Source organism: Salmonella sp. 2020_1459, assembly GCF_043847915.1.
Classification (GTDB): Bacteria; Pseudomonadota; Gammaproteobacteria; order Enterobacterales; family Enterobacteriaceae; genus Salmonella; species Salmonella enterica.
In genome coordinates this window covers 171,361-229,031 of sequence record NZ_JBCMFA010000004.1, presented here as the reverse complement: position 1 = coordinate 229,031, position 57,671 = coordinate 171,361, and the positions used below count along the sequence as shown (strand labels likewise).

The following is a 57,671-nucleotide window of genomic DNA, read 5'->3' as shown; positions in this document are numbered from 1 at the left end:
GCTACAAGATCGCGTGGAAAGGGTATCCTGCAAGCCTGACCTGGACTATCCTTGTAAGCCGTCAGGCACGCAGGTGTCGTTGTGCGCATTTTTGGGTGAAAGGAGTATTAACAATGGCGACAGGTAAGTCCTGCTCTCGCTGGTTTGCGCCTGTTGTGGCGTTATTAATGGTGTTTAGCCTGAGCGGGTGTTTTGATAAAGAAGGCGATCAGCGCAAAGCGTTTGTCGATTTCCTGCAGAATACAGCAATGCGTAGCGGAGAGCGTTTACCAACGCTGACGGCCGATCAGAAAAAACAGTTTGGTCCGTTCGTGTCTGATTACGCGATACTGTATGGCTACTCGCAGCAGGTAAACCAGGCGATGGATTCCGGTCTGCGCCCGGTGGTCGATAGCGTTAACGCCATCCGCGTTCCGCAGGATTATATGACGCAACGCGAGCCGCTGCGGCAGGCAAATGGTTCGTTAGGCGTGCTGGCGCAACAGTTGCAGAATGCAAAACTGCAGGCTGATGCCGCGCATGGCGCGTTAAAGCAGGCCGATGACCTGAAACCTGTGTTTGATCAGGTCTACAAAAAAGTAGTCACCGTGCCGGCAGATGCTTTGCAGCCGCTGATCCCGGCGGCGCAGATCTTTACGCAGCAGTTGGTACAAGTGGGCGATTATATTGCGCAACAGGGCGAGCAGGTGAGCTTTGTCGCGAACGGCATTCAGTTCCCGACCTCACAGCAGGCCAGCCAATATAATGCGTTGATTGGGCCGTTGGCCTCGCAGCATCAGGCGTTTAATCAGGCCTGGACGGCGGCGGTAAACGCAACCCAGTAATGACAGTCTGCCCGATAAGCGCAAGCCAGCGCTTATCGGGCCTGTAGCGTTATCCCGCCGCCTGCGGGTTGACGCAGTTCTTCTCTATTTTTCCCTGCAGCGCATCAATCAAATTATCCACCGCACAGGCCATCATGTTGTAGCGCGTCTCATGCGTTGCCGAGCCAATATGCGGCACCGCGACGACATTAGACATGTTCAGCAGGGGGGAATCCACAGATAGCGGTTCATGCTCAAAGACATCCAGACCTGCCGCATATATTTCACCGTTTTGCAGCGCGGCAATCAGCGCGTTTTCATCGACCACCGGGCCGCGTCCGGCATTAATAAAAATGGCGGACGATTTCATTCTGGCAAACTGTGTTGCGCCAAACAGATGTCGCGTTTCTGCCGTTAGCGGCAGGATCACGCAGACAAAATCAGCCTCCTGCAACAGCGTATCCAGATCGCAGTAGCGGGCGTTAAACCGGTCTTCCGCCTCCTGATGCCGCCGACGAGCGTGATAGAGAACCGGCATGGTAAACCCAAAGTGCGCTCGCTGCGCCAGCGCCATCCCGATACGCCCCATCCCAATGATACCGAGTGTTTTGTGATGCACATCGACGCCAAACCACGCCGGGCCAATGCTTTCTGTCCATTCACCCGCCTTAACCCGTTCTGCGACGTCCACCACGCGGCGGGCAGTGGCCAGCATCAATGCCATCACCGTATCGGCAACGGTTTCCGTCAAAACGGTAGGCGTGTGCATCAGGACTATTTTGCGGGCAGTAAGGGCGTCCACCTCGACATTATCGTATCCCACCGAGATGGTTGACGCCGCGCGTAGCGCCGGCATTTTTTCCAGCAGCGCGCGGTTAACGGTTTCGCTGGCGCCCAGAAGGCCTTGCGCGCTGGCAAATGCCTGCGCGTGTCGCGCTACCGTTTCCGGATGCAGGTTCGGTACCTGGGTGACGGTAAAATGCGCCTCCAGGCGATGCAGCAAATCATCAGGCAGGGTTTTGTAGAGAATGATGGACGGCTTCATGCGACTCTCCGTAAATCAAAAGGTAAGCGCGGCATGCGCCAACCGGAACAGGCTTATTATTAACCCGCTTAGCAATAATCGACCAGCCGATTTTCCCGTTGTCGGCAGCCGTATCGTGGTAAATGGTGAATGAATACCGAATAATGCGAGGTGTATCCGGTCTGGCGAGGGAATAATGCAGGCCGGGTAAAGCATACCGCTTTACCCGGTACGGTAGTTTACTGCAATGGACTCAAGGTAATTTCGACGCGGCGGTTTTGCGCTTTACCTTCTGCCGTACTGTTGCTGGCGATCGGGTTCGCCGGACCCATTCCGCTGGTACGGATACGGCTGGCGTCAACGCCCTGGGTGATCAGCGAACTGGCGACGGAGTCAGCACGCTGCTGCGACAGACGCATATTCAGATCGTGGCTACCGGTGCTGTCGGTGTAGCCCACCACATTGACGGCGGTCTTGGGATACTCTTTCAGCACCATCGCCACGCCGGTCAGCGTGTTAGCGCCTGCCGGTTTCAGCGTCGCGCTGCTGCTGTCGAAGGTGACATTATTCGGCATATTCAGAATGATATTATCGCCGCTTCGCGTCACGCTAACGCCTGTGCCCCGCATTTTGTCACGCAGTTTCGCTTCCTGTACGTCCATGTAGTAACCCACGCCGCCGCCCAGCGCCGCGCCAGCCGCCGCGCCAATCAGCGCGCCTTTACCGCGATCTTTTTTTGAGGAGGAGAGCGCGCCGATGCCTGCGCCGACCAGCGATCCAATACCCGCGCCAATGCCGGATTTACCTGCTTCGCGTTCGCCGGTGTAAGGGTTTGTTGTGCAGCCAGATACTGCCAGGGCGCCGCTCACGATGGCAGCAATCACAAATACACGTTTTTTCATCTTAAATCCTTATCACTTTTTTATTTTTACCACAGCGACCGTGGCGGTTGATTATGACGTCTGCACATGAAGAAAATTCCAGGGAAAACTCTGAAATTTGTAAGTAACATTGATCGGCAAAATAAATAATCCCAATAATTCAGGAGCGAACCTTGACCCACGCACCATCGCGTCATTCGGTATTGACCGCCGCACACTGGGGGCCAGTCCGCGTTGAAACCGACGGAGAACGCATTTTTGCCTCGTATGGCGAACTCCCGACGGCACACCAGAACTCCCTGCAAACCGTTGTGCATGACCAGGTGCACAGTAAAACGCGGGTTCGCTTCCCGATGGTGCGTAAAGGGTTCCTGGCTTCTCCCGATAAGCCGCAAGGCATACGCGGGCAGGATGAGTTTGTTCGCGTAAGTTGGGATGACGCGCTGGACCTGATCCACGCTCAGCACAAACGTATTCGCGAAAGTTATGGGCCATCGTCCATCTTCGCCGGCTCCTACGGTTGGCGTTCGAACGGCGTATTGCATAAAGCGGCTACACTATTGCAGCGTTACATGGCGCTGGCGGGAGGGTATACCGGCCATCTTGGCGATTATTCCACCGGCGCGGCGCAGGCTATCATGCCTTATGTGGTGGGTGGCAACGAGGTTTACCAGCAGCAGACTAGCTGGCCGGTGGTGCTGGAACATAGCGAGGTGGTGGTGCTCTGGAGCGCGAACCCGCTGAATACTCTGAAAATTGCCTGGAATGCCTCGGATGAACAGGGGCTCGACTATTTTGCGGCGTTGCGACAAAGCGGCAAGCGCCTGATCTGCATCGATCCGATGCGATCGGAAAGCGTCGACTTTTTTGGCGATAAGATGGAGTGGATCGCCCCACATATGGGCACCGATGTAGCGTTAATGCTGGGGATCGCCCATACGCTGGTGGAAAACGGTTGGCAGGATGAAACGTTCCTTGCCCGCTGCACGACGGGTTATGACCGCTTCGCCGACTATCTTTTGGGCACGACCGACGGTACGGCCAAAACAGCGGAATGGGCGGCGGAAATTTGCGGCGTTTCTGCGGTGAAAATCCGCGAACTGGCGGAAATATTTCATCATAACACCACCATGTTGATGGCCGGTTGGGGAATGCAGCGTCAGCAGTTTGGCGAGCAAAAGCACTGGATGATCGTTACGCTGGCCGCAATGCTGGGGCAAATTGGTACGCCTGGCGGCGGGTTTGGTTTTTCTTATCATTTTGCTAACGGCGGAAACCCGACGCGCCGCGCCGCCGTGTTAGCCTCGATGCAGGGAAGCATCTCTGGCGGGGTCGATGCGGTAGATAAAATACCGGTGGCGCGTATTGTCGAGGCGCTGGAAAACCCCGGTGGGTTTTACCAACACAATGGGATGGATCGCCGCTTCCCGGATATTCGTTTTATCTGGTGGGCGGGCGGCGCGAACTTTACTCATCATCAGGATACCAACCGTCTGATTCGCGCGTGGCAAAAACCGGAACTGGTCGTTATCTCGGAATGTTTCTGGACGGCCGCCGCGAAACACGCGGATATTGTTCTGCCTGCGACCACCAGCTATGAGCGTAACGATTTAACCATGACCGGCGACTATAGCAATCAGCATTTGGCGCCGATGAAGCAGGTCGTGTCGCCCCGGTGGGAGGCGCGGAATGATTTTGACGTTTTTGCTGAACTGAGCGAACGGTGGGAAGCCGGCGGTTACGCTCGGTTCACAGAAGGAAAAAGCGAGCTGGCGTGGCTGGAGACTTTCTACAATATTGCCGCCCAGCGTGGCGCCAGCCAGGGGGTGACGCTGCCGCCGTTTGCCGCATTCTGGCAGGCTAACCGTTTACTGGAGATGCCGGAAGATCCCGCCAACGCTCAGTTTGTGCGCTTCGCGGATTTTCGCCGCGATCCTGATAACCATCCGCTAAAAACGGCCAGCGGCAAAATCGAAATCTATTCTGCGCGCATTGCCAGCTATGGTTACGCGGATTGTCCCGGTCATCCGATGTGGCTGGTGCCGGATGAGTGGCACGGGAACGCCGATGCGGGGCAGGTTCAGCTACTTTCCGCGCATCCGGCGCATCGTCTGCATAGCCAGCTCAACTACAGTTCATTACGGGAGCGGTATGCGGTAGCCGGACGCGAACCGGTGACGATTCATCCGCAGGATGCGACAACGCGTGGAATCGTCGATGGCGATACGGTACGCGTCTGGAATCATCGCGGGCAGGTTCTGGCGGGCGCGGTCGTTACCGACGGAATTCGGCCTGGCGTTATCTGTATTCACGAAGGCGCATGGCCGGACCCTGAACCTACCGCAGGCGGCATATGCAAAAACGGCGCGGTAAACGTCCTGACAAAAGATCTTCCCAGTTCCCGGCTGGGGAACGGTTGTGCGGGCAACACCGCGCTGGTCTGGTTTGAGAAATATACCGGCCCGGCGCTACCGCTTACGGCGTTTGATCCGCCTGCCAACTCATAATCCAGGTGGGGTGGGCGGTATCCTCCTGCCAGGCGCTATCTTCAATACGAAAACCAAGCGCATGGTAGAAGTTTACGGCGGATTGATTTTTCTGGTAAACCTCAAGGCTCAGCAGAGGAAAACGTTGCTGGACATATTCCAGAAGCGCTTTGCCAATGCCGTGTCTTAACGCGTCGGGGGCGACAAACAGCGCCCCGACAAAACGGGCTTCCAGTACGCTGACGAAGCCTTTCAGTTGTCCATTTTCCTCCCATACCCAGGTTTGCGCGGCGGGTAAATAGACGTCGCGTACAATTGCTTCGCTCTCGTGCCAGTAACGTTCTTCGATAAAGGGATGGGCATAAATGGTACTTTTCATCCACAGTGCCAGAATAGACGCCATGTCTTCACTCTGGGATTTGCGAATCATGTTTTTCTCCCGGATGGCAAAAACAGCCGGTAATATGGTCGTTGACCAGTCCGCACGCCTGCATAAAGGAGTAACAGATAGTCGTACCGACAAACTTGAAACCGCGTTTTTTCAATGCCTTAGCAAGCGCATCGGACGCAGGTGTTGAGGTGGGGATCTTATCCAGGCTGGCCGCCTGGGTGATCTGCGGCTGGCCATCAACGAATGACCAGACAAAATCGGCGAAAGACTCGCCGTTTTGCTCCATCGCAAGCCAGGCGCGGGCGTTACTGATAATGGCCTGAATTTTACCGCGATGTCGTATGATGCCCGTGTTCTGCAGCAGGCGTTCAACATCTTCCTCCTGCATAGCTGCGATGCGTACCGGGTCAAACTGATGAAAACAGGCGCGATAGTTCTCTCTCTTTTTAAGCACGGTGATCCAGGATAAACCGGCCTGTTGACCTTCAAGACAGATCATTTCAAACAGCTTTCTGCTGTCAGCTTCCGGTACGCCCCACTCGTTATCATGATAGGCAATATAAAGGGGGTCCTGGCTGACCCAGTCGCAACGCTGCATAGACTTCCTCGTTATTGTGGTTACCGCGAAAATTTCCTTCAACCCGCCTTGACGGGCTCGCTAAAAGGACAATAGTTAATACAGGGCTGATGCCCGACATCCTTCATTCAATGACAATAATATCGCCGAATTCGGCTCTACTCTGGAGTCGCGTTGATGATTGTAAGAAAACGCCGTGGTCGCCGGACATTGCGTTGTCTGGCGGGCCTTATGGCCTGCTCGTTTTTTATCAATACCACGTATGCCTGGCAACAAGAATATATCGCTGAAGCGGCTCCGGGGCATACGACGGAACGCTATACCTGGGACAGCGATCACCAACCGAATTACAACGACATACTGGCCGAACGTATTCAGTCTACGCAAAATACGGTGGGGCCGGTGCTTAGCCTGGCGGATGAAACCCCGCTTGATGCGACCAGCGGTATCAGTATGGGCTGGAATTTTCCGCTTTCCCGACGCGTGACCACTGGGCCGGTCGCGGCGCTGCATTACGACGGTTCGACGTCATCAATGTATAACGAATATGGCGATAGCGCGACGACATTAGCACTTACCGATCCGTTATGGCACGCCAGCGTCAGTACGTTAGGCTGGCGGGTAAACTCGCAGTTTGGCGATGTCCATCCCTGGGCGCAGATCAGCTATAACCAACAGTTTGGGGAAAATATCTGGAAAGCGCAGTCCGGGTTGAGTCGTATGACCGCAGGAAATCAGGCGGGAAACTGGCTGGATGTCACCGTAGGCGCGGACGTGTTACTTAACCCGCACATGGCGGCGTATGCGGCGTTTTCCCAGGCGGAAAACAGCGCTACGGATAGTGATTATTTGTATACCCTGGGGGTGAGCGCCAGGTTTTAACTTAAAAATTACCATCGAAACGCTGTGATAACAGATCTTGTGGCGGAAGTAGGGTGCTAACCTTCTGCGTTATCTTTGCGCTGTTAATCATCTTGCTGGCAGTTTCCACCACTATTCGCCAGCCGCAGCGGGAGGGGGTTAGCGAAGCGTCTGCGTAACACATGCAACACCAGGCATACAGCGCACCCATTTGGTGCTATTTTTTTTATTTAGCACAAATGCCTAATCAATTGTAGTTAAAAAAACGTCTAATAAATAAGGAAGGCATTTAACTTATTTATGAATCGGAAGAAATAATATATTATTTATATTAATTTATTCTTAATAAAAATTTACATTTATGTACGTTACATTTGTAACATATTGATTTCTATTTTTTTTAAGATTAACTAAAAATTATTTTTATATATACTAATTATTGTATCCAATACCCACCTCTATACACTCCATTTCCTCACAGAATGCAGATAATCCTAAGGATGCGTTCTGTTATCTACCGTCATAAATGGAGTTTTTAATGAAAAAAGTTGTTTTTGCTCTGTCTGCTCTCGCTGTAGTTTCCACTTCTGCTTTCGCTGCTGAATCTGGTGACGGCACCATTAAATTCACCGGTGAAATCGTTGACGCGCCATGCGTCGTTTCTACTGACTCTCAGAACCAGGAAGTTGTGCTGGGTCAGGTGAAGAAAAATATCTTCAAAGCCATTGGCGATAAATCTGTTTCCAAGCCTTTCCAGATCAAACTGGAAGACTGTGACATCACCTCTCAAACCAAAGTTAACGTGAGCTTCGCTGGCGTTGGAGATGCAGACGACGCGACACTGGTTTCTGTTAACACTGAAGCAGGTGCGGCAACTGGCGTGGGCATCGGTATCTACGACAACGCTAACAAGCTTGTTGAAATGAACACCGGTAAATCCACCACTACGCTGGCTGCTGGTCAGACCGTGCTGTACTACACCGCTAACTACGTTGCAACAAAAGATACTGTAACCACTGGTTACGGTAACGCAGAAGTGGACTTCAACCTGTCCTACGAATAATCGAATTTTCGTTAATACAGTCAATCATAATGGCAACGGAAATCCCGTTGCCATTTTTTCCAGCGGAGGCTCAGGAAGAGAATCATGAACCGCTCACGTTTGATATCTTGCACAGCACTGGTGCTGGCGCTGATTGCTCAAAACAGTTTTGCCGGTGGCGTGGCATTAAGCAGCACACGTGTTATTTATGACGGTAGTAGAAAGGAAGCTTCTCTTACGGTAAATAATAAAAGCACCACGGATGAATTTCTCATTCAGTCATGGATTGATGATGCTAACGGTAATAAAAAGACGCCCTTTATCATCACTCCACCGTTATTTAAATTAAGCCCGACTAAAAATAACGTTTTACGTATTGTTAATACGACGAGCACGTTACCGCAGGATCGCGAGTCCGTTTATTGGATTAACGTAAAAGCTATTCCTGCCAAAAGTGAAGACGTGGAAGCTAAAAACGTACTGCAGATCGCCGTACGTACCCGCTTAAAACTGTTCTATCGTCCGGCGGGCCTGAAAGGCAATAGCATGGACGGCTGGAACAAACTGCAGTTCACCAGCGCAGGGGCTAACCAGATCAAAGTGGAAAACCCATCTGCCTTTAACCTGACGTTTAATAAATTTTATGCCAACGGCCGTGATATTGAAAAAACGGGAATGGTTCCGGCAAAAGGCTCATTGAATATTGAACTGCCAGCCGGCACCGGCAAGGTAAGCGAAGTTAAATACAACATTATTAATGACTTTGGCACGGCTGGCGACATGTTGACACAGCGCGTTAACTAACACGTTTTAAAGGATTATTACTATGACATGGACGCATCTTCCTCTGGGCAATAAGACCTCGCGTTTCACGCAGTCTGCGCTTGCGCTGATGATAGCGAGTACGCTCCCCGCGTATGCGGGAACATTTAACCCGCGCTTTCTGGAGGATGTGCCGGGTATTGATCAGCACGTTGACCTTTCAATGTATGAATCCAATAAAGCTGAACACCTGCCAGGTAAATACCGCGTCTCGGTGGTGGTCAACGAAAAAAAAATGGAGTCTCGCACCCTGGAGTTTAAGGCAGCGACAGAGGCGCAGCGCGCAAAAATGGGTGAATCCCTGGTGCCGTGCTTAAGCCGCGTGCAGCTTGAAGATATGGGCGTGCGTATTGATAGCTTCCCGGCGCTGAAAATGGCCCCGCCTGAAGCCTGCGTTGCTTTTGACGACATTATTCCCCAGGCCGCCAGCCATTTCGATTTTGCAGACCAGACCCTGATCATGAGCTTCCCGCAGGCTGCGATGAAGCAGACAGCGCGCGGTACGGTGCCAGAATCGCAGTGGGACGAAGGGGTGAATGCCCTGCTGGTGGATTATAACTTTTCCGGCAGCAACGCCAGCTATGACGCACACGACAGTGAAACCAGCTACAACAGCGACAGCTACTATCTGAACCTGCGCAGCGGTATGAACCTGGGGGCATGGCGATTACGTAACTATAGTACCTGGACGCGAAACGACGGTAACAACACATGGGATAACATTGGCACATCCCTAAGCCGTGCCATTGTGCCGCTGAAATCACAGCTGACGTTGGGGGATACCTCCACCGCCGGTGATATTTTTGACAGCGTTCAGATGCGCGGGGTGCAGTTAACTTCTGACGAAGAGATGCTGCCTGACAGCCAGCGCGGGTTTGCGCCCGTCATCCGGGGTATTGCCAAAAGTAACGCCGAAGTCACCGTTGAGCAGAACAACTACGTTATTTACCGTACGTTTGTTCAGCCGGGTGCGTTTGAAATTAACGACCTGTATCCAACCTCAAACAGCGGCGACCTGACGGTCACCATTAAAGAATCGGACGGCAGTGAGCAGAAGTTCGTTCAGCCGTTCTCCTCGGTGGCGCTCCTCCAGCGTGAAGGCCATCTCAAGTACAGCCTTTCCGCCGGGGAATACCGTGCCGGGAACTATAACAGCGCCGAGCCGAAATTCGGGCAGCTTGATGCCATGTACGGCCTGCCATATGGCTTTACCGTTTACGGTGGTGCGATCTTCTCTGACGACTATTACTCGCTGGCGGGAGGATTAGGTAAAAACTTCGGCTATATCGGCGCGATCTCCATCGATGTAACCCAGGCAAAAAGCAAGCTGGCAAATGAGGAGAATTCGGAAGGTCAGTCTTATCGTTTCCTCTACTCCAAGAGCTTTAACAGCGGTACCGATTTCCGTCTGCTGGGTTACAAGTATTCGACCAGCGGCTATTACACCTTCCAGGAAGCGACGGATGTGCGCAGCGATGCGGACAGCTCTTATAGCCAGTACCACAAACGTAGTCAGATTCAGGGCAACGTGACGCAGCAACTGGGCGCCTGGGGCTCGGTCTATTTTAACGTCACGCAGCAGGACTACTGGAACGATGAAGGTAAACAGCGTTCGCTGAATGCCGGTTATAACGGCCGTATTGGCCGCGTGAACTACAGTGTTGCTTACACCTGGACGAAAAGCCCGGAATGGGATGAGAGCGATCGTTTACTGTCATTCTCCATGTCGATTCCACTGGGACGCGTGTGGAGTAACTACCACCTCACGACCGATCAGCATGGCCGAACCAACCAGCAGTTAGGGGTGAGCGGCACCGCGCTGGAAGACCACAACCTGAACTATAGCGTGCAGGAAGGCTACGGCAGCAACGGCGTGGGTAACAGCGGCAGCGTGAACCTGGATTACCAGGGCGGCGTGGGTAGCGCCAGTCTGGGTTACAACTACAACCGTGACGGCCAGCAGGTGAACTACGGTTTGCGCGGCGGTGTAATAGCCCATAGCGAAGGCATCACTCTTTCTCAACCTCTGGGTGAATCTATGGCCATTATCTCCGCGCCGGGCGCGCGCGGCGCGCACGTGATCAACAACGGTGGTGTGGAAGTGGACTGGATGGGTAATGCGGTCGTGCCTTATCTCACTCCGTACCGTGAAACGGAAGTCTCACTGCGAAGCGACAGCCTGAACAACCAGGTTGACCTGGATACCGCCTCCGTCAACGTAGTGCCGACGCGCGGCGCGATTGTTCGTGCCCGCTTCGATACCCGAGTGGGCTATCGTGTGCTGATGAACCTGACGCAGGCCAATGGCAAAACGGTGCCGTTTGGTGCTACCGCCACGCTGCTGGATACCACAAAAGAGTCCAGCAGTATCGTGGGTGAAGACGGTCAGCTTTATATCAGCGGGATGCCGGAGAAAGGTGCCCTTCAGGTGAACTGGGGTAAAGACCAGGCACAGCAATGCCGCGTGGCGTTTACGCTGCCGGAACAACAGGATAATACCGGCGTGGTGATGGCGAATGCCGTCTGCCGGTAACAGGGAAGGAAACGATTATGTTGAAAAAGTTGATAATGTTTACGGGCCTGTTGGGCGGGTCGGTGCTGTTTTCGGGGCAGGCGCTGGCAGCGGCAGATTTTGGACCATGTACTCCTGAAGGTGGAACACATATCTTCAGTGCCACCATAAATAAAACAGTTTCAGATACGTCAAAGAACACAACGGGTGCGACCTTCGTAGATTTCGATAGCTGGAATTTAGGTGGAGCCTATGCGATGTCCTGTGAATGCCCTGATGATACCTCTCTTATAAATGACACCTTATTTAAGGCTGTGGTTCCTCTAGCCTTTGTTACGAATATAGAGAGTCGCTCCTATTACCAGATTAATAATAATATCGCCATTGCGAGCGATGTACTGATTTCGGGGGGACGAGGAGAATACGTTAACACACCGTTTGAGAATGTAGGTAACCTGACAAACAACCGCTCTCAGTGTTCGCAAAATGCAAGTAGTAAAGATGCAGTGTGGGGATCCGGTGGCAAAGGTCACTTATCGCTCTATATTCTCCATCCGTTTGTGGGTGAAAGTATTATACCTAGCACCAAAATAATGGACCTTTTTGTGACAAAGAAACCCAGTGTATATGGCAGTATACCTGCGTCGTCTGTATATATCAGTGGTTCAATTACGGTACCTCAGGGCTGTGAACTCTCCAGCGGCAGCACGCTGGAAATTCCGTTTGGGGAATTTAAGGCCAGTGATTTTAAAGATCGCAAAGGACAAGTTGCAAAGAACGCCACGAAATTCACCAAAGAGCTGCAGTTTAAATGCACCAATATTTCCGATGGCGTAAAGATCTTCCTGCGTATTGAGGGAATGCCAAACGCTAATGATTCGAATGCCATCGACATGGGCAACCCGGATATCGGTGCCATCATTGAGGGCGCTAACGGTAAAATTTTGGTGCCAAATGACGCCAGTGTTAATCAGGAGCTGAGCGTATCGGGTCTTGTTGACGACACGCACCGTACCGCCTCAACGACCATTTCGGCTTACCCCATTAGTACCACCGGCAAATTGCCGGCCGCCGGGGATTTCGAGGGAATTGCCACCATGCGTATTGATGTGGAGTAAGCAGGATGAAAAACCTTCATGCTTTGATGCCAGCGTGTTTACTGCTTACCACTTCCGCGATGGCGGCACCGTCGAATATCGGTTCTGCTGGTGATATCCACTTTACCATTACTATTAAGGCGGCTACCTGTGAACTGGAAAACGACAGTATCGACGTCAATATGGAGACCGTGGTGCTTCAGCGCCCGGTAAAAGTGGGTAAAGAGCTGAACCAGAAAAACTTTAGCATCGGCTTAAAAGATTGCGCGTATGCCACAAAGGCCAGCGTTACGATGGACGGTTCTCCGGACCCGACTGACCCCTCGCTTTTTGCCCTGGATAGCGGCGGCGCGACGGGCGTGGCGTTAAAAATTAAAACATCTGGTGGGGAGCAACAATACCCCTCCAGTACCGACTCTACGCCCGTAGAACACACCGTCTGGTTTGATGGTACTAACAAGCTGAACTATATCGCCAGCTATGTGCCTGTTAAGCCGGATGCCACCGTTGGCCCAGCGAATGCGACGGTGAATTTTAGCGTCACATACGAATAATCACTGAGGGCCAGTTCGCTGGCCCTTTTCCATTTTTAGTGATTTTTTGTAAAAATCTTCTCCGATCACACTCTCCGTTGCCACTTTCCCCTCTGCTTGTGGTCTACTTAACCGTGCTTGTAGACTTTCTTACATCTGCGTTAGCCGCATATTTACCTGTTTGATTAAAGAATCGTTGTACAGGTCGTTTTTATCCCGATTCCCAGGGTTTGTTTGCATGAGATACATTAAATCGATGACGCAACAGAAACTTAGTTTCTTGCTTGCGCTCTATATCGGTCTGTTTATGAATTGCGCCGTGTTTTACCGCCGTTTCGGCAGTTATGCGCAAGAATTTACCATTTGGAAAGGCCTCTCCGCAGTTGTCGAACTTGGCGCCACGGTGCTGGTCACTTTCTTCTTACTTCGTCTTCTTTCACTGTTTGGCCGACGCGTCTGGCGTGTGCTGGCCACGCTGGTGGTGCTGTTTTCCGCTGGCGCCAGTTATTACATGACCTTCCTGAACGTGGTGATTGGCTACGGCATTATTGCGTCTGTTATGACCACCGATATCGATCTCTCGAAAGAGGTGGTGGGGCTGCACTTCGTATTGTGGCTGATTGCCGTGAGCGTGCTTCCGCTCATTTTTATCTGGAGTAACCACTGTCGCTACACGTTGTTGCGCCAGCTACGTACGCCGGGGCAGCGTTTTCGCAGCGCCGCTGTAGTGGTACTCGCAGGCGTAATGGTGTGGGCGCCTATCCGCCTGCTGGATGTACAGCAAAAAAAGGTTGAACGGGCGACAGGTATCGACTTACCCAGCTATGGCGGCGTGGTGGCGAACTCCTATCTGCCTTCAAACTGGTTATCTGCGTTAGGGCTGTATGCCTGGGCGCAGGTAGATGAGTCGTCGGACAATAATTCGTTAATAAACCCGGCCAGGAAATTTACCTATGTTGCGCCGAAGGATGGGGATGACACCTACGTCGTTTTCATTATCGGTGAGACGACCCGTTGGGATCACATGGGGATTTTCGGCTACGAGCGTAATACCACGCCGAAGCTGGCGCAGGAAAAAAATCTGGCGGCGTTCCGCGGCTATTCCTGCGATACCGCGACGAAGCTTTCTTTACGCTGTATGTTTGTACGGGAAGGCGGGGCGGATAATAACCCGCAGCGTACCTTAAAAGAGCAGAATGTGTTTGCCGTTCTCAAACAGCTCGGATTCAGTTCCGATCTGTACGCCATGCAGAGCGAGATGTGGTTCTATAGCAATACCATGGCGGATAATATCTCCTACCGCGAGCAGATCGGCGCCGAGCCGCGTAACCGTGGTAAAACGGTTGATGACATGCTGTTGATTGATGAGATGCAGAACTCGCTTGCCCAGAACCCGGAGGGTAAGCATCTGATTATCCTGCATACTAAGGGGTCGCATTTTAACTATACGCAACGTTATCCGCGCAGCTACGCTCAGTGGAAGCCCGAATGTATTGGGGTCGATAGCGGCTGCACGAAAGCGCAGATGATCAACTCTTACGATAACTCCGTGACCTATGTGGATCACTTTATTACCAGTGTGTTCGATCAGCTACGTGATAAAAAAGCGATTGTGTTCTACGCGGCTGACCATGGCGAGTCGATTAACGAACGTGAACATTTGCACGGTACGCCGCGCAATATGGCGCCGCCGGAGCAATTCCGTGTTCCGATGCTGGTATGGATGTCGGATAAGTATCTTGCCAGTCCGCAACATGCGCAGATGTTCGCTCACCTGAAACAGCAGGCGGAGATCAAAGTGCCGCGTCGTCATGTGGAGCTGTACGATACGATAATGGGCTGCCTGGGGTATACATCGCCGGATGGCGGCATTAACCAGAACAACAACTGGTGCCATATTCCCGATGCGTAGAAAGTCGCCGCGAAGTAGGTTGTCTGCCGACTTTCTCGCCGATTGAATTGTATTTTGCGACTAAGGGATTGACGGGCGTGCGCCTGAGCAGTAAGATGCGCCCGCATTCGGTGATTGGCGCAGCCTGGTAGCGCACTTCGTTCGGGACGAAGGGGTCGGAGGTTCGAATCCTCTATCACCGACCAAATTCAGAAACCCTGCTCAACGAGCAGGGTTTTTTTGTATCTGAGGTCTGACGAGGATGAGAACCTCCGGGGGCAAGAGGTTCGACTCGAGCGAAGCGAGAGAACGTTGCGTCAGCAACGGCCCGCAGGGTGAGCCACGCAGTGGCGAGTCATCCTCTATCACCGACCAAATTCAGAAACCCTGCTCAACGAGCAGGGTTTTTTGTATCTGAAACCTGACGAGGATGAGAACCTCCGGGGGCAAGAGGTTCGACCCGAGCGAAGCGAGAGAACGTTGCGTCAGCAACGGCCCGCAGTGGCAAGTCATCCTCTGTCACCGGCAGGTTGACGCTCGCACCACCAGTTCAGGTATGATCCCGTCGCTGTGACTGACCTTCTTGCCCGCCAGCAAATCAAATAATAGTGTGATTGCCTGTCGCGCCACCTCATCAAGATGCATATTCACTGCCGTCAGCGGCGGCAGCGATTCGCGCGCGCGGATACCGTCATAGCGGGTAACCACCCGCATTTGTTCAGGTATGGCGATGTCTTGTTCCTGGAAAGCGCGTACCGCGCCGCTGGCAAAGGTATCTATCAGCACCAGCACGCCGTCAACGTCGGGATGCGCCTGTAATAGCTGCTGCGCGGCCTGGTAGCCGGCATTTTCACCCTCGCTTTCATTGAGAGAGTAGACGACGGGGGCCTGGCGCCCCGCGCACCAGCGCTGGTAAGCCGCTTCGCTCTCCAGAACTGATGTTCGCCGTGTGTTACCGACAAATAACGCACATTTGCTGGCGCCGGAGGCCTCCAGATGCGTTAGCAGAAGCTGTGCTGTTGCCGCCGAGTGCAGCTCCACCCACGGCACAGGCGTGTCGGTCCCCGGCGTGCGGCCAATGGTGACGCAGGGAATGCCCGCTTGCGCCAGCGCCTGGAGCTGCGGGTCATTCTCCGCCGGCTCAATCAGGATCGCCGCGTCAAAGCTGACGGCATCCAGTGGATTTGCCCCCGGCGGCACCAGAATCAGCGCATGCTGCTTTTCCAGCGCCATCATCGCGGACGTTAACGCCACCTCCATCATAAATCCCAGTCGTGACGCGCCGGAGGCAATCGCCAGCGGCACCGAAGAGAGCAAGGCAATGGTATTGGTTTTGCCGGTTCGTAACTGGCGGGCGCGAATATTCGGCGTGTAGTTGAGCGCAGCAATGGCCTCTTCAATACGCCGTCGCGTCTGCGGCTCGACAAAGCGAGTGTTGTGCAATGCATTGGATACTGTCCCTGGCGACACACCTGCATAGCGGGCAACATCAATCAACTTTGCGCGTTTTTTATTTTGAACAGCCATCTGCTTCCTGACCTGCGAAAATTTGCGCACAGGGTAGCATATTTACCAGACGGTAACGTTTGCTTTTTTTCGGTGAGGATCGTAAAAAACTCTTCATTAAAACGTTTTAATGGGGTATTTTGGCGCAAATTTATTCCTCAGGAGGCGATGTGGCACACTTAACTCAGGACTCGACTTTTACCCTTGGACGCCGTCCGGCGGGCCTTATCTACGCTGATAAAGCGAAGAGCTTTGGCGGCTATACGCTTTTTGCGCCGCAAACCGCCGAAGGGCGGGTTTATCTGGTGGACGAGCAGGGCGAAGTCGCGCATCAGTGGCAGCTTCCGGTTCGCGCCGGGCGTGATGCGGTGCTGCTGCCGAACGGTAATCTGGGTTATAACGGCAGCCACCGCGCTTCAGCGAACCTCTATCCGGCGTGGGATCTCTGGCACGGCGGCGACTTCTACGAAGTGACGCCGGATAACGAAATCGTCTGGCATTACGAAGATATTTACCATCACCATGATGCGCAATGGTTGGCGAACGGTAATCTGCTGTATACCGCCGCGTCGCCGTTGCCTGCCGATATCGCCGCCCGTGTTACCGGCGGCGACCCGCGCCGCGATGCGCCGGACGGCATCATTCAGAGCGACGTCGTCAAAGAGGTCAATCGCGACGGTGAAGTGGTCTGGGAATGGCGCGCCTGGGAGCATTTGAATCCGGAAGATTTCCCGATTCATGATATTTTCGACCGCCGCCACTGGCCGATGATTAACGGCCTGTCCGTCACCCGTGATGGCCTGGTACTGATGAGCCTGCGTACCACTTCCGGCGTCATTGCCGTGGATAAAGAGAGCGGGAAGGTTATCTGGCATGCAGGGCCGGAAGTCGTAGCGCAGCAGCACACGCCGGTTGAGATGGAGAACGGGTCGATTCTGGTTTTCGATAACGGCAACCTGCGTCCCGGCGTCACCTCGCCGCATTCCACGGTGCTGGAGTTCGATCCGCAGACCAAAGCGATTACCTGGCAGTATCGCGATATCTTCCCGCCGGCGTTTTTCTCGCCGTATATGGGGAGCGCGCAGCGGCTGGCGAACGGCAACACCTTTATCTGTGAATCGGCGTTTGGCCGCCTGTTTGAAGTCACCCCGGAAGGCGAAACGGTATGGGAATATATCATTCCGTTCTTTAATGAATATCCGGAGCACCTCAGTAAAGGCATTATTCCTGGAAAACAGAACAGCGCCTTCCGTGCGCATCGCTATGCCGCTGATGCCATTAGTTGGTTGAAATAATGCAGACCGCCAGCCCGCGCTGGCGGTTATTTTTTTGATGTTTTATGGGAGTTAATCATGCCGCAGCCTGGCCTTACTACGCCGGATAACGATGCATTACCCTGGCAAACCACCTTACTTTTGGCGCTTCAGCATGTGCTGGTCGTTGCCGCCACCCCCATTACCTCCGTCTTTCTGATCGCCAAAGCGCTCCACTTTACCGATACGGTGACCGCCTCGGTACTTAGCGCAACCTTTCTGATGTGCGGTCTGGGCGCTATTTTGCAAAGCCTGGGTGTGAAAGGGGTGGGCGCGCGTTTGCCGTTTATTATGGTACCGGGGGGCGCGCCGATTGCGATTTTCGTTGCGATCGCTTTACAGACCAATATCCAGACCGCGATTGGCGCCGTAATTCTGACCTCGCTGTTCTACTTTATCGCGTTGCCGATTTTCCGCCGCTGCCTGCACCATTTTCCCCCCTTTATCATTGGCATCATGCTGCTAATGGTGTCGATTAACCTTATTCGCCTGTACGGCGGGTTGATCATTGGCCAGCCAGGGAGCGCCGACTTCGCTCATCCAACCAGTATCATTTTATCGCTGGGGACTATCCTGATAACGCTGATTTTCGCGCTGGCGTTTAGCGGTATTTTGCGCCAGTTGGCGGTGATGTTCGGCCTTTTAGCGGGAACGCTGCTGGGAATGGCGCTGGGTAGCACCGATTTTAGCGGTGTTGGTCACGGGCCGCTGTTTAGTTTCCCACAGCTTTTGCCGTTCGGCTGGCCGATTTTTGATCTCTCCGCCTCGCTGCCGTTACTGATTTACGCGGTCATCTCTATGGCTGAAGCAACCGGGCAAACGATTGCGACCGCGGAAATAGTCAATTCCACGCAAAATGTGCAGCAGGCGATTCCACGCACCATTCGTGGTGATGCGGTAATGTCGCTGCTGGGGGGGATTTTTGGCACCTCCTTAATTATCACCTCCGGCGAAAATATTGGGGTGGTACGCACCACTAATGTGAAATCGCGTTTCGTGACTGCGGCTGCCGGAGGATTGTTAATCCTGATTGCCATATTCGCGCCGTTGGTACGTCTGGCGACCTGTCTGCCAGGTTCGGTGGTGTGCGGTACGGCGGTGATTGTCTTCAGCATTATCGGGGTTATCGGTATTGATATGATTGCGCGTGAGCCACTGCATACGCCGGGTAAAACCTACGCGCTGGCGATGGGGCTGGCCATGGGAATGCTACCTATACTGGTACCCGGCCTGTATCAGAATTTCCCGGCGGGCGTACAGATGGTCTTTGGCAACGGCATGGCAGCGGGGACGTTGACGGCGATTCTGGTGAACTCGTTGTTTAACTGGAGCGAAAAGCGCACGCAGGCCAGGGTCAAAAGTTAGTTTTTGTGATCGCGGTAGGCCGCACGACGGCCTACTTATTTACAATTTTGTGACATATTCGATGGTGTTTTTCAATGTCCGGATCACTCTTTTTTGCACACGGCTTATGGATAACCTCAGCATTTTCGCCTGTGCGTTTTAGCGTTAGTGGTATTAATCGCTCAGATAATCAACATATCGAAAGAAATTTTTCAATTAATGTCTAATTGTTAATCACTAACTGTTGCAAAATATTAAGTGAATAACTCTGCCTTTCTGCCTATAGCACAAATTTCCCTGCTGAAAATACCCTTCTGAACTTTTTTTAATCTTTGTTTGTTAATTCTCACCGTTGTTGTAAAAGCTGGTTACCTGTATTGACGTTTTGACATTCTATTGACAGATTGTAGGGAATGAGGGGCATTTTATGGAGAATCCGCACTGCAACTCAGTCGATTATGCGAACGGAATCCCCACCTCTCACTACTGACCTGACCAGGTAAAAAACAAAAAAGGCCGGGCGGTAAAAGCCTTTGCAAAGGGCAAAACAACATACATCACAATTGGAGCAGAAGAATGAGTATTTCCTTGAAGAAGTCAGGGATGCTGAAGCTTGGTTTGAGCCTGGTGGCCATGACCGTTGCAGCAAGCGTGCAGGCCAAAACCCTGGTTTATTGTTCAGAAGGCTCGCCGGAAGGCTTTAACCCACAGCTCTTTACGTCTGGCACCACCTATGATGCCAGCTCCGTACCTATCTATAACCGTCTGGTTGAATTCAAAACCGGCACCACGGAAGTGATCCCGGGTCTTGCTGAGAAGTGGGATATCAGCGAAGACGGTAAAACCTATACGTTCCACCTACGTAAAGGGGTGAAATGGCAATCCAGCAAGGATTTCAAACCCACGCGCGAGCTGAACGCCGATGATGTCGTGTTCTCTTTTGACCGGCAGAAAAACGAGCAGAACCCGTACCATAAAGTGTCTGGCGGCAGCTATGAATACTTTGAAGGCATGGGGCTGCCGGATCTGATTAGCGAAGTGAAGAAGGTCGACGATCACACGGTGCAGTTTGTGCTGACGCGTCCGGAAGCGCCGTTCCTTGCCGATTTAGCCATGGACTTCGCCTCTATTCTTTCCAAAGAATATGCTGACAACATGCTGAAAGCCGGTACGCCGGAAAAAGTGGATCTGAACCCGGTCGGCACTGGCCCGTTCCAACTGGTGCAATATCAGAAAGACTCCCGCATTCTCTACAAAGCCTTTGACGGCTACTGGGGCACGAAGCCGCAGATTGACCGTCTGGTCTTCTCCATCACGCCTGACGCCTCTGTGCGTTACGCCAAACTGCAGAAGAACGAATGTCAGGTGATGCCGTATCCGAACCCGGCGGATATTGCGCGCATGAAAGAAGATAAAAACATCAACCTGATGGAGCAGGCCGGTCTGAACGTGGGTTATCTCTCCTATAACGTGCAGAAAAAACCGCTGGATGATGTCAAAGTTCGCCAGGCGTTGACCTATGCCGTGAATAAAGAGGCCATCATCAAAGCCGTTTATCAGGGCGCGGGCGTTGCGGCGAAAAACCTGATCCCGCCGACAATGTGGGGCTACAACGACGATATTAAAGACTATGGCTACGATCCGGAAAAAGCGAAGGCGCTGCTGAAAGAAGCCGGTCTGGAAAAAGGCTTCACCATCGATCTGTGGGCGATGCCGGTACAGCGTCCCTATAACCCGAATGCGCGTCGTATGGCGGAAATGATCCAGGCGGACTGGGCGAAGATTGGCGTTCAGGCCAAAATTGTCACCTATGAATGGGGCGAATACCTCAAGCGCGCTAAAGATGGCGAGCACCAGACGGTGATGATGGGCTGGACCGGCGATAATGGCGATCCGGATAACTTCTTCGCCACGCTGTTCAGCTGCGATGCCGCCCAGCAAGGCTCCAACTATTCAAAATGGTGTTATAAGCCGTTTGAAGACCTGATTCAGCCTGCGCGTGCGACCGATGACCACAACAAGCGTATTGAGCTCTATAAACAGGCCCAGGTTGTGATGCATGACCAGGCGCCAGCGCTGATCATCGCTCACTCCACGGTTTATGAGCCAGTGCGTAAAGAAGTTAAAGGCTATGTGGTTGATCCATTAGGCAAACATCACTTCGAAAACGTCTCTGTCGAATAATTAAAAGAGCGTTGCGCCCCGGTGTTGTGTAAGCCGGATAAGCGCAGCGCCATCCGGCGTAATGCTTTATCCGCGATGCAGTTTGCGTGGGATAAGATTTGTGAGCAATACAGACTCACGGTTCCAGGCCGTGGGTCATGAGAGAGAATTCGGGTTATGTTGCAGTTCATTCTCCGACGTTTGGGACTCGTTATCCCGACGTTTATCGGTATTACCCTTCTCACCTTTGCCTTTGTCCACATGATCCCCGGCGATCCGGTGATGATCATGGCGGGTGAGCGAGGTATTTCCCCTGAGCGTCATGCTCAACTGCTGGCTGAACTCGGTCTTGATAAACCGATGTGGCAGCAGTACCTCCATTATATCTGGGGGGTGATGCATGGCGATTTAGGCATCTCGCTGAAAAGCCGAATCCCTGTATGGGACGAGTTTGTGCCTCGCTTTAAAGCGACGCTGGAACTTGGCGTCTGCGCCATGATTTTTGCCGTCGCCGTGGGGATTCCGGTGGGCGTGCTGGCCGCAGTGAAGCGCGGTTCTATCTTCGATCACACTGCCGTTGGCCTGGCGCTGACTGGTTACTCTATGCCTATCTTCTGGTGGGGCATGATGCTGATCATGCTGGTCTCCGTCCACTGGAACCTGACGCCGGTTTCCGGGCGCGTGAGCGATATGGTGTTCCTTGATGATACCAATCCGTTGACGGGCTTTATGCTGATCGACACCGCTATCTGGGGCGAAGAGGGTAACTTTATTGATGCGCTGGCGCATATGATCCTGCCTGCGATGGTGCTCGGCACAATCCCGCTGGCCGTCATTGTGCGTATGACCCGTTCGTCGATGCTGGAAGTGCTGGGGGAGGATTATATCCGTACCGCACGCGCCAAAGGGTTGACCAGGATGCGCGTCATTATCGTCCATGCTCTGCGTAACGCCATGCTGCCAGTCGTCACCGTGATCGGCCTGCAGGTCGGGACGCTGCTGGCGGGCGCGATTCTGACAGAAACTATCTTCTCGTGGCCCGGTCTGGGGCGCTGGCTGATCGATGCGCTGCAACGCCGCGATTATCCGGTAGTGCAGGGCGGCGTGTTACTGGTAGCGACGATGATTATTCTCGTCAACCTGCTGGTAGACCTGCTGTACGGCGTGGTGAACCCGCGTATTCGGCATAAGAAGTAAGGGGCCATCATGTCACAGGTTACTGAAAATAATGTTAATGCCGCACCGGCGCCCATGACGCCATTGCGGGAGTTCTGGCACTATTTCAAACGCAACAAAGGCGCGGTCGTCGGGCTGGCGTATGTTCTCATCGTGATCCTGATTGCGGTGTTTGCCAACTTTATTGCGCCGTACAACCCGGCAGAGCAGTTCCGTGATGCGCTGCTGGCGCCGCCGGTCTGGCAGGAAGGCGGCAGTTGGGCGCATATTCTGGGAACGGATGATGTTGGTCGCGATGTCCTCTCGCGCCTGATGTATGGCGCGCGTTTGTCACTGCTGGTCGGCTGTCTGGTGGTCGTCCTGTCGCTGGTAATGGGGATCATTCTCGGCCTGGTCGCGGGCTACTTCGGCGGTCTGGTCGATAACATCATCATGCGCGTGGTCGATATTATGCTGGCCCTACCGAGCCTGCTGCTGGCGCTGGTGCTGGTGGCGATCTTCGGCCCCTCCATCGGCAACGCTGCGCTGGCGTTGACGTTTGTGGCGCTGCCGCACTATGTCCGCTTAACCCGCGCGGCGGTTCTGGTAGAGGTGAACCGCGATTATGTGACTGCCTCCCGCGTGGCGGGCGCAGGCGCGATGCGTCAGATGTTCGTCAATATTTTCCCGAACTGCCTTGCGCCGCTGATCGTTCAGGCGTCACTGGGCTTCTCTAACGCCATTCTCGATATGGCTGCCCTCGGCTTCCTGGGGATGGGCGCACAGCCGCCTACGCCGGAATGGGGCACCATGCTCTCTGACGTTCTGCAGTTCGCGCAAAGCGCCTGGTGGGTCGTGACCTTCCCGGGGCTGGCGATTCTGCTGACGGTACTGGCATTTAACCTGATGGGTGACGGTCTGCGTGACGCGCTCGATCCCAAACTGAAGCAGTAAGAGGTTCGAGATGGCGTTATTAAATGTAGATCAATTATCGGTGCACTTCGGCGACGAAGGGACACCGTTCAAAGCCGTCGACCGCATTAGCTACAGCGTGAAGCAGGGTGAGGTGGTCGGGATTGTCGGCGAGTCTGGTTCCGGCAAATCCGTCAGCTCGCTGGCGATTATGGGGCTTATCGATTACCCAGGCCGCGTGATGGCGGAAAACCTGCTCTTTAACGGACAGGATCTGAAGCGCATTTCCGAGAAGGAACGTCGCAACCTGGTGGGTGCTGAAGTGGCGATGATTTTCCAGGACCCGATGACCAGCCTCAATCCTTGCTATACCGTTGGCTTTCAGATTATGGAAGCCATCAAGGTACATCAGGGCGGGAACAAGAAAACCCGTCGTCAGCGAGCGATTGACCTGTTGAACCAGGTGGGTATTCCCGATCCGGCTTCTCGTCTGGATGTCTATCCGCACCAGCTTTCTGGCGGCATGAGTCAGCGTGTGATGATTGCGATGGCAATAGCCTGTCGACCAAAGCTGTTAATTGCTGATGAACCGACCACGGCGCTGGATGTGACCATTCAGGCGCAAATCATTGAACTGCTGCTGGAGTTGCAGCAAAAAGAGAACATGGCGCTGGTGCTTATTACCCATGACCTGGCGCTGGTGGCGGAAGCGGCGCACAAAATTATCGTCATGTACGCCGGGCAGGTCGTCGAAACTGGCGCTGCGCAGGATATTTTCCGCGCGCCGCGTCATCCGTATACCCAGGCACTGCTACGCGCGTTGCCGGAGTTTGCGCAAGATAAAGCGCGTCTGGCGTCGCTGCCGGGCGTGGTGCCGGGGAAATATGACCGACCGACGGGTTGTCTGCTTAACCCGCGCTGCCCCTACGCCACGGACAGATGTCGTGCGGAAGAACCTGCTCTCAACCAACTGGACGATGGACGTCAGTCAAAATGTCATTACCCACTCGATGATGCCGGGAGGCCCACACTATGAGTACGCATGAGGCCACCTTGCAACAGCCGCTGTTGCGGGCTATCGACCTGAAAAAACACTATCCGGTGAAGAAGGGGATCTTTTCTCCGGAACGGCTGGTAAAAGCGCTGGACGGCGTGTCGTTTAATCTCGAACGCGGTAAAACGCTGGCCGTAGTGGGGGAGTCCGGTTGTGGAAAATCCACACTGGGTCGCCTGCTGACGATGATTGAAACGCCAACTGGCGGCGAGCTTTATTACCAGGGGCAGGATCTGCTTAAACACGATCCGCACGCGCAGAAACTGCGGCGGCAGAAAATTCAGATTGTGTTTCAGAACCCCTACGGTTCCCTGAATCCACGCAAGAAAGTGGGGCAAATTCTGGAAGAGCCGTTGCTGATCAATACCAGCCTGAGTAAAGCGCAGCGTCGTGAAAAAGCGCTGGCGATGATGGCGAAGGTGGGGCTGAAAACCGAGCACTACGACCGCTATCCGCATATGTTCTCCGGCGGCCAGCGTCAGCGTATCGCTATCGCCCGCGGTCTGATGCTTGATCCGGACGTAGTGATTGCCGACGAACCGGTCTCCGCGCTCGACGTGTCGGTGCGCGCCCAGGTGCTGAACCTGATGATGGATTTGCAACAGGATATGGGGCTGTCTTATGTCTTTATCTCGCACGACCTGTCGGTGGTGGAACACATTGCCGATGAAGTGATGGTCATGTACTTAGGCCGCTGCGTGGAGAAAGGGACCAAAGAGCAGATTTTTAACAATCCACGTCATCCCTATACCCAGGCGTTGCTCTCCGCCACGCCACGGCTGAATCCGGACGATCGCCGTGAGCGGATTAAGCTGACCGGCGAGTTGCCGAGCCCGCTGAACCCGCCGCCGGGCTGCGCCTTCAACGCCCGCTGCAGCCGTCGCTTCGGACCCTGTACGCAGTTACAGCCGCAGCTTAAAGAGTACGACGGCCAGTTGGTGGCCTGCTTTGCCGTCGATCAGGATGAAAACCCGCAGAAACCGTTGAGTTAATTGCGTTTTATGCCGGATGGCGGCTGCGCCTTATCAAGCCTACACCGTACCTGTAGGCCTGGTAAGCGTAGCGCCACCGGGCATGGCTCTCCGGTACGACTTATTCAATCAATTTTAATAACGGCGACAGGCACAACAATATTCCATATAACAGAATAAGCCAGGTTTTCAGGCCGCGTAATTTTTCCAGTTGCGCTACTTTATAAATCAGGAAAAAAGGAATAATACACGCGACAATGCCATAAAGCGGACTGCCTAACTGGAAAAAGACCAATACTGAGACGCGAAACGAAACCCAGATAACCAGAGTAACCACGATAAAGACACAGATACCAGATGTCAGTAACAGTGGGTTGACGTTTTTGACATCCATAATACGACTCAATACATTCAGTACAATACCTTTAAGCGCTTCGTGAAAACCTAAATAAATACCAAAGAACGCGGTAAGTACGGCAAAAATATTGAGGATGGTAGAGGTAATGTGGATGATATGGCCAGGGATTACCTGAGCTGCCAGCGCAAGGGCGGAAATATTCTGCTCGAACGCTGATACCGCCTCTTCATGGCTAATCGAAAAGGTAAACGAGAACGAGAAAAAGAGAATAATGGCAATCAGCGTAATATAGCTAATGCGATGCGTGCGAATCGCCATCCGGGTGGCCAGCACACGGTCAGGCTCGCGCTTACGATAGGCGATGTTCATTGGGTTTAGCACCTGAATGAAGACCGCAGAAAAGAAGCAAAATGGGATAGTGAGCAGTACGTCGCGAAAGAAAACCGATGCGGCGGGAAAGGCGGAAATATTATCAAGATTCCAGTGTGGGATCATCGCGAAACCGAATATCACAATGATCCCGACTTTTACCACCACCATCGGGCCGGAAATTTTAAATAATAACTTTTCCCCGCCGGAGGCAATCGCCACCAGCACGGCGAAAATCGCGACTTTATAGATAATAGACTGCGAAAGATCGACCTCAGTAAGGCCGAAGGTTTTGATATAGGAGGCGCTATCAAACACCACCGACAGGGAATAAATAAACACCCCGTGGATAATCATAAGAAAATAGATTACACCGAGAAAAATGCCCCAGTTTTTGCCAAGATAGTGACTGATAATATCCGTATAATCGTCACAGGTTTCGCTTTCAGATAACGTTTTTAGATAAATATCCTGCACAATATAGGTAGCGGGATAGGCGATGATAAAAGCGGTAATAAATACCCAGATCCCCTTGAGACCGATTTGCACTGGCATTAAGACGGTACCGGCGCCGATCGCCATACCGATACACAAGAGCACCCAGCCAAAATCATATTTTGTAAACGGTAATCTCGTTGAAAGCGGTGTGGTCGTAGCGTTACTGTTATTTAATGGTAATGTGTCGTCCTGCATAGAGCCCCCTGCCCAAAATATACGCAGCTCTCTCATAAAGAATGCTGCCTATAACCAGGCTATAGTGCCTTGATACCCGATGCGGAAAACCGGTGACAGCGGTTCGCCGAGCAATCGTCAGAATGCTGCTTTTCTGCTGGCGCGTTCAAGGTCATGAATAATATCGTCGGGATCTTCAGGTCCCGCTGAAAGACGGATAAGTTCGTCGGTAATACCTGCTTTTAGCCATTCCTCTGGCGCAACAGGCGAATATGTCATAGACGCAGGATGCTGAACGAGGGTTTCGGTATCACCGGGACTGGCCGCGAGGAGGCATAATTTACAGAATTGAGCGGCTGACTGCCAGCCTCAGAAATGCTGAATGTATTCTGGCAAATAAAAGTAATCGTCTGCGAAGCGTCACGCAGATTGCACGTTAGCGCCGTGCCGGGACGGGGATTTTGCCGTAATATCAGCAGCAAGCCGGGTTTACCCGGTGAGGCGCAATGTTGCGGGGGCTTGATCCCCGGCGGCATAGGTTGCTGGATAGAGAAAACCCCCGCACGTTGACTGGTATAAACCTGGCAACCTGACGGGGGCTAACTTGAACCTCAACACATCAAGGATAGCCGCGAACGGTTGCCATTGCAACAAGGCGGCTATATGACGCTTACGCAGTTGGGCGTGGCCTTCTGGCACGATCTGGCGGCGCCGATCATTGCTGGCATTATCGCCAGTGTGATCGTCAACTGGCTACGTGACAGGAAGTAACGCGTTTTGAGCGTCTGTCCGCCGTAATGGCAACATGCGCCCGAACCAGGCCGCAGGGGAAACCTTGCGGCCTTTTTCGGTTTACTGCGGGTAAGGCACCCAGTCGCCGCCATTCAGACGAACGTAGGGCTTACCCTGATACTGAATCACCACCGCATTAGCGTTTTCTGAAACCGGCGCGGTTTGCGGCAGATTGCTGGTCAGCTTGTTCCAGTTCACACTGTCTTCGGTAAAGAGCTTACCGTCCACGGCGCGTACGACCAGTTCGGAAATCGCCAGGTAGCTGCTCGGCTGATTAATATCAATCGGCGCGCCCTCATGCGGGGCTTTCATACCAAAAAATTTCACGCCCGCCGGGACGTTGGTGATGGAGGGGCTGGGAATATCGCGCAGGCCTGAGATCTGCATTCTGTCGCCCTTCAGCGCGCCGCCGTGCTCAGGTACGACGACCACCATCACCTTACGCCCGGATTTCTCCAGTTCGGTAAAGAAGGCGTCCAGTTCATCGAACAGTTTCTGCGCGCGGATTTTATAATCCGCCGTTTTGCTGACGCCGGGGAAGTGGTTGCCATCGTGCAGCGGCAGCAGGTTAAAGAAAGTCGCGGAGCGGGAATTGGCTTCACGTTCTTCCCCTGTCAACCAGCGGTTCAGGACCGCCAGATCGTCATATACCGGCGAGCCGTCGAATGACAGCAGGGCGGTTGGCAGGCCGGACTGGTTCATCAGTTCGCTCTGCATACCGCCGTTTTCGCGAACTTCTTTCAGGAAGCCGCCAAATTCACCGTTATGATCCATCATCAGATGCTGAGTAAAGCCCAGCTTCGCCAGATTATCAAACAGATAACATTCGTTATCGGCTGGTTGATAAAGTCGGGTATGCGATGGTTGACCACAGCTGGCGCGCAGCAGACGAATGGCCGCCGGGCCGCTGTAAGACGTACCGGAATTAAAGTGTTTAAACAAAATGTCAAAGTGCGACCATAGCGGATGTGACATCAAGCCTGCCGCTTCGACATCCGACCAGGAGAGCGAACAAATATTGATGACCAATAGGTCGAACGGCTGCGCATCAGGCGGAAGCTGCGCCGGGAACGTCGTTTTCCGCTTTTCTTCCGCGGCATAGAAGGTGTTCAACCAGGCGTTCAGATTCGCGGTCGTCGGCGGCGCGGTTTGCGCAGGCATATCGCCGATGACCGGCTTATCGCCCGCTGTCGCGACGGTAGCGGCCGCATTACCGCCAGTCGTCGTCACCGTATCGGTTGGCTGGCCTGCCGGCCACAGCGTAAAAACCGGTCCGGTTAATGTCAGGACATTCAGCCATACCATGATGGCGACCACAAACACCGTGACCCGAATCCACTGTGATAAAAAAAGCCAGGCAACCAGCAGTACGAAGATGGCGCCGATCATTTGCCAGTTAATAAAACGGGCGATCAGATCGAGCAGATAACCGGAGCTGAATTCCGCCACCTGCGTCCCCTGGCTCATAATGCTTTGCGGGCCGGGTAGCCAGGTATCATGCCAGAACAGCGCGAAGCCGACGGGAATGGCAATCCAGTGGCGCAACCGGTGAAGGCGATACTTTGGTATTGGCATGAGCAGAAACGCCATGAATACCAAATTCAGTAAAGGATGAAAATTCAGATAGCCTGCCCACAGCAGGCCAAACTTGACCAGAAAATAGAAGTTCCAGCCGGAAAGACCGCGCCAGTATTGCCAGAGCGGAGAAGGCATTGAAGGAGTTTGAGTATGCTGAGTCATTTTTTGTCTGCCTTGACTTTCGTAGCGCGGCGCAGAGTTCCGGCTGGTTTTACATAACGAGGTTTGGCAAATAGCAGCCGGGTCGTATCACTGATACGGCGTAGCGAATGACGCGCCAGATACCCCAGCGGAAAGAAAATCAGCGCGCAAAAAAGAATAATTTGCACGATATCGCTGATGGTCATCATGATGCACGCTCCGCGGTGTCGTCGAGCAATCGCAGGGGTTCAGGAATACGACGCCAGATGCGGCCATCGTGTTCGGCATTTATTACCGGGTCGGCGCGTTTTGCCAGCGGTAGCGGCGTTCCCCACAGTTCCGGCGACAATAAGCGCATCTGCACCAGCTCGGCGCTGATTTGTTTATCTTCGAACCAGACCATACGATTAGAGAAAATATCGCCCGTCGGCAAAGGGAAAATATGGTTTAACGCGGTATCCAGATCGTTGACCCGGCAGAATGATAAAAACAGCACCAGACGGTTGCCGCCGATGGTCATAATATCGCCGGTTCGGTTTGGCCGACATAATGTTAACGCCTGCTCAACCCGAATGCCCGGCACCGGGCGCAGCGCGACCAGAACGCCTTTCCCGTCGGCGGGGAGCAGGGTGTTGCTCATCATCGTATGGATGGCATCGCAGAAGGTATCCCACGGCTGAAAACCGCGCAGTTTCAACGGCTGCGTCATCGACAGTAGCGTGGTGATGTCTTCCGGTACGTAACGGCTGAACTGCTGCCCCTGCACGCTTTCAATAAGCGTCAGGCAGCGTGAAAGCGGGGCGTTCCAGGGAATGATCATATTCGCGCCGCAGCCCAGCAGCAGGCGCTCATCGGTGGCGCGCAAACTGGCGATATTTTCGCGCACGACAATTTTCAGCGCGCTTCCCCGCTGGCGCCGCAAAGTATGAATGCGACGAGCAAGCGGCTCGATTTGGTTGTTCTGTGTAAGCGAAAAAATAATTGTCGCGGCCTGCGCCGTGCGCGCGTCGTTGAATAGCGCTTCGTTATTGTCGAAAAGCGTCCAGTGTTCCGAGAGCGGCGGCGCGCCTTCAAGGACGGCGACGTGGCTAAGAATGCGTTTTTCGTCGCTACGCGGCTGAATTGCCGTCTCCTCCTGATGGGATAGCGTCCAGCGTTCGTCCTGCTGACACAGCAATAACTGCTGTCGGGCGCTGACGCCTTTTTCGTTACACCAGAAGGCAATATCGAACAAATGTTGGTCGCCCTGAAAACGTAAACTGGCGAGGCCGAAAAGTGAGCGATACTCGCCCATCAACAACGAGGACTGTTTATCGCTATTATTACAAGGGTTAATAACCAACAATGAACAGTGATGAAAACGAGTCCATTTATTCATTTTTTCCAGCCATTTATGCAGGCTTTCTGACGTTATATTCCGCCACGTGTTATTTGCACAAATAAGAATGAAAAAGTAATGCGTCGGGTTAACAGAACAAAGCAAATCGTGGGGCAAAGAGTATAGCCCTTTTTCTGAATCCGGCATGGTAAATAAGCGGATTTTCTCCGGACCGTGAGATTCATCTAATTTGATTACTTTGCCAGGCTCGCCTTCCATGCCGATGACGGCGACATTTGCATTCTCCGTTTGTGACGCAATCGTTTGATTCACCAGACTGATGGCATCTTTCTGGCGATCGGCGTTAACCCACCAGACGCCGCCGGTTGGCATATGGCGCAGTTCATCCCATAATGATGAGATGCCGAGAGAAAATACGGGGTCCACAGTGTCCCTCATGTCACTATTTTAACTGTTTATCAGTTTACTAGCGAAAGCACAGAAATAAACCTAACATTGAAATTAAAACGCATCAGATTTAGCATGTGAATCAATTTGCCCGGCAGGATGCCCTGTAACTCTGCGCTTTGCATTTTTACACATTATAAATGATGTCACGGAAAGATGAAAAATGCGCGTTCTCCCGTATTGACGACGGGGCGTAATGCTGCCAGTGAGAAATATTTAAAAAGGAGCAACCAGAATGTATAACAATGAACCTGGCGCTCAGTCCGATCCAACGTTGGGCTACACTTTTCAAAATGATTTTCTGGCATTAAGCCAGGCGTTTTCACTACCCGAAATAGATTATACCGATATTTCCCAACGCGAACAGTTGGCGGCGGCGATTAAAAGATGGCCACTCCTGGCTGAATTTGCGCAACCACATTCATTAAGGAAGCCATGAATGGCGATTCTGGGACTGCAGGGCGTGCGCGGCGGGGTGGGAACCACATCTCTCACCGCAGCACTCGCCTGGGCGTTACAAATCTTAGGGGAAAATGTCCTGGTGATTGACGCCAGCCCCGATAACCTGCTGCGCATGTCGTTTAACGTCGACTTCGTCCATCAGGGCGGTTGGGCGCGATCGTTGCTGGACGGCCAGGACTGGCGCGATGCCGGATTACGTTATACCTCACAGCTTGATCTACTGCCGTTTGGACAGCTCACCGCGCAAGAGCGGGAAAATCCGCAGGCCTGGCAGGAGACGCTGGGAGAGATCGGATCGGCTATCCAGGCGCTGAAAGCGAGCGGGCGTTATAGCTGGATTTTACTGGACTTGCCCTACGGCGCGTCACCGCTGACAGGGCAGCTGGTGAGCCTCTGCGACCATACGCTGGCAGTAGCCCGGGTTGACGCTAACTGCCATATTCGCCTTCATCAGCAGGCATTGCCTGCCGGAGCGCATATTCTGATCAATGACTTACGCATTGGCAGTCAGTTACAGGACGATCTGTACCAGGTCTGGCTGCAAAGCCAGCGCCGGTTGCTGCCTATTGTGATCCATCGCGATGAGGCGATGGCGGAGTGCATGGCGTCGAAACAGCCGTTAGGCGAATATCGCAGCGATTCGTTAGCCGCCGAAGAGGTGTTAACGCTGGCGAACTGGTGCCTGCTGCATGATGCGGGCGACAAAACGTCCGCCGGGAGCCTGCGATGAGCGCCCTTTCCCGGTGGCTGCTTATCCCGCCGGTTAGCGCGCGCTTGAGCGAGCGCTATCAGGGTTACCGCCGCCACGGCGCGTCGCCGTTTAGCGCAGCGCTCGGCTGCCTGTGGATGATTCTGGCGTGGATAGTGTTTCCGCTTGAGCATCCGCGCTGGCAGCGTATTCGCGACGGGCATAAAGCGCTTTACCCGCATATTAACGCCGCCCGCCCGCGCCCACTGGACCCGGCCCGCTACCTCATTCAGACCCTCTGGCTGGTGATGATCTCGTCGACTAAAGAACGTCATGAACCGCGCTGGCGGTCATTTGCGCGCCTGAAGGACGTTCGTGGACGTTACCATCAATGGATGGATACCTTACCGGAACGGGTGCGCCAAAAGACAACGCATCTGGAAAAGGAAAAAGAGCTGGGACATCTTAGCAACGGCGCCCGGCGTTTTATTCTGGGCGTTATCGTGACTTTTTCACTGATACTGGCGCTGATCTGTATTACGCAGCCATTTAACCCGCTATCGCAATTTATCTTTCTGCTGTTGCTGTGGGGCGTTGCGCTGTTGGTACGACGTATGCCGGGACGCTTTTCCGCGCTGATGCTCATCGTGCTGTCGCTAACGGTCTCCTGTCGTTATATCTGGTGGCGCTATACCTCGACGCTAAATTGGGACGACCCGGTCAGTCTGGTGTGCGGGCTGATTCTGCTGTTTGCGGAAACCTACGCCTGGATTGTGCTGGTGCTGGGGTACTTCCAGGTGGTGTGGCCGTTAAATCGTCAACCGGTGCCGTTGCCGAAAGAAATGTCGCAGTGGCCGACGGTGGATATTTTTGTACCGACCTATAACGAAGACCTTAACGTGGTCAAAAATACCATTTACGCTTCGCTTGGCATTGACTGGCCGAAGGACAAGCTGAATATCTGGATCCTTGATGACGGCGGGCGTGAATCATTTCGTCATTTTGCCCGACATGTTGGCGTGCATTACATTGCCCGCACCACGCATGAACACGCCAAAGCCGGCAACATCAACAATGCGCTAAAACACGCGAAAGGCGAGTTTGTGGCGATCTTCGATTGCGACCATGTGCCGACACGCTCGTTTCTGCAAATGACAATGGGCTGGTTCCTGAAAGAAAAACAGCTGGCGATGATGCAGACGCCGCATCATTTCTTCTCCCCGGACCCGTTTGAGCGCAACCTGGGACGTTTTCGTAAAACGCCTAACGAAGGCACGCTGTTTTACGGACTGGTGCAGGACGGTAACGATATGTGGGACGCCACTTTCTTTTGCGGATCGTGCGCGGTGATTCGCCGTAAGCCGCTGGATGAGATTGGCGGTATCGCCGTTGAGACGGTGACGGAAGATGCGCATACTTCGCTCCGGCTGCACCGGCGAGGTTATACCTCAGCGTATATGCGCATTCCGCAGGCGGCGGGGCTGGCGACGGAAAGCCTGTCGGCGCATATCGGGCAGCGTATTCGTTGGGCGCGGGGCATGGTGCAAATTTTCCGCCTCGATAACCCTCTGTTTGGTAAAGGCTTAAAACTGGCGCAGCGGCTGTGCTACCTCAACGCGATGTTCCATTTCTTGTCCGGCATTCCGCGCCTGATCTTTCTGACCGCGCCGCTGGCTTTTCTGCTGCTGCACGCCTATATCATTTATGCGCCTGCGTTGATGATTGCGCTATTTGTGATACCGCACATGGTCCACGCCAGCCTGACTAACTCGAAGATTCAGGGCAAGTATCGTCACTCTTTCTGGAGTGAAATCTATGAAACGGTACTGGCATGGTATATCGCACCGCCGACTCTGGTCGCGTTGATCAATCCGCACAAAGGGAAATTTAACGTCACGGCGAAAGGCGGGCTGGTGGAAGAGAAGTACGTCGACTGGGTAATCTCGCGTCCGTATATCTTCCTTGTCTTGCTTAACCTGCTCGGCGTGGCGGCGGGCGTATGGCGATACTATTACGGGCCGGAAAATGAAACGCTGACCGTCATCGTTAGCCTGGTGTGGGTCTTCTATAACCTGGTCATTCTCGGCGGCGCGGTTGCGGTTTCGGTAGAGAGTAAACAGGTCAGGCGCGCGCATCGGGTCGAGATTGCCATGCCGGGGGCCATCGCCCGCGAAGATGGACATTTGTTCTCCTGTACCGTACATGACTTCTCCGACGGCGGGTTAGGCATCAAGATCAACGGTCAGGCGCAGGTGCTGGAAGGGCAGAAAGTGAATCTGTTGCTTAAACGCGGGCAGCAGGAATATGTCTTTCCAACGCAGGTGGTGCGCGTAACGGGCAATGAGGTCGGACTACAACTGATGCCGCTCACCACCAAACAACATATTGATTTTGTGCAGTGTACCTTCGCGCGCGCCGATACGTGGGCGCTTTGGCAAGATAGCTTCCCGGAAGATAAACCGCTGGAAAGCTTGCTGGATATTCTGAAGCTGGGCTTCCGCGGATATCGCCACCTCGCGGAATTCGCGCCGCCTTCAGTAAAAGTAATTTTCCGATCGTTGACGGCGTTAATTGCCTGGATTGTATCGTTTATTCCGCGTCGCCCGGAGCGGCAAGCGGCGATACAGCCGTCGGATCGGGTTATGGCTCAGGCTCAACAATGATGATAATGCGATGAAAAGAAAATTGTCCTGGATGTGTGCGGCGGTAATAGGATTAAGCGCGTTTCCTGCTTTCATGACGGCGGCGGCGCCTGCTACGCCGCCATTGATCAATGCTGAACCCACCGAGCCTGCGCCGTCGCCCGCAACTGAGGCGCCCGTCGTGGCGCAGACCGCGCCTTCGCGCGAGGTCAAGCTGACCTTTGCGCAAATCGCGCCGCCGCCGGGTAGTATGGCGCTGCGTGGCGTTAACCCTAACGGCGGCATTGAATTTGGTATGCGCAGCGATGAAGTGGCGTCGAAAGCGGTGCTGAATCTGGAATATACGCCCTCGCCGTCGCTCCTGCCGGTTCAGTCGCAGCTCAAGGTTTATCTCAATGATGAACTGATGGGCGTACTGCCGGTGACAAAAGAGCAGTTGGGGAAAAAGACGCTGGCGCAGGTACCTATCAATCCGCTATTTATCACCGACTTTAACCGGGTGCGGCTGGAGTTTGTCGGCCACTATCGCGACGTGTGTGAAAACCCGGCCAGCAGTACTCTGTGGTTAGACATCGGGCGAAATAGCGCCCTGGATCTGACCTATAACATGCTGGCGGTGAATAACGATCTGTCCCACTTCCCGGTGCCGTTTTTCGATCCGCGGGATAACCGTCCAGTGACGTTGCCGATAGTGTTTGCTGATATGCCGGATCTGGCGCAGCAGCAGGCGGCTTCTATTGTCGCGTCCTGGTTTGGATCGCGGGCGGGCTGGCGCGGTCAGCGCTTCCCGGTGTTGTATAATCACCTGCCGGATCGCAATGCGATCGTGTTCGCCACCAACGATCGACGCCCCGATTTCCTGCGCGATCATCCTGCGGTTAACGCGCCGGTTATCGAGATGATGAGCCATCCGGATAATCCGTATGTGAAGTTGCTGGTCGTGTTTGGCCGTGATGATAAAGACCTGTTGCAAGCGGCAAAAGGTATCGCGCAAGGGAATATTCTCTTCCGTGGTTCCAGCGTGGTGGTCAACGATGTAAAACCGCTGCTGGCGCGCAAACCGTATGATGCGCCGAACTGGGTGCGTACCGATCGCCCGGTCACTTTTGGTGAGCTGAAAACCTATGAAGAGCAGCTCCAGTCGAGTGGGCTGGAGCCGGCGCCCATCAACGTTTCTTTGAATCTGCCGCCGGACCTCTATTTGCTGCGTAGCAACGGTATTGATATGGATCTCAACTACCGTTATACCTCGCCGCCGACTAAAGACAGTTCACGGCTGGATATCAGTCTGAATAACCAGTTTCTGCAAGCCTTTAGCCTTAACAGCACGCAGGAAACTAATCGACTCCTGTTGCGCCTGCCGGTACTTCAGGGACTGCTGGATGGTAAAACGGATGTGTCTATTCCGGCGCTCAAACTGGGGGCGATGAACCAACTACGTTTTGACTTCCGCTACATGAATCCGATGCCGGGCGGGTCGGTGGACAACTGTATTACCTTCCAGCCGGTACCGAATCATGTGGTGATAGGGGATGACTCCACTATCGATTTTTCGAAATATTACCACTTTATCGCGATGCCGGATTTACGCGCGTTCGCCAATGCGGGTTTCCCGTTCAGCCGGATGGCCGACCTGTCTGACACGCTGGCGGTGATGCCGAAGACCCCAACCGAAGCGCAAATGGAAACGCTGCTGAATACGGTCGGCGCCATTGGCGGGCAGACCGGTTTCCCGGCAATTAATCTAACAATCACCGATGATAGCGCTCAGATAGCCGACAAAGACGCCGATCTGCTGATTATTGGCGCTATTCCGGGCAAGCTAAAAGACGATAAGCGTATCGATCTGTTGGTGCAGGCGACACAAAGCTGGGTAAAAACCCCGATGCGGCAGACCGCTTTCCCGTCGATTATGCCGGATGAGGCCGATCGCGCGGCGGATGCGCAGTCCACCGTCACCGCCAGCGGCCCGATGGCGGCGGTGGTGGGCTTCCAGTCGCCGTTTAATGATCAGCGCAGCGTGATTGCTCTGCTGGCTGACAGCCCGCGCGGCTACCAGCTACTGAACGACGCCGTGAACGACAGCGGTAAACGCGCCGCGATGTTTGGTTCCGTGGCGGTGATCCGCGAGTCCGGCGTTCACAGTCTGCGCGTTGGCGATATCTATTACGTCGGACATCTGCCGTGGTTTGAGCGGCTGTGGTATGCGCTGGCGAATCACCCTGTGCTGCTGGCGGTACTGGCGGCCCTCAGTGTGGTATTACTGGCGTGGGTATTGTGGCGTCTGCTACGTATTCTCAGTCGCCGTCGTCTCGACCCTGACCATGAGTAACGCATGATGACTATGCTGCGCGGATGGATAACGATGATCGTCATGCTGACGGCAATAAATGCGCAGGCGGCCTGTAGCTGGCCTGCGTGGGAACAGTTCAAGAAAGATTACATTAGCCAGCAGGGACGCGTTATCGATCCGGGCGATGCGCGAAAAATTACCACCTCCGAAGGGCAAAGCTACGCTATGTTCTTTGCCCTGGCGGCGAACGATCGACCGGCGTTCGCGCAACTGTTTAACTGGACGCAAAACAATCTGGCGCAGGGATCGCTGCGTGAACATCTGCCCGCCTGGCTGTGGGGACAAAAAGATCCCGACACCTGGTCGGTGCTGGACAGCAACTCCGCGTCCGACGGCGATATCTGGATGGCATGGTCGCTGCTGGAGGCCGGTCGTCTGTGGAAAGAGACGCGTTATACCGAGGTGGGCACGGCGTTGTTAAAACGCATCGCCCGCGAAGAGGTCGTGAATGTGCCGGGGCTGGGCTCAATGCTGCTACCTGGCAAAATCGGCTTTGCCGAGGCGAATAGCTGGCGTTTTAACCCAAGCTATCTGCCGCCGCAGTTGGCGCAATACTTTAGCCGTTTTGGCGCGCCGTGGTCGACGTTACGGGAAACCAATTTGCGGCTTTTGCTGGAAACCGCGCCGAAAGGTTTCTCGCCGGACTGGGTGCGTTATGAAAGCAAGCAAGGCTGGCAGTTGAAAGCGGAAAAGACGCTGATCAGTAGCTACGATGCGATTCGCGTCTATTTATGGGCGGGAATGATGCATGATGGCGATCCGCAAAAAGCGCGTTTACTGGCGCGATTTAAACCGATGGCGACGTTAACGATGAAAAACGGCGTTCCACCGGAGAAAGTGGATGTCGTCAGCGGGAATGCGCAAGGGACGGGGCCGGTCGGGTTTTCCGCCGCTTTACTGCCTTTCCTGCAAAATCGCGACGCCCAGGCCGTGCAGCGACAGCGGGTCGCAGACCATTTTCCTGGCAGTGATGCCTATTACAACTATGTGCTGGCTCTCTTTGGACAAGGCTGGGATCAGCACCGTTTTCGCTTCACCGTCAAAGGTGAATTATTACCTGACTGGGGCCAGGAATGCGTAAGTTCACGTTAAGTCTCATGCACGCTTTTTTGCCGGCTGGCGGTCGAAATGCCTTACCTGGCAAAAGGGGCGTTTCTCGGGCATTGTTGGGGTTATCGCTTGGTATGGCGCTAACACCGCTTGCCGGCGCAGCGACCTCCGCGCAGCAACAGTTGCTGGAGCAGGTGCGGCTGGGCGAGGCCACGCACCGTGAGGACTTAGTCCGTCAGTCGCTCTATCGCCTGGAGCTGATCGACCCCAATGATCCACAGGTTATCGCCGCCCGTTTCCGCTATCTGTTGCGCCAGGGGGATAGCGACGGGGCGCAGAAGCTACTTGATCGGCTGGCGCAACTGGCGCCGGAGTCGACGGCGTATCAATCTTCCCGCACCGCGATGCTGCTCTCCACGCCGCAAGGACGCCAGTCTTTGCAGGAGGCGCGTTTACTGGCGACGACCGGCCATACTGAACAAGCGATCGCCAGCTACGACAAGCTGTTTAAAGGTTATCCGCCGGAGGGCGAACTGGCGGTCGAATACTGGACGACCGTGGCGAAATTGCCCGCCCGCCGTCACGAAGCGATTAACCAGCTACAGAAAATTAATGCCGTCAGTCCGGGTAATAACGCTCTGCAAAATGCGCTGGCGCAACTGTTGTTCGCCAGCGGGCGGCGCGATGAGGGATTCGCGGTGCTAAAACAGATGGCGAAATCCAGTACGGGACGCAGCGCGGCCTCCGCCATCTGGTACCAGCAGATAAAAGATCTCCCGGTTAGCGACGCCAGCGTAAAAGCGTTGCAAGACTATCTGACGCAGTTTAGCGAAGGCGATAGCGTGTCTGCCGCCCGCGCCCAGCTTAGCGAGCAGCAAAAACAGTTAGCAGATCCGGCGTTCCGTGCGCGCTCGCAGGGCATCGCGGCGGTTAATGCCGGAGAAGGCGGTAAGGCCATTGCGCAATTGCAGCAGGCGGTGAGCGCCCGGCAGGACGACAGCGAGGCGGTCGGCGCGCTGGGGCAGGCATACTCACAGCGTGGCGATCGCGCCCGCGCCGTCGCGCAGTTTGAAAAGGCGCTGGCGATGGCGCCGCACAGCAGCAGCCGCGATAAGTGGGAGAGTCTGCTGAAGGTCAATCGCTACTGGCTGTTAATTCAGCAGGGCGACGCGGCCTTAAAAGCGAATAATCTGGCCCAGGCGGAGCGTTTCTATCAGCAGGCGCGAGCAGTGGATAACACCGACAGCTACGCGGTACTGGGGCTGGGGGATGTGGCGATGGCGCGCAAAGATAATGCCGCCGCCGAACGTTATTATCAGCAGACGCTGCGTATGGATAGCGGTAATACCAATGCTGTACGCGGGCTGGCGAATCTTTATCGCCAGCAGTCGCCGCAAAAAGCCGCCGCGTTTATCGCTTCTCTTTCCGCCAGTCAGCGGCGCAGTATCGACGATATCGAACGCAGTCTGGAAAATGACCGTCTGGCGCAGCAGGCGGAAACGCTGGAAAGCGAGGGCAAATGGGCGCAGGCCGCAGAACTGCACCGTCGCCGGCTGGCATTAGATCCGGGGAGCGTGTGGGTGACGTACCGACTGTCACGCGATCTGTGGCAGGCCGGGCAGCACGCCCAGGCCGATGCGCAAATGCGCTCTCTGGCGCAGCAGAAGCCAAACGATCCGGAACAGGTCTATGCTTATGGGCTTTATCTTTCCGGCAGCGATCGGGACCGGGCGGCGCTGGCGCATCTCAATACCCTACCGACCAGCCAGTGGAACAGCAATATTCAGGAACTGGCGGGCCGATTGCAAAGTAACCAGGTGCTGGAAAGCGCTAACCGCTTGCGCGATAGCGGCAAAGAACGCGAAGCGGAAGCGTTGTTACGTCAGCAGCCGCCCTCTACGCGCATTGCGTTAACGTTGGCAGACTGGGCGCAGCAGCGTGGCGATAATGCGGCGGCCCGCGCCGCTTATGACGCCGTTCTGGCGCGGGAACCGGGTAATGTCGATGCCATGCTGGGGCGGGTGGAAATCGACATCGCACAGGGCGATAACGCTGCGGCGCGCGCTCAACTGGCGGCGTTGCCTGCGTCGCAAATCACCTCTCTTAACATGCAGCGCCGCGTCGCGCTGGCGCAGCTCCAGCTTGGCGATATCACGGCGGCGGCGCGGATCTTTAACCGCATTACGCCGCAGGCAAAAGCACAGCCGCCATCAATGGAAAGCGCGATGATATTGCGTGACGCCGCCGCTTTTCAGGCGCAAACGGGCGAGCCGCAGCGGACGCTGGAGACCTACAAAGAGGCAATGGTCGCCGCGGCGATTACGCCGGTTCGTCCCCAGGATAACGATACCTTTACCCGCCTGACGCGCAATGATGAAAAAGATGACTGGCTAAAACGCGGCGTGCGTAGCGATGCGGCGGAGTTGTACCGTCAGCAGGATCTCAATGTCACGTTGGCGCACGATTATTGGGGGTCGAGCGGGACTGGCGGTTACTCCGATCTGAAGGCGCATACCACGATGCTTCAGGTGGATGCGCCCTGGTCGGACGGACGGGCGTTCTTTCGTACTGATATGGTGAATATGGATGTTGGCCGTTTCTCTACGGATGCGGACGGAAAATACGATAATAACTGGGGTACCTGTACGCTGGAGAAATGCAGCGGACATCGTAGCCAGGCCGATACGGGCGCGAGCGTGGCGGTCGGCTGGCAGAATGAGACCTGGCGCTGGGATATCGGCACGACGCCGATGGGCTTTAATGTCGTTGATGTGGTCGGCGGCGTCAGCTATAGCGACGATATCGGGCCGTTGGGTTATACCCTGAACGCGCATCGTCGCCCGATCTCCAGCTCGCTGCTGGCGTTTGGCGGACAAAAGGACGCCAGCAGCAATACCGGCACCAAATGGGGCGGCGTGCGGGCCAACGGCGGCGGCGTCAGTCTCAGCTATGATAAAGGCGAAGCAAACGGTGTCTGGGCGTCGCTCAGCGGCGACCAGTTGAGCGGTAAAAATGTGGAAGATAACTGGCGCGTGCGCTGGATGACCGGTTATTACTATAAGGTGATTAACGAGAATAACCGCCGCGTTACCGTCGGGCTGAATAACATGATCTGGCATTACGACAAAGATTTGAGCGGTTATTCACTGGGTCAGGGCGGTTATTATAGCCCGCAGGAATACCTGTCGTTTGCGGTGCCGGTGATGTGGCGGCAGCGTACGGAAAACTGGTCGTGGGAGCTGGGCGGCTCGGTATCCTGGTCGCACTCCCGCAACCGTACCATGCCGCGTTATCCGCTGATGAATTTGATCCCGGCGGATTATCAGGAGGATGCGCGTGACCAGACCAACGGCGGCGGCAGCAGTCAGGGATTTGGCTATACCGCGCGGGCGCTCATTGAACGCCGGGTCACTGCCAACTGGTTTGTGGGTACGGCTGTCGATATTCAGCAGGCGAAAGACTATACCCCCAGTCATCTGCTGCTGTATGTCCGTTATTCCGCGGCGGGCTGGCAGGGGGATATGGATTTACCGCCGCAGCCTCTGGTGCCTTACGCTGACTGGTAATCATTGCGTCAGGCCTACGAATTGACAGGCGTCGTAGGCCTGAGAAGCGCAGCGCCATCAGACGCTATCATTAACCGTTATTCAGAAAAGTCCTTTTCAGATACAGCCTCTCTTAATGCCGCTGCAATCGGGTATACTCAGGCGGCAGTCCGGGATATCCAGGGAGAGTCAATTTGCGCGTCAGCCGCTCGTTAACAATTAAACAGATGGCAATGGTTGCGGCCGTTGTCATGGTGTTTGTTTTTGTCTTTTGCACCGTTTTGTTGTTCCATCTGGTACAGCAGAACCGCTACAACACGGCTACGCAATTGGAAAGCATCGCGCGATCTGTTCGGGAACCTCTTTCTTCCGCGATTTTAAAAGCGGATCTCCCCGGCGCGGAAACCATTCTGGAAAGTATTAAACCTGCGGGCGTGGTGAGTCGCGCCGATGTGGTATTGCCGAATCAGTTCCAGGCGTTGCGTAAGCGCTTCATTCCTGAACGCCCCGTCCCGGTTATGGTGACGCGTCTCTTCGAACTGCCGGTACAAATTTCTTTGCCGGTTTATTCGCTGGAGCGTCCCGCCAATCCGCAACCGCTGGCCTACCTTGTATTGCAGGCGGATTCGTACCGTATGTACAAGTTCGTCATGAGCGCGCTCTCTACGTTAGTGACCATTTACTTACTTTTATCGCTGATCCTGACGGTGGCCATCGCCTGGTGCGTAAACCGCCTGATTGTGCATCCGCTGCGCAAAATCGCCCGCGAGCTGAACGACATTCCGCAGCAGGAGCTGATCGGACATCAGCTGGCGTTGCCGCGTCTGCATCAGGATGATGAAATTGGGATGCTGGTGCGTAGCTATAACCTCAACCAGCAGCTTATGCAGCGTCAACGCGAGGAGCAAACGGACAACGCGATGCGTTTTCCGGTTTCCGAGCTGCCCAATAAAGCCTTTTTAATGGCGCTGCTGGAACAGGTTATCACCCGCCAACAGACCACCGCGCTTATCATCGTGACGTGCGAAACGTTGCGTGACACGGCAGGCGTGCTGCAAGAAACGCAGCGGGAGATTCTATTACTGACGTTGGTTGAGAAGCTGAAGTCGGTGCTGGCGCCGCGCATGGTGCTTACGCAGGTCAGCGGGTATGACTTTGCCATTATCGCCCACGGCGTTAAAGAGCCGTGGCACGCCATCACATTAGGTCAGCAAATACTCACTATCATTAATGAACGACTGCCCATCCAGGGTATTCAATTGCGCCCAAGCTGCAGTATTGGCATTGCGATGTATTATGGCGATCTGACCGCCGAAGAGCTCTATGGTCGCGCCGTCTCCGCCGCCTTTACCGCGCGCCGAAAAGGTAAAAATCAGATCCAGTTCTTTGACCCGGCGCAGATGGAGGCCGCTCAACAGCGCCTTACCGAAGAGAGCGATATCCTTACCGCGCTGGATAACCATCAGTTTGCCATTTGGCTGCAGCCGCAGGTCGAGATGCGCAGCGGCAACGTATTAAGCGCCGAAGCCTTGTTACGTATGCAACAGCCGGACGGTAGCTGGGAATTGCCGGAGGGGCTGATTGAGCGCATTGAATCCTGCGGCCTGATGGTCACGGTGGGCTATTGGGTGCTGGAAGAGTCCTGTCGCCAGCTTGCTGCCTGGCAGGAGCGCGGCGTGACATTGCCGCTCTCCGTCAATCTTTCCGCGTTACAGCTCATGCACCCTGGCATGGTGTCGGAGCTGCTGGAATTGTTAAACCGCTATCGTATTCAACCGGGTACGCTGATTCTTGAGGTCACTGAAAGCCGCCGTATCGACGATCCGCACGCTGCCGTCGCTATCTTACGTCCGTTACGTAATGCTGGCGTGCGTATCGCACTGGATGATTTTGGCATGGGTTACGCGGGGCTGCGCCAGTTACAGCATATGAAGTCGCTACCGGTCGATATCCTTAAAATTGATAAAATGTTTGTCGATGGGTTACCGGATGATCACAGTATGGTGACGGCGATTATTCTGATGGCCCGCAGTCTTAATTTACAATTGATTGCCGAGGGCGTGGAGAACGAGGCGCAACGCGCGTGGCTGGAACAGGCGGGAGTCAACGTCGCGCAAGGCTTCCTGTTTGCTCGGCCCGTTCCCGCGGATATCTTTGAAGAACGGTATCTGTCGCACGAAAATCCTGATTACAAAAGTTAAAAAAGGTCGCGCTTGTGCGAGCCAGCTCAAACTTTTTAACATTTTTGTTTCAATTATGATCCTGGCGCATTTCTGTCATGTTGTGTGGGTGTTATTTTAAGGCCGCAGGTTACTCATAACCTTACAAGACCTGTGGTTTTTACTTCAAGGACACCCTATGAAAACCTCTCTGTTCAAAAGTCTTTATTTTCAGGTCCTGACAGCAATCGCCATTGGTATTCTCCTTGGCCATTACTATCCTGAACTGGGCGCACAAATGAAACCGCTTGGCGACGCGTTCGTTAAGCTCATTAAGATGATCATCGCTCCTGTCATTTTCTGTACTGTCGTGACGGGCATCGCAGGCATGGAAAGCATGAAAGCGGTGGGCCGTACCGGCGCGGTCGCGCTGCTTTACTTTGAAATTGTCAGTACGATTGCGCTGATTATCGGTCTTATCATCGTCAACGTTGTGCAACCTGGCGCCGGGATGAACGTCGATCCGGCAACGCTGGATGCGCAGGCGGTGGCCGTTTATGCCGCACAAGCCAAGGAGCAGGGCATTATTGCCTTCCTGATGGATGTCATACCGGGCAGCGTGATCGGCGCGTTTGCCAGCGGCAACATTCTGCAGGTCTTACTGTTTGCGGTGTTGTTTGGTTTTGCGCTGCACCGTTTGGGCAGCAAAGGCCAGCTCATTTTCAATGTGATTGAGAGTTTTTCGCAGGTCATTTTCGGCATCATTAATATGATCATGCGCCTGGCGCCGATTGGCGCATTCGGCGCGATGGCCTTCACCATCGGTAAATACGGCGTCGGTTCTCTGGTGCAACTGGGGCAGCTCATTATCTGCTTCTATATCACCTGTATTCTCTTCGTGGTGGTGGTGCTGGGGACGATTGCACGGGTAACGGGCTTTAGCATTTTTAAATTTATTCGCTATATCCGGGAAGAATTACTCATTGTGCTCGGCACCTCCTCTTCCGAGTCAGCGTTGCCGCGTATGCTCGATAAGATGGAAAAACTGGGGTGCCGTAAGTCGGTGGTAGGGCTGGTGATCCCGACGGGGTATTCGTTCAACCTCGATGGCACCTCTATCTACCTGACGATGGCGGCGGTGTTTATCGCCCAGGCGACCAACAGCCATATGGATATCTTCCACCAGATAACGCTGCTGGTCGTGTTGCTGCTCTCGTCAAAAGGCGCCGCGGGCGTGACCGGAAGCGGCTTTATCGTGCTGGCGGCCACTATCTCCGCCGTGGGCCATTTACCGGTTGCGGGACTGGCGTTAATCCTCGGTATCGACCGCTTTATGTCCGAAGCGCGCGCGCTGACTAACCTGGTGGGTAACGGCGTGGCGACGGTGGTGGTTGCCAAATGGGTGAAAGAGTTAGATCACCAAAAGCTGGACGATGTGCTTAATAATCGTGCGCCGGATGGCAAAACGCACGAAATTTCCTCCTAATCTCGCCACTTATGCCCGTAGTCCCTTCCAGGACTGCGGGTGTTTGCGCATAATTGACCCCTGCGCCCAAAGCATACAGCATGATGCTTAGGGATTATTTCACTTCTTCCGTGACATTTTTAGGTTCTCGCGGTCTAACACGAAGTGTTTTTACGTCATATTCAGGCATCCCTGCCGGGGCTGTCTTTTTATTACCAGGATTGTTGATCAGGGGTTCACATGCAGGGCACAAAAATTCGACTCTTAGCGGGCAGTCTGTTGATGTTGGCCTCTGCCGGCTATGTGCAGGCAGATGCGCTCCAGCCCGATCCGGCATGGCAACAGGGGACGCTGGCTAATGGGTTACAGTGGCAAGTGTTGGCTACGCCTCAGCGCCCCAGCGATCGTATTGAAGTTCGTCTCCAGGTTAATACCGGTTCGCTCACCGAAAGTACGCAACAGAGCGGGTTCAGCCATGCGATTCCCCGTATCGCGCTGACGCAAAGCGGTGGTCTGGATGCCGCACAGGCACGTTCTTTATGGCAGCAAGGGTTTGATCCGAAACGTCCCATGCCGCCCGTTATTGTTTCTTATGATTCCACGCTCTATAACCTCAGTTTACCCAATAACCGTAACGATCTGCTGAAAGAAGCGCTGACCTATCTGGCTAACGTCTCCGGTAAATTAACCATTACGCCAGAGACGGTGAATCATGCGTTAAGCAGCGAAGATATGGTTGCGACGTGGCCAGCAGATACTAAAGAGGGCTGGTGGCGTTATCGGCTGAAAGGGTCGGCGTTATTGGGGCACGATCCCGCGGAACCGTTAAAGCAGCCGGTAGACGCAGCCAAAATTCAGGCTTTCTATGAAAAATGGTACACCCCGGATGCCATGACGCTGATTGTTGTCGGCAACATTGATGCGCGCTCCGTCGCCGAGCAGATCAATAAAACGTTCGGTACGCTGAAAGGTAAACGCGAAACGCCCGCCCCGGTGCCGACGCTTTCGCCGCTGCGGGCGGAATCAGTGAGCATTATGACCGATGCGGTGCGCCAGGATCGTCTCTCCATTATGTGGGATACGCCGTGGCAACCGATTCGCGAATCGGCGGCGCTGTTGCGCTACTGGCAGGCAGATCTGGCGCGCGAAGCGCTGTTCTGGCATATCCAGCAAGAGCTTACTAAAAATAACGCGAAAGATATTGGTCTGGGGTTTGACTGCCGGGTTCTGTTCCTGCGCGCGCAGTGCGCCATCAACATTGAATCACCTAATGATAAGCTCAATACCAATTTGAGCCTGGTGGCGAATGAACTGGCGAAAGTACGCGATAAAGGTTTGTCGGAAGAGGAGTTTACTGCGCTGGTGGCGCAGAAAAATCTCGAATTGCAAAAGCTGTTCGCGACCTACGCGCGTACCGATACTGACATTTTGACTGGACAGCGTATGCGCTCGCTGCAGAATCAAGTGGTGGATATCGCGCCGGAGCAGTATCAGAAGCTGCGTCAGAATTTCCTCAACAGCCTGACCGTCGATATGCTCAATCAGAATCTACGTCAGCAGCTATCGCAGGAGATGGCATTAATTTTGCTGCAACCGCAAGGCGAGCCGGAATTTAATATGAAGGCGTTAAAGGCGACGTGGGATGAAATCATGGTCCCGACAACTGCCGCCGCTGTTGAAGCAGATGAGGCGCATCCGGAAGTGACGGAGACACCGGCGGCACAGTAAGCTGCCGCCTGCCGGCCCGGTAAGCGCAGCGCCACCGGGCAAGAGCGAATGACTTACTGCGGCATCGCGTCGTGCGGAATAATGGCCCCACGGTACTGAATCACCGTGCTGGCCGTCAGGTGTCCGCGCTTCGCGGCATCCGTCGCGCTGCCGTCCGTCAAACGAACGGCCAGATAACCGGCGCTGAAGGAGTCGCCTGCGGCAGTGGTGTCTATCACTTTCTCTTTCGGCAGTTTGACTGCCGGAACGTCAATGAGCGCCTCGCCCTGAATCGAGACCAGGCAAGAGTCCGCCCCGCGTTTTACCACCACTTCCTGTACGCCTGCCGCATGGGTGCGGGCAATGACCTCTTCCACGGGTTGCTGACCCCATAGCGCGTCTTCATCGTCCAGTGTCAGGAAGGCGATATCAGTACATTCCAGCATCTTTTGATAGACCTGCTGCGTTTCTTCGCGACTTGTCCATAAACGCGGGCGATAGTTATTATCAAAAATGACTTTCCCGCCGTTGGCCCGGCATTCACGCAATAAAGACAGCAGCTTATCACGGCTGGTCGGGCTTAAAATCGCGAGGCTAATGCCGCTCAGGTAGAGATAATCGAAGGTCGCCAGCGCCTCGCAGATAGCCGCTGACTGCTCGCTCTCCAGCCAGAATTTCGCTGCCGCTTCGTTACGCCAGTAGTAGAAGGTACGCTCGCCAGTGTCATCGGTTTCGATGTAATAGAGGCCTGGCAGGCGATTTTCCATCCGCTGCGTTAGCGAGGTATCCACATTTTCATGCTGCCACGCCTCCAGCATCTGTTGGCTGAAACTGTCGGTACCCAGCGCCGTCACATAGTGAACGGCCAGAGCGGCAGAATCGACCTGACGGGCAATATAAACGGAGGTATTCAGCGTGTCGCCGCCGAAGCCGCGCTGAACATCAGCGCCTTTCTGCGACAGCTCAATCATGCATTCGCCAATCACGGCAATCTTTTTAGACATAGTCGTGAACCTGATCTGTAAAAATTAGCGTTAGTGTGCGCTGTGGATGTCTAGTGGTCAATAATATTAAAACATCGGTCCATTATTTTTTTGAGCAAGTGCGTATTTTTGACAAGTTTCGTAGTCTGTTTTTATTTTGCCAGGGACCGAGGGTAAAGTTCTCTGCCTGAACGCCGATAACCTTTGACGAGTCCGGACAGTCACACTCCCATTAACAGGACAACTGAGATGATAAAGCAGGTTATCCAGCAGCTACGCGTTCCTGATGCAGGTATAGAGAATTTGCAGGAACGGCGCTATTGGCTGCAATGCGAGCGTGCCTATACTTACCAGCCGATATACCAGACGGATGGCCGTCTGATGGCGGTTGAACTTCTCACTGTCGTCACCCATCCTGATAACCCTTCCAGACGTATTGCCCCGGATCGTTATTTCGCGGAGTTAGCGGTTCGACACCGCATTGACGTAGTGAAAGAACAACTTCATCAGCTTGAACAAAAAGCGGATTTTTTCACTCGCCATCACTTATTGGCATCGGTCAATGTTGACGGCCCTACGCTGATTGCCATGCGACGACAGCCGGACATTCTGGCAGCGATGGAGCGCTTACCCTGGCTGCGTTTCGAACTGGTGGAACATATTCGTTTGCCGAAAGACTCCTCTTTCGCCTCGATGTGTGAGTTCGGCCCGCTGTGGCTGGATGATTTTGGTACAGGCATGGCCAATTTTTCAGCGCTGAGCGAAGTGCGTTATGACTACATTAAAGTGGCGCGCGAGCTGTTCGTCATGCTGCGTCAGTCTCCGGAGGGACGCAACCTGTTCACTCTGCTGCTGCAACTGATGAACCGCTACTGCCGCGGCGTTATTGTCGAGGGCGTGGAGACGCTGGAAGAGTGGCGTGATGTGCAGCGTTCGCCCGCCTTTGCCGCCCAGGGCTATTTTCTTTCTCGACCCGTGCCGCTGATATCGCTTGAAGAGGTGATTCTGACCCTGTAACGCCAGACTGTTCCCGTAATACGTGGTATTACGAGGCGCGGTCATCCTCCTTTTTCGTCTGGCTGAACTATCTTTAGGACAGGCAAGGGAAGAAGTGAGGAAATAACACATGACTAAAGCAGGCAAAATAACCGCCGCCATCACAGGGACTTTCTTGTTGTTGATCGCCATAGTGATTTTGTTGATCGCAACATTTGACTGGAACCGCCTCAAACCGACCATCAACCAGAAAGTCTCTACCGAATTGAACCGGCCTTTCGCTATTCGCGGCGATTTAGGCGTGGTGTGGGAACGTCAAAAACAGGAGACCGGCTGGCGAAGCTGGGTACCGTGGCCGCATGTTCACGCGGAAGACGTCATTCTCGGCAATCCGCCGGATATTCCGGAAGTTACGATGGTACATCTGCCACGCGTTGAGGCGACGCTTGCCCCGCTGGCGCTCCTGACCAAAACCGTCTGGCTGCCGTGGATCAAACTGGTGAAACCCGACGCGCGTCTTATTCGTCTGTCCGAGAAAACCAATAACTGGACCTTTAACCTCGCGCAAGACAAGAATACGGACCCCAATGCTAAACCTTCCGCCTGGTCCTTCCGGCTGGATAATATTCTCTTCGACCAGGGGCGAATCGCGATCGATGATAAGGTCAGCAAAGCGGATATCACTATTCTGATCGATCCGTTAGGCAAACCGTTGCCGTTCAGCGAAGTGACGGGAACGAAAGGCAAAGCAGACAAATCCACCGTGGGCGACTATGTCTTCGGCCTGAAGGCGCAGGGGCGTTATAACGGGGAACCGTTGACCGGTACGGGGAAAATAGGCGGTATGCTGGCGCTACGCAGCGAAAGTACGCCTTTTCCTGTGCAGGCCGATTTCCGCTCTGGCAACACGCGGGTGGCTTTTAGCGGCGTGGTGAACGAGCCGATGAAAATGGGCGGCGTCGATCTGCGGCTTAAATTCTCTGGCGATTCACTGGGCGATTTATATGATTTAACCGGCGTGCTGCTGCCGGATACGCCGCCGTTTGAGACCGATGGGCGATTGGTGGCGAAAATTGACGCCGAAAAGTCATCGGTATTTGATTATCGCGGTTTTAACGGGCGCATTGGCGACAGTGATATCCACGGCTCCCTCACTTATACCACCGGTAAACCGCGCCCTAAACTGGAAGGCGATGTCGAATCGCGCCAGTTACGACTGGCCGATCTTGGGCCGCTGATTGGCGTGGATTCCGGGAAAGACGCTGAGCAGTCGAAACGGTCTGAACAGCGCAAAGGCGAGAAGAATGTTCAGCCGGCGGATAAAGTGTTGCCTTACGATCGCTTTGAAACCGACAAATGGGACGTTATGGACGCCGATGTCCGGTTTAAAGGCCGGCGTATTGAGCATGGCGGCAGTCTACCGATTAGCGATCTTTCGACCCATATCATCCTGAAAAACGCCGACTTACGTCTACAGCCGCTGAAGTTTGGTCTGGCAGGCGGCAGTATTGTCTCCAACATCCATCTGGAAGGGGATAAAAAACCAATGCAGGGGCGGGCGGATATACAGGCGCGTCGGCTGAAGCTTAAAGAACTGATGCCGGATGTGGAACTGATGCAGAAAACGCTGGGCGAGCTGAACGGCGATGCGGATGTTCGCGGGACGGGCAACTCGGTCGCCGCGCTGCTTGGCAACAGTAACGGCAATCTCAAATTATTGATGAATGATGGATTGATTAGCCGCAACCTGATGGAAATCGTGGGGCTGAACGTCGGCAACTATATTGTCGGGCAGATTTTTGGCGATGACGAAGTGCGGGTTAACTGCGCGGCGGCGAATCTCAATATTGCGAACGGCGTGGCGCGACCGCAAATTTTTGCTTTTGATACAGAAAATGCGTTGATTAACGTGACCGGTACGGCGAGCTTCGCCTCTGAACAGCTCGATTTAACCATTGATCCGGAAAGTAAGGGGATTCGTATTATTACGCTGCGATCGCCGCTGTACGTGCGTGGGACATTTAAAAATCCGCAGGCGGGCGTCAAGCCCGGCCCGCTGATTGCGCGCGGCGCGGTTGCGACAGCGCTGGCGACGTTGGTAACGCCCGCCGCCGCGCTATTGGCGCTCATTTCGCCCTCTGAAGGCGAAGCCAATCAGTGCCGGACGATTTTAACGCAGATGAAGCAGTAACGTGAAACGTAGCGCCGGATGACGCCATCCGGTGCCCTATTACAACGCCTGATGACGCGTCTCATGGGTTAACAGCAGTGCAATCAGCGTCAGCGCCGCCATTGACGCCAGGTAAACCCCTACCGCCGCCAGCCCGTAGTGGCTTTGCAGCCATGCGGCAATATACGGCGCGACGGAAGCGCCCAGAATCGATGACACATTGTAGGAAAACGATGCGCCGGTATAGCGCACTTCCGTCGGAAATAGCTCCGGCAGCAGCGCTCCCATTGGGCCGAAGGTCAGCCCCATCAGGCTCAGGCCCAACAACAGGAACACGAATACCAGCGCTGGATTGCCTGAACCCAGCAGCGGGGTAAAGGCGAACAACGCGAAGAGAATGATGAGCGTGGTAATGATGACCATGCTTTTCCGACGGCCAAATGCGTCCGCCAGCAGGCCGGCGACGGGCACCATCACGCCGAAACCAATCACCGCCATCATCAGCATCCACAGTATTTCATTGCGCGGCAAGCCAAGCCCCACCGGCGCGGCGGCCGTGCTGTAAGTCATGGAATAGACGGTCATGATATAGAACAGCGTGTAGGTCGCCAGCATGATAAACGTGCCGAGAATGGTTACGCGGACATGCTTCGTCAGCAATGTGCCCAGCGGTATTTTTACCTGTTTTTTCGCTGCGGCGACTTTCGCAAACACCGGCGTTTCGTGCAGCGACACGCGCACATACAGGCCGATAATCACCAGCACCGCCGAGAAGATAAACGGCACGCGCCAGCCCCAGCTCATAAACTGCTCGTCGGTCAGCAGCCAGGAGAGCAACAGGAAGGTGCCATTGGCAAAGAAGAAGCCGATCGGCGCGCCCAACTGCGGGAAGGAGCCATACAGCGCGCGTTTGCGCGGCGGCGCATTCTCCGTCGCTAATAGCGCCGCGCCGCCCCATTCGCCGCCCAGCCCCAGTCCCTGACCGAAACGCGCCAGCGCCAGCAGCAGCGGCGCGAAAATACCTATCGTCGCGTAGCCCGGTAACAGACCGATAATAACCGTGGAGATCCCCATCGTCAGCAGCGAAGCCACCAGCGTGACTTTGCGGCCTACCCGGTCGCCGAAGTGGCCGAATAGCGCAGAGCCAATCGGACGCGCCACAAACGCGATAGCGAAGGTGGCGAGCGATTGTAGCGTTGCCGCAGTGGGATCGCCCTGGGGGAAGAAGATAAGGGGGAACACGATCACCGCTGCGGTGGCGTAAATATAGAAGTCGAAGAACTCAATCGCGGTGCCGATAAGCGAGGCAATAACGACTTTATTGCGTGAGTTTACCGGAACATGTTCCTGCTCATGGTCGAGTGTTGTGGCGGTTGCTTGCATACTATTTTCTTATTTTTAGCGAACGAATAGCCATATTACGCACAGCAAAAGTTATATTTCAATGTGTAACAAAAGCTAAAAATGGTCAAAAAAAGCGCAAAAAGGGGATAATGTTTAAGCCAGCCATTTTGCGTCTATGAAATGCTTCACATAATTTTAGAATTGGTGGATAAAACTGGTTTCTGGTTAAATAAAAGTTAATTACTGGATTTATATGCTGAAACAATGAGATGAGGCGGAAGGACGTGCCTGATTGTACCGCCGGGTACGCTTTACATGCCCGGCCTGGGTCTACACATCAGTAGGCCGAATGACGACGCCGTGCGTGCCATTCGGCAGCAAGCCGCAGACTAGCGCTGCGTTTTACCCGGCATTCGCGGGTCGTCCTTGTATTCGGCGGTGGCTATCCAGGCCGCGCAGAATAACGTCAGACGGGCAAAAAAGTAGAAGAAGGCCATCAGACCGAGTACGGAGCCAAACGCCGCGCCGGAAGGCGATTTCACCAGTGACGGCAGCGTATAGGTCATAATGATTTTAATCACCTCAAAACCGATAGCGGCAATAAATGTCCCGCGAATCAAGGCTTTTTTACGTGGACGATGGCGGGGCAGTCGCCAGAAAATCCAGAAAAAAAGCAGATAGTTGGCAAAAATAGAGATGGCCAGACCGATCAAATGCCAGGCCGGTTTTAACCATTCGATGCTGTCGAGATACAAGGCGGAGATGATCATCTGCTGGGCGGAACCGGCGATGGAAGTAATGGACAGCGTAATGATTAAAGCGATTAATAATCCAATCAGCGAGATAAAATCGCGCAGATATTTGAGCCAGATTTTCTCCTGATCCTGCGGCTTGCGCTCCCAGACGTCCCGTGACTGGGCGCGAATCGCTTCCCGCAGGTTGCCCATCCAGTTAACGCCGGAATAGAGCGCGATACCCAGTCCGACCAGCCCTACCGTGGTACGCTGTTGAACCGCCGTATTAATCGTATTTTTAAGCGTGGACGCCAGCGTAGGATCGCTCACATTCATCAATATCTTGCTGAAAATATCTTCCAGTAGATTAGGGTGCGAGGCGAGGATAAAACCTGCCGCGGCAAAGGACACCATCATTATCGGGATCATCGACAGAAACGAAAAGTAGGTGATAGCCGCGCCAAACTGATTACCCAGTCGATCGTTAAAACGTTCGGTCGCGCGAATGAGGTGGGCCACCATTGGTTGACGCTGAATTTTTTGCATCAGGGTGGTGACGGAATGCAACGCCTGATTTGCCTTTTCGTTTTTTTCCGGGGCGTCATGCGGCTGCGTTTCTATTTTTTGTATCGGGTCGTGCTCCAGTTCCTGAATAGGGCGTTTTACGTCATTTTCCTTCGTCATCAGGTCGGTAGTCCTTCATCATTAATAGAATATGTCAGTATAGCTTCTCCCCGGTGGATGCTGAAAATGCGGCTACTCTGCGGCCTCTTTAATGGTTTCAGTCAGCCATACCATAAACAGGTGTACCCGGCGGGAAAGATTACGGCGATGGGGATAATGCAGCGTCACCGGCAGTGGAGCGGCGCGATATTGCGGTAAAATTTCAATGAGCGTTCCAGCGCGTAACGCCTCCCGTACAGCAATGCGCGGCGTCTGAATGATCCCTAATCCTGCCAGACAGGCCGTATGCCAGGTCTCCGTACTGTTTACCGTTAGCATTCCGCCGGTTTTTACCCACTGCATACCGTGGGGAGTTTCAAAGGCAAAACCCGGTGAAGAGACTCCCGGCGTCAATGAATAATGCACCATCGCATGTGAGGCGAGGTCGTCAAGGTTTTCTGGATACCCAAAGCGCGCCAGGTATTGTGGGCTGGCGCAGTTCACCCTTCTCAGTTTGCCAAGCGGGCGCGTCAGTATCCCTGGCGCATGTAGCGGCTCTGTGCGCACCACGCAGTCGAAATCTTCCCGTAGTAAATCGACCTGTCGATCGTTACTACAAAGTTCCAGCGCAATGCCGGGATACTGATGCAAAAAAGTGGGCAGGCGCGGCATGATGAGGCTGTTTGCGAGACATGGCGGTATATCTACCCGTATTTTGCCGCTGATACTGGCGGGATCAGGCTGGAAAAGACCCTCCAGTTCATCCAGGTTACTCAACAGATCTTTTGCCCGTTCGTAGTAAACCATTCCGTCCTGAGTAAGCTGTACCCGCCGGGTGGTGCGGTGGAGCAGGCGGATGCCCAGTTGATGTTCTAACGCTTGTATTTGCCGTGAGACGCTGCCTTTGGGAAGGCCGATATCCTCTGCTGCGCGGGAAAAACTTTCCCGTTCCGCCACGCGTACAAACAATTTCATTGCATATATTTTATCCATCATCAGGCTCTATTATTGTTCTTATTGAAACAGTGACGCTGAAGCGGCTGGTTTTATTGATTTTCTAGCATCTAATAAGCCCTTTCGCAATCATTGCTCGCGTGACGAATACGTCTGATCGCGTTGCGCGGCGGATTTATCGCCTTCCGGCCAGGCTTTTTAGCGCCAAAAAGCTGATAAACGGGACGAGAGCGGTAAAACACGCTGATAGCCGCGGGTGTAGTGGGAGAGAGAAATGTATGTACATACACGGTATTGTCATTGACCCATCGTCGCGGTTTTCAGGCGGATTGGCTATTTTTTAACAAAATGTGCTACTTTATTTTTTGTAACACATCAGGCGAAAAGCAGATATTTCCTTTGTGACGCGCCAGGCGTACTCTTCATTAAATTAATATTCAAATTAGCCTTGTCTGTTTGTACTAATAAGATATTCCTTACTTTAAAACGCTAATTTTAGCGAATTCTGTAATCCCGATGTTGAAGCTGTAAATATTCATAACCTTTCTCTTCCTCAACCAATGACTATCGGTAAAATGGCCTATACCAAATGGCGACTTCTTATTTTACCCTACGGGTAATACCCTTCCTCATCTTGAGACTATTATCTTACCCAGGTGGAGAAAAGTAATGCAGGTAATCATGTTTGACAGGCAGTCAATATTTATTCATGGAATGAAAATCAGTTTGCAACAGCACATTCCAGGAATAAGTATCCAGAGTGTCGGTCAGGCAGAAGAACTCTGGCAAAAAATAGAAAGCGCGCCGGATGCGCTGGTCATGCTTGATAGCGGCCTGGATGCTGAATTTTGCCGCGAGATGTTACAAAGAACCGCGCAGCAATTTCCGGAGGTGAAGATTATTATCACGGCGATGGATGGCAGTCAAAAGTGGCTGCATGAAGTCATGCAATTTAACGTTCAGGCCGTGGTGCCACGCGATTCTGATGCCGAAACCTTTGTCCTTGCGCTCAATGCTGTCGCTCGCGGGATGATGTTTTTACCGGGGGATTGGTTAAATTCAACGGAGCTGGAGTCCCGTGATATAAAAGCGTTAAGCGCCCGCCAGCGGGAAATTTTACAGATGCTTGCCGCAGGAGAATCAAATAAACAAATTGGGCGGGCGTTAAATATTAGTACCGGGACGGTTAAAGCGCATCTGGAGTCGCTTTACCGGCGGCTGGATGTAAAAAATCGTACCCAGGCCGCCATGATGTTAAATGAATCGAATTAACGACGTTAAATTCGCAGTCCGCTTATTTCTGGCTGTGAAATATCACCCGTATTGATTAATGATAAAAAACGCTGATGTCCGATGCTGAACATTAGCGCAATAAGCGTTTCGCGTTGAAACCGATCATTAAGTTCCGGCAAACAATTCTGTAGCAGCATATCGCAGCTATTGAGGTCATCCAGCAAGAATGCCTCCGCCTGGTCGGGCGTAATGAACGTCAGCGTCTCATCCGGCGTCAACATATGTCCGTAACCAATCACCCAGTTACCCTGCCGATCGCGATACTTTTCCAGCGACAGACCCTGCCACTGTTTAATAAACGCGATGCAGGCGGAGCTAAAGCGAGATGAAATGTGCGGCATGGCATCTTTCTCATAAAAAGCGCGATTATAAAGTGTGCTGCACGCGTGGCTAGCGGTCAGACGGCCAAACGCAGGCAGGGAAAAGGTCTATGCCGTTCAGCGTCACGCCGCGTTGACAGAATGAAAAACTGATGTTTTTGGTTAGTAACCGATCTTCTTATAAATTTGCAATCATTAAGATTAAGTCACTGAAATGTGGCTAAATCTGTTATATCTATGAAAAAACATAATTAAAAGAAAACGAAGATCTCGTCGCGGGATCGTCTTTTTAGGGAAGATAATGACGAATAGCGCTTCGCAGGCGACACGCGCGCCTTTTGAACATAGCCTGGGGATTATCCGCCAGGCATCAATAGAAATCCTGCTGCTGCTGGGTATTCATACCACAGAGGGAAAAGAGCCCCGGTGGTTCATGGAACAACTTGAGCAGGCGCGTCTTAACCTGGGCGGTTGGGGCGCGGTGGCGAAAAAATTGCGGATAAATGACGCGCAGTTGAGCCAGTTGATGCTGCAACTGCGTCATCTTCAGCAGCATGTTCCCCAGTATGACAGCGGGCAAGAGGTGAGCGAAAATCAACTCCTTGCCGCGTTGCGTTTTGTCACCTCGCTGGAACATCTACGTCAGCAGCAGCCGCTACTGACCTATCAAACTGAGCTGGAAGAACCCGACCAGGAGGCGCATCTTGAGGCGCAGCGTCAGCTTCGGGCGATAGAACTGACGTTAAAAGCGCTTATTGCGCGCGCATGGCCGGATCGGGCGTCGCTGAATCACTACCTCAAGCAACATTTCGGCCCGGACCGTTTGCGCCAGTGGTTAAAACAGGGAGAAGATCAACATGCGCTGGAGGGCATGTTGTTCAGCGAACTGGCGCTTATGGTGGTCGATAAAAAATTGTTTGCCCGTCATTACGTCAGAATTTTTAATGACGCCTCAGCGTTAACGCTGTTCGCCGAGTCGCGCACCACCCTGCGTATGTTTCTGGATGATTGCCGCCTCGCGCGAAACGAGGTTATCGCCAGGCAGCCGCTTACCTCAGCGCAGCTTATGCTGCTAAACGTTCAGTATCAGCAAATCGTTCGGCCCATCC

44 protein-coding genes, 1 tRNA gene, 2 other RNA genes and 1 pseudogene (1 of these 48 running past the window's edge) are annotated in these 57,671 nt (G+C 53.9%); 33 read left to right on the top strand and 15 right to left on the bottom strand.

The features are described 5' to 3' along the window. Positions 1–113: 113 nt before the first annotated feature. A complete protein-coding gene (locus ACH0VJ_RS12925; protein ID WP_000190524.1) occupies positions 114–824 on the top strand; it encodes a DUF3053 domain-containing protein in 711 nt (236 codons plus the stop codon). 49 nt (positions 825–873) lie between these two features. On the opposite strand, the gene ghrB is transcribed toward ACH0VJ_RS12925, so the two are convergent. Beyond that, entirely contained in the window at positions 874–1,848 is a 975-nt protein-coding gene (gene ghrB / locus ACH0VJ_RS12920; protein WP_000804684.1) for a glyoxylate/hydroxypyruvate reductase GhrB, read from the bottom strand. A 218-nt stretch (positions 1,849–2,066) separates the two neighbouring features. Beyond that, positions 2,067–2,729, bottom strand: a complete 663-nt coding sequence (locus tag ACH0VJ_RS12915) for an OmpA family lipoprotein (protein ID WP_000747548.1) — start codon at positions 2,727–2,729, stop codon at positions 2,067–2,069. Between the two features lie 152 nt (positions 2,730–2,881). Between ACH0VJ_RS12915 and ACH0VJ_RS12910 the strand changes: the two genes are divergently transcribed. Next, the gene (locus tag ACH0VJ_RS12910) at positions 2,882–5,215 is read left to right on the top strand and encodes a molybdopterin guanine dinucleotide-containing S/N-oxide reductase (protein ID WP_000148466.1); all 2,334 of its coding nucleotides are present in this window, start codon (positions 2,882–2,884) and stop codon (positions 5,213–5,215) included. On the opposite strand, the gene ACH0VJ_RS12905 is transcribed toward ACH0VJ_RS12910, so the two are convergent. Together ACH0VJ_RS12905 and tag are read right to left on the bottom strand one after the other, a co-directional pair. After that, a complete protein-coding gene (locus ACH0VJ_RS12905) occupies positions 5,184–5,624 on the bottom strand; it encodes an N-acetyltransferase (protein ID WP_000619902.1) in 441 nt (146 codons plus the stop codon). The genes ACH0VJ_RS12910 and ACH0VJ_RS12905 overlap by 32 nt on opposite strands. Then, complete coding sequence (gene tag / locus ACH0VJ_RS12900; RefSeq protein ID WP_001188407.1) at positions 5,602–6,183, bottom strand: DNA-3-methyladenine glycosylase I; 582 nt, start codon at positions 6,181–6,183, stop codon at positions 5,602–5,604. Before tag ends, ACH0VJ_RS12905 begins: the two co-directional genes overlap by 23 nt. Before the next feature lie 156 nt (positions 6,184–6,339). On the opposite strand from tag, the gene ACH0VJ_RS12895 reads away from it, so the two are divergent. From ACH0VJ_RS12895 to ACH0VJ_RS12850, 10 genes are all read left to right on the top strand, one after another. Beyond that, entirely contained in the window at positions 6,340–7,044 is a 705-nt protein-coding gene (locus ACH0VJ_RS12895) for an autotransporter outer membrane beta-barrel domain-containing protein (RefSeq protein ID WP_000637071.1), read from the top strand. Between the two features lie 517 nt (positions 7,045–7,561). Beyond that, a complete protein-coding gene (gene lpfA, locus ACH0VJ_RS12890; RefSeq protein WP_001518613.1) occupies positions 7,562–8,086 on the top strand; it encodes a long polar fimbria major subunit LpfA in 525 nt (174 codons plus the stop codon). An 84-nt stretch (positions 8,087–8,170) separates the two neighbouring features. Further along, positions 8,171–8,869, top strand: a complete 699-nt coding sequence (gene lpfB / locus ACH0VJ_RS12885; protein WP_001082126.1) for a long polar fimbrial chaperone LpfB — start codon at positions 8,171–8,173, stop codon at positions 8,867–8,869. 22 nt (positions 8,870–8,891) lie between these two features. Next, entirely contained in the window at positions 8,892–11,420 is a 2,529-nt protein-coding gene (lpfC, locus tag ACH0VJ_RS12880; RefSeq protein ID WP_000220317.1) for an outer membrane usher protein LpfC, read from the top strand. Between the two features lie 17 nt (positions 11,421–11,437). Beyond that, positions 11,438–12,517 (top strand): long polar fimbrial protein LpfD, encoded by a 1,080-nt coding sequence (lpfD, locus tag ACH0VJ_RS12875; RefSeq protein ID WP_000914253.1) that lies wholly within the window; start codon positions 11,438–11,440, stop codon positions 12,515–12,517. A 5-nt stretch (positions 12,518–12,522) separates the two neighbouring features. Then, positions 12,523–13,050, top strand: coding sequence for a long polar fimbrial protein LpfE (gene lpfE / locus ACH0VJ_RS12870; RefSeq protein WP_000792959.1), 528 nt, complete (start codon positions 12,523–12,525; stop codon positions 13,048–13,050). A gap of 217 nt (positions 13,051–13,267) precedes the next feature. Next, on the top strand, positions 13,268–14,941 hold the full coding sequence (eptB, locus tag ACH0VJ_RS12865) for a kdo(2)-lipid A phosphoethanolamine 7''-transferase (RefSeq protein WP_001269262.1): 1,674 nt from the start codon (positions 13,268–13,270) through the stop codon (positions 14,939–14,941). A 108-nt stretch (positions 14,942–15,049) separates the two neighbouring features. Beyond that, a tRNA-Pro gene (locus ACH0VJ_RS12860) sits at positions 15,050–15,126 on the top strand. A gap of 35 nt (positions 15,127–15,161) precedes the next feature. Continuing rightward, a non-coding RNA gene (locus ACH0VJ_RS12855) (RtT sRNA) lies at positions 15,162–15,295 on the top strand. A 35-nt stretch (positions 15,296–15,330) separates the two neighbouring features. Then, positions 15,331–15,449, top strand: a non-coding RNA gene (locus tag ACH0VJ_RS12850) — RtT sRNA. On the opposite strand, the gene ACH0VJ_RS12845 is transcribed toward ACH0VJ_RS12850, so the two are convergent. Beyond that, on the bottom strand, positions 15,440–16,447 hold the full coding sequence (locus ACH0VJ_RS12845; RefSeq protein WP_000290720.1) for a substrate-binding domain-containing protein: 1,008 nt from the start codon (positions 16,445–16,447) through the stop codon (positions 15,440–15,442). The genes ACH0VJ_RS12850 and ACH0VJ_RS12845 overlap by 10 nt on opposite strands. A 149-nt stretch (positions 16,448–16,596) precedes the next feature. Here ACH0VJ_RS12845 and ACH0VJ_RS12840 point away from each other — a divergent pair, with 149 nt between their 5' ends. The 7 genes from ACH0VJ_RS12840 to dppF all read left to right on the top strand — a co-directional run bounded on the left by ACH0VJ_RS12840 (position 16,597) and on the right by dppF (position 25,359). Beyond that, the gene (locus ACH0VJ_RS12840) at positions 16,597–17,721 is read left to right on the top strand and encodes an aryl-sulfate sulfotransferase (RefSeq protein ID WP_000940809.1); all 1,125 of its coding nucleotides are present in this window, start codon (positions 16,597–16,599) and stop codon (positions 17,719–17,721) included. Positions 17,722–17,778: 57 nt separating this feature from the next. Next, positions 17,779–19,104 (top strand): uracil-xanthine permease family protein, encoded by a 1,326-nt coding sequence (locus ACH0VJ_RS12835; RefSeq protein WP_001136076.1) that lies wholly within the window; start codon positions 17,779–17,781, stop codon positions 19,102–19,104. 555 nt (positions 19,105–19,659) lie between these two features. After that, positions 19,660–21,267, top strand: coding sequence for a dipeptide ABC transporter periplasmic-binding protein DppA (dppA, locus tag ACH0VJ_RS12830; RefSeq protein WP_000028047.1), 1,608 nt, complete (start codon positions 19,660–19,662; stop codon positions 21,265–21,267). Between the two features lie 156 nt (positions 21,268–21,423). Then, on the top strand, positions 21,424–22,443 hold the full coding sequence (gene dppB, locus ACH0VJ_RS12825) for a dipeptide ABC transporter permease DppB (protein WP_000938843.1): 1,020 nt from the start codon (positions 21,424–21,426) through the stop codon (positions 22,441–22,443). 9 nt (positions 22,444–22,452) lie between these two features. Continuing rightward, positions 22,453–23,355 (top strand): dipeptide ABC transporter permease DppC, encoded by a 903-nt coding sequence (dppC, locus tag ACH0VJ_RS12820; RefSeq protein ID WP_000084690.1) that lies wholly within the window; start codon positions 22,453–22,455, stop codon positions 23,353–23,355. Positions 23,356–23,365: 10 nt separating this feature from the next. Then, on the top strand, positions 23,366–24,349 hold the full coding sequence (dppD, locus tag ACH0VJ_RS12815; protein ID WP_001196509.1) for a dipeptide ABC transporter ATP-binding protein: 984 nt from the start codon (positions 23,366–23,368) through the stop codon (positions 24,347–24,349). Beyond that, a complete protein-coding gene (gene dppF / locus ACH0VJ_RS12810) occupies positions 24,346–25,359 on the top strand; it encodes a dipeptide ABC transporter ATP-binding subunit DppF (protein WP_000103563.1) in 1,014 nt (337 codons plus the stop codon). Before dppD ends, dppF begins: the two co-directional genes overlap by 4 nt. 100 nt (positions 25,360–25,459) lie before the next feature. On the opposite strand, the gene ACH0VJ_RS12805 is transcribed toward dppF, so the two are convergent. Beyond that, entirely contained in the window at positions 25,460–26,758 is a 1,299-nt protein-coding gene (locus ACH0VJ_RS12805; protein WP_001150169.1) for an aromatic amino acid transport family protein, read from the bottom strand. A gap of 117 nt (positions 26,759–26,875) precedes the next feature. Beyond that, positions 26,876–27,028: pseudogene (locus tag ACH0VJ_RS12800) on the bottom strand (PLP-dependent transferase); the annotation flags it as partial. Positions 27,029–27,400: 372 nt separating this feature from the next. Between ACH0VJ_RS12800 and ACH0VJ_RS12795 the strand changes: the two are divergent. After that, positions 27,401–27,508 carry a type I toxin-antitoxin system toxin Ldr family protein gene (locus ACH0VJ_RS12795; protein WP_001537650.1) on the top strand — a complete coding sequence of 36 codons (108 nt, stop codon included), beginning with the start codon at positions 27,401–27,403 and terminating at the stop codon, positions 27,506–27,508. A gap of 81 nt (positions 27,509–27,589) precedes the next feature. On the opposite strand, the gene bcsG is transcribed toward ACH0VJ_RS12795, so the two are convergent. The 3 genes from bcsG to bcsE are packed head-to-tail and all read right to left on the bottom strand — an operon-like array spanning position 27,590 to position 31,025. Beyond that, positions 27,590–29,269 (bottom strand): cellulose biosynthesis protein BcsG, encoded by a 1,680-nt coding sequence (bcsG, locus tag ACH0VJ_RS12790; protein ID WP_000192022.1) that lies wholly within the window; start codon positions 29,267–29,269, stop codon positions 27,590–27,592. Continuing rightward, positions 29,266–29,457: a cellulose biosynthesis protein BcsF gene (gene bcsF / locus ACH0VJ_RS12785; RefSeq protein ID WP_000988321.1), complete on the bottom strand. Its 192-nt coding sequence runs from the start codon at positions 29,455–29,457 to the stop codon at positions 29,266–29,268. Before bcsF ends, bcsG begins: the two co-directional genes overlap by 4 nt. After that, positions 29,454–31,025 carry a cellulose biosynthesis c-di-GMP-binding protein BcsE gene (bcsE, locus tag ACH0VJ_RS12780; protein WP_001205756.1) on the bottom strand — a complete coding sequence of 524 codons (1,572 nt, stop codon included), beginning with the start codon at positions 31,023–31,025 and terminating at the stop codon, positions 29,454–29,456. The genes bcsF and bcsE overlap by 4 nt, the downstream gene beginning before the upstream one ends. Before the next feature lie 244 nt (positions 31,026–31,269). Between bcsE and bcsR the strand changes: the two genes are divergently transcribed. The 9 genes from bcsR to ACH0VJ_RS12735 all read left to right on the top strand — a co-directional run bounded on the left by bcsR (position 31,270) and on the right by ACH0VJ_RS12735 (position 47,126). Next, positions 31,270–31,473 carry a cellulose biosynthesis protein BcsR gene (bcsR, locus tag ACH0VJ_RS12775; RefSeq protein ID WP_000282616.1) on the top strand — a complete coding sequence of 68 codons (204 nt, stop codon included), beginning with the start codon at positions 31,270–31,272 and terminating at the stop codon, positions 31,471–31,473. Next, on the top strand, positions 31,474–32,226 hold the full coding sequence (gene bcsQ, locus ACH0VJ_RS12770) for a cellulose biosynthesis protein BcsQ (protein WP_000996117.1): 753 nt from the start codon (positions 31,474–31,476) through the stop codon (positions 32,224–32,226). It begins immediately after the preceding gene. Continuing rightward, positions 32,223–34,847 (top strand): UDP-forming cellulose synthase catalytic subunit, encoded by a 2,625-nt coding sequence (gene bcsA, locus ACH0VJ_RS12765; RefSeq protein WP_001275330.1) that lies wholly within the window; start codon positions 32,223–32,225, stop codon positions 34,845–34,847. The genes bcsQ and bcsA overlap by 4 nt, the downstream gene beginning before the upstream one ends. 10 nt (positions 34,848–34,857) lie before the next feature. Continuing rightward, a complete protein-coding gene (bcsB, locus tag ACH0VJ_RS12760; protein WP_000823812.1) occupies positions 34,858–37,158 on the top strand; it encodes a cellulose biosynthesis cyclic di-GMP-binding regulatory protein BcsB in 2,301 nt (766 codons plus the stop codon). A 3-nt stretch (positions 37,159–37,161) separates the two neighbouring features. Then, complete coding sequence (gene bcsZ / locus ACH0VJ_RS12755) at positions 37,162–38,271, top strand: cellulose synthase complex periplasmic endoglucanase BcsZ (protein ID WP_000988801.1); 1,110 nt, start codon at positions 37,162–37,164, stop codon at positions 38,269–38,271. Continuing rightward, a complete protein-coding gene (gene bcsC, locus ACH0VJ_RS12750) occupies positions 38,253–41,795 on the top strand; it encodes a cellulose synthase complex outer membrane protein BcsC (RefSeq protein WP_001225199.1) in 3,543 nt (1,180 codons plus the stop codon). Before bcsZ ends, bcsC begins: the two co-directional genes overlap by 19 nt. 173 nt (positions 41,796–41,968) lie before the next feature. Then, positions 41,969–43,975, top strand: coding sequence for a biofilm formation regulator HmsP (hmsP, locus tag ACH0VJ_RS12745; protein WP_001266363.1), 2,007 nt, complete (start codon positions 41,969–41,971; stop codon positions 43,973–43,975). Positions 43,976–44,132: 157 nt separating this feature from the next. Next, the gene (gene dctA / locus ACH0VJ_RS12740) at positions 44,133–45,419 is read left to right on the top strand and encodes a C4-dicarboxylate transporter DctC (RefSeq protein ID WP_000858228.1); all 1,287 of its coding nucleotides are present in this window, start codon (positions 44,133–44,135) and stop codon (positions 45,417–45,419) included. A gap of 219 nt (positions 45,420–45,638) precedes the next feature. Further along, complete coding sequence (locus tag ACH0VJ_RS12735) at positions 45,639–47,126, top strand: pitrilysin family protein (protein ID WP_001163182.1); 1,488 nt, start codon at positions 45,639–45,641, stop codon at positions 47,124–47,126. A gap of 53 nt (positions 47,127–47,179) precedes the next feature. Here ACH0VJ_RS12735 and ACH0VJ_RS12730 read toward each other — a convergent pair whose 3' ends face one another. Further along, on the bottom strand, positions 47,180–48,109 hold the full coding sequence (locus tag ACH0VJ_RS12730; protein ID WP_000037574.1) for a sugar kinase: 930 nt from the start codon (positions 48,107–48,109) through the stop codon (positions 47,180–47,182). Between the two features lie 228 nt (positions 48,110–48,337). Between ACH0VJ_RS12730 and pdeH the strand changes: the two genes are divergently transcribed. Both pdeH and ACH0VJ_RS12720 read left to right on the top strand, forming a co-directional pair. Then, entirely contained in the window at positions 48,338–49,105 is a 768-nt protein-coding gene (gene pdeH, locus ACH0VJ_RS12725) for a cyclic-guanylate-specific phosphodiesterase (protein WP_000595626.1), read from the top strand. A gap of 109 nt (positions 49,106–49,214) precedes the next feature. Continuing rightward, complete coding sequence (locus tag ACH0VJ_RS12720; RefSeq protein WP_000158677.1) at positions 49,215–51,275, top strand: AsmA family protein; 2,061 nt, start codon at positions 49,215–49,217, stop codon at positions 51,273–51,275. Between the two features lie 39 nt (positions 51,276–51,314). On the opposite strand, the gene ACH0VJ_RS12715 is transcribed toward ACH0VJ_RS12720, so the two are convergent. The 3 genes from ACH0VJ_RS12715 to ACH0VJ_RS12705 form a co-directional block, all read right to left on the bottom strand. After that, entirely contained in the window at positions 51,315–52,637 is a 1,323-nt protein-coding gene (locus ACH0VJ_RS12715) for an MFS transporter (RefSeq protein WP_001148981.1), read from the bottom strand. 350 nt (positions 52,638–52,987) lie between these two features. Further along, the gene (gene yhjD / locus ACH0VJ_RS12710) at positions 52,988–54,016 is read right to left on the bottom strand and encodes an inner membrane protein YhjD (protein WP_000159626.1); all 1,029 of its coding nucleotides are present in this window, start codon (positions 54,014–54,016) and stop codon (positions 52,988–52,990) included. Positions 54,017–54,088: 72 nt separating this feature from the next. Beyond that, the gene (locus ACH0VJ_RS12705; RefSeq protein ID WP_023196711.1) at positions 54,089–54,988 is read right to left on the bottom strand and encodes a LysR family transcriptional regulator; all 900 of its coding nucleotides are present in this window, start codon (positions 54,986–54,988) and stop codon (positions 54,089–54,091) included. 630 nt (positions 54,989–55,618) lie between these two features. On the opposite strand from ACH0VJ_RS12705, the gene ACH0VJ_RS12700 reads away from it, so the two are divergent. Next, positions 55,619–56,221: a helix-turn-helix transcriptional regulator gene (locus ACH0VJ_RS12700; RefSeq protein ID WP_001196080.1), complete on the top strand. Its 603-nt coding sequence runs from the start codon at positions 55,619–55,621 to the stop codon at positions 56,219–56,221. A gap of 5 nt (positions 56,222–56,226) precedes the next feature. On the opposite strand, the gene ACH0VJ_RS12695 is transcribed toward ACH0VJ_RS12700, so the two are convergent. Beyond that, complete coding sequence (locus tag ACH0VJ_RS12695) at positions 56,227–56,583, bottom strand: glycoside hydrolase family protein (protein WP_001120251.1); 357 nt, start codon at positions 56,581–56,583, stop codon at positions 56,227–56,229. A 280-nt stretch (positions 56,584–56,863) separates the two neighbouring features. Between ACH0VJ_RS12695 and ACH0VJ_RS12690 the strand changes: the two genes are divergently transcribed. After that, positions 56,864–57,671, top strand: partial view of an STY4199 family HEPN domain-containing protein gene (locus ACH0VJ_RS12690; protein ID WP_000185029.1) — the 5' portion only. Its footprint extends 782 nt past the window's final position; 808 of the gene's 1,590 nt are visible here — the first part of the coding sequence; the start codon lies at positions 56,864–56,866; its stop codon lies off the right edge, out of view.

What these genes read in the sequence shown, in the direction of transcription:
- ACH0VJ_RS12705 (WP_023196711.1), bottom strand. Translation starts at nt 54,988, where the DNA reads ATGGATAAAATATATGCAATGAAATTGTTTGTACGCGTGGCGGAACGG.
- ACH0VJ_RS12735 (WP_001163182.1), top strand. Translation starts at nt 45,639, where the DNA reads ATGCAGGGCACAAAAATTCGACTCTTAGCGGGCAGTCTGTTGATGTTG.
- bcsC (WP_001225199.1), top strand. Translation starts at nt 38,253, where the DNA reads ATGCGTAAGTTCACGTTAAGTCTCATGCACGCTTTTTTGCCGGCTGGC.
- ACH0VJ_RS12835 (WP_001136076.1), top strand. Translation starts at nt 17,779, where the DNA reads ATGCCGCAGCCTGGCCTTACTACGCCGGATAACGATGCATTACCCTGG.
- bcsQ (WP_000996117.1), top strand. Translation starts at nt 31,474, where the DNA reads ATGGCGATTCTGGGACTGCAGGGCGTGCGCGGCGGGGTGGGAACCACA.
- dppF (WP_000103563.1), top strand. Translation starts at nt 24,346, where the DNA reads ATGAGTACGCATGAGGCCACCTTGCAACAGCCGCTGTTGCGGGCTATC.
- ACH0VJ_RS12895 (WP_000637071.1), top strand. Translation starts at nt 6,340, where the DNA reads ATGATTGTAAGAAAACGCCGTGGTCGCCGGACATTGCGTTGTCTGGCG.
- ACH0VJ_RS12905 (WP_000619902.1), bottom strand. Translation starts at nt 5,624, where the DNA reads ATGATTCGCAAATCCCAGAGTGAAGACATGGCGTCTATTCTGGCACTG.
- yhjD (WP_000159626.1), bottom strand. Translation starts at nt 54,016, where the DNA reads ATGACGAAGGAAAATGACGTAAAACGCCCTATTCAGGAACTGGAGCAC.
- ACH0VJ_RS12845 (WP_000290720.1), bottom strand. Translation starts at nt 16,447, where the DNA reads ATGGCTGTTCAAAATAAAAAACGCGCAAAGTTGATTGATGTTGCCCGC.
- ACH0VJ_RS12715 (WP_001148981.1), bottom strand. Translation starts at nt 52,637, where the DNA reads ATGCAAGCAACCGCCACAACACTCGACCATGAGCAGGAACATGTTCCG.
- lpfB (WP_001082126.1), top strand. Translation starts at nt 8,171, where the DNA reads ATGAACCGCTCACGTTTGATATCTTGCACAGCACTGGTGCTGGCGCTG.
- dppC (WP_000084690.1), top strand. Translation starts at nt 22,453, where the DNA reads ATGTCACAGGTTACTGAAAATAATGTTAATGCCGCACCGGCGCCCATG.
- lpfD (WP_000914253.1), top strand. Translation starts at nt 11,438, where the DNA reads ATGTTGAAAAAGTTGATAATGTTTACGGGCCTGTTGGGCGGGTCGGTG.
- tag (WP_001188407.1), bottom strand. Translation starts at nt 6,183, where the DNA reads ATGCAGCGTTGCGACTGGGTCAGCCAGGACCCCCTTTATATTGCCTAT.
- bcsZ (WP_000988801.1), top strand. Translation starts at nt 37,162, where the DNA reads ATGATGACTATGCTGCGCGGATGGATAACGATGATCGTCATGCTGACG.
- bcsF (WP_000988321.1), bottom strand. Translation starts at nt 29,457, where the DNA reads ATGATGACCATCAGCGATATCGTGCAAATTATTCTTTTTTGCGCGCTG.
- dppA (WP_000028047.1), top strand. Translation starts at nt 19,660, where the DNA reads ATGAGTATTTCCTTGAAGAAGTCAGGGATGCTGAAGCTTGGTTTGAGC.
- ACH0VJ_RS12805 (WP_001150169.1), bottom strand. Translation starts at nt 26,758, where the DNA reads ATGCAGGACGACACATTACCATTAAATAACAGTAACGCTACGACCACA.
- lpfC (WP_000220317.1), top strand. Translation starts at nt 8,892, where the DNA reads ATGACATGGACGCATCTTCCTCTGGGCAATAAGACCTCGCGTTTCACG.
- ACH0VJ_RS12925 (WP_000190524.1), top strand. Translation starts at nt 114, where the DNA reads ATGGCGACAGGTAAGTCCTGCTCTCGCTGGTTTGCGCCTGTTGTGGCG.
- lpfE (WP_000792959.1), top strand. Translation starts at nt 12,523, where the DNA reads ATGAAAAACCTTCATGCTTTGATGCCAGCGTGTTTACTGCTTACCACT.
- ACH0VJ_RS12915 (WP_000747548.1), bottom strand. Translation starts at nt 2,729, where the DNA reads ATGAAAAAACGTGTATTTGTGATTGCTGCCATCGTGAGCGGCGCCCTG.
- bcsA (WP_001275330.1), top strand. Translation starts at nt 32,223, where the DNA reads ATGAGCGCCCTTTCCCGGTGGCTGCTTATCCCGCCGGTTAGCGCGCGC.
- ACH0VJ_RS12700 (WP_001196080.1), top strand. Translation starts at nt 55,619, where the DNA reads ATGCAGGTAATCATGTTTGACAGGCAGTCAATATTTATTCATGGAATG.
- eptB (WP_001269262.1), top strand. Translation starts at nt 13,268, where the DNA reads ATGAGATACATTAAATCGATGACGCAACAGAAACTTAGTTTCTTGCTT.
- dctA (WP_000858228.1), top strand. Translation starts at nt 44,133, where the DNA reads ATGAAAACCTCTCTGTTCAAAAGTCTTTATTTTCAGGTCCTGACAGCA.
- ACH0VJ_RS12720 (WP_000158677.1), top strand. Translation starts at nt 49,215, where the DNA reads ATGACTAAAGCAGGCAAAATAACCGCCGCCATCACAGGGACTTTCTTG.
- ACH0VJ_RS12795 (WP_001537650.1), top strand. Translation starts at nt 27,401, where the DNA reads ATGACGCTTACGCAGTTGGGCGTGGCCTTCTGGCACGATCTGGCGGCG.
- dppD (WP_001196509.1), top strand. Translation starts at nt 23,366, where the DNA reads ATGGCGTTATTAAATGTAGATCAATTATCGGTGCACTTCGGCGACGAA.
- pdeH (WP_000595626.1), top strand. Translation starts at nt 48,338, where the DNA reads ATGATAAAGCAGGTTATCCAGCAGCTACGCGTTCCTGATGCAGGTATA.
- ACH0VJ_RS12695 (WP_001120251.1), bottom strand. Translation starts at nt 56,583, where the DNA reads ATGCCGCACATTTCATCTCGCTTTAGCTCCGCCTGCATCGCGTTTATT.
- ACH0VJ_RS12730 (WP_000037574.1), bottom strand. Translation starts at nt 48,109, where the DNA reads ATGTCTAAAAAGATTGCCGTGATTGGCGAATGCATGATTGAGCTGTCG.
- bcsB (WP_000823812.1), top strand. Translation starts at nt 34,858, where the DNA reads ATGAAAAGAAAATTGTCCTGGATGTGTGCGGCGGTAATAGGATTAAGC.
- bcsR (WP_000282616.1), top strand. Translation starts at nt 31,270, where the DNA reads ATGTATAACAATGAACCTGGCGCTCAGTCCGATCCAACGTTGGGCTAC.
- bcsE (WP_001205756.1), bottom strand. Translation starts at nt 31,025, where the DNA reads ATGAGGGACACTGTGGACCCCGTATTTTCTCTCGGCATCTCATCATTA.
- ghrB (WP_000804684.1), bottom strand. Translation starts at nt 1,848, where the DNA reads ATGAAGCCGTCCATCATTCTCTACAAAACCCTGCCTGATGATTTGCTG.
- dppB (WP_000938843.1), top strand. Translation starts at nt 21,424, where the DNA reads ATGTTGCAGTTCATTCTCCGACGTTTGGGACTCGTTATCCCGACGTTT.
- bcsG (WP_000192022.1), bottom strand. Translation starts at nt 29,269, where the DNA reads ATGACTCAGCATACTCAAACTCCTTCAATGCCTTCTCCGCTCTGGCAA.
- lpfA (WP_001518613.1), top strand. Translation starts at nt 7,562, where the DNA reads ATGAAAAAAGTTGTTTTTGCTCTGTCTGCTCTCGCTGTAGTTTCCACT.